Genomic DNA, 50,065 nt, shown 5'->3' with positions numbered 1-50,065 from the left:
AACTATGAGAGGACATACTGTCGATCTTTAGATATCATGTCAGAGGCAATGAAGAAAGAGTTTAAATGCCTGATTTTTTTTAACATAACTGGTGAATTATTTGACGCTCATGTTAATTACTTCAATGAAGAAAAAGAGCTTAATGAGGCTATGAAGGCGAGAAGAAAAGCAATGAGTGTGGTTGAAAGCGCCATTAATAAAGTAAGGAAGCTAAGACGAGATTTATAATAAATAATAGTGGTTAAAACCAAGCTATAGCGTGGATTCTAGACCTATGCTATAGCTTTATCGATACGCCGTCCCAATAGGCTCCTTTCAATGTTTGCTTTTTGATATGGCGTAATACGCAAGCGTAGATATAACAGGAAGCAGAGCAAGAATTAAATTTCCATAAAAATCCAAAGTGCTCTTCAAAACATCAATTTCTTTTGCCACATTAGACTTTATCCTTTTTCTTTCATTAGTCAGACTTTCTTGTAGCTGTATCTGGGCCCTACTAATACGCTCTATCTCATCTTTAAGACGGGATATTTTAAGAATCTCATCAGGATTCATAGGGTTGATTGACTGTCTAATCCCAATATTCCGCGCGTCGACTTCTTCAATTCTTTCTTCGAGGGCTGAAAGCTTCGCTCTTATGAGAGCCTGACTGTTTCCCTGCGACTCTGCTTTATTTATCCCTTCTTCGAGTTGCTCAATAATAGTATTGTAAGCATCAGTACTAAATTTCAAATGTGACATCGAGGCAACCGAATCAAGGGGATCTAGACCCGAAGATGCATTGGTCAAAGCTGCGACCATACTATTGATCTCATTAATCTCTGTCCTCTTTTTAAAAAGAGCATATCCAGAACCGGTTAAACTTATAACCAAAGAGAGTACTATTATTACTTTTGACCTATTCATCTTAAACGTCCTATCAAATATCAACTGAGTATGTAAGTCTTTGCGCTGCTCGGAATCGATTGGCTAGGTAAGTTTATCACTACATTTGTTGGCTTTTTATTTTACCAGTCGGAGTCAGCTTCCATATAATGGCAGAAGACAGAGTAACCTTCCGTGGGATCTCAATAGGTGAAAACAAGCCGAGTTCATCCATAGTCTCATAGTAACCTTGAGCATCTTCATTAGCACCGAAGGCGCTTTTATTGTAAATCATACAAAGCCCTATCCATCTATGGTTAAAGGTCATATGCTCTAACATCTCGTACTTTTCAATCAGCCTTCTATAATTATAAAATGGGTCACTCTTTTCCATTACCGCGCAGTTAAAAGCCAGCAAAACAGTTTCTTTCTGACCTAAAAAAGATCTGAGTATATTGGTATAGAATTTACCATTATAAATAACTTTTTCCGATGAACACTCAGCGCTTTCAACAAACTTTAAAATATGATAAATAACTCTGAAATAATGACTCAAATCGTTAAGCGTTACTTGTCCCCCTTTGGAAAAGTTAAAGCTAAAATCCCTATATTCTATACAATTGCCTTTCGATGCAAGAAAGGCAAACCCTGAAGTTTCTTCACTAGGACAGAATTCGGTATTCATCATTTGAGTCAGATGTGAATAGAGACTATTATTAACATCACCCATTTCTCTAGATATCGCATTAAATTGGTCTAAAAGTGAAAAGAATGTATCTTCGAATCGCTTCTTCTCTTGCGTTTTTGTCTGCTGATAGTGCGATAATTGAGTTTTTCTTAACGTTTCTTGTGTTTCGGATAATTCCTTTTTCTGTATTAGCACAGACTGTGTTAGCCAGTACAATGCGAACAAAGCAACAATGGGGCTCAAGATACCACCAAAGTAACTACCAAAGCCGCCCCATATAGTAGTATCAAGGGATAAGCTGGCACCTGAGTTTACAAACCTGCCAAAATAAAAGCCAATCACTAGAAGTGCACTGGTGGCAGCAACCCACCAAGACCACTTTATCTTTTTTTGTAATTTTTCAATTTCAGTATCTGTTTCACTTTTTTCCACAGCAACCCCTTGTTTTATTTGGCGTAAAGTAAATTTAAAACAATGACAACTGATTATGCAAGTCTTTGCGGCGCTCTGGCGTGAGTGATTTGATTAGCGCGCTGGCGAGTTCATCGGTTGTTTTCGTGCTTGGCGAAAGTGGGCTGTGGTAGTGAGAGAACGCGACAAACTGGTGACCGCAATCAGCGTTCGTGCACTGGCAATAAATATCGGCACAGTTTTGCGAGAGTCGATTTGTTTTCGTGATCCGCGCGCGGGAACCACAGCCACAAAAATGCGCTTCTGTTTCACAAAAGTGCCCTGCTATAACTCTAATTTGCTGTGCTGCAGCGTGTGTTTATAGCTCACCGTTTGCACAAAGCTGTGACTGTAATTCGGGTCGCTGCACACACAGTGCAAATCACTTTTATCAAATCTTTGTTCATGTTTTGGTGTGTGCTACCGCGCCGAATTGAAAAAAACTCTCAAAGTATCCTTCATCACTTAAATCTATACTTTTCTTGGCACAACCTTTTTTTAGCTGGTAATGTGTATTGATAAAATGGCACGCCAAGGCGTGCCATTTTTGTGTCGGTTAAGCGGGATGAATCAAATACACCAAGGCTTCATAGGGTGCCAGTTGCATTTCTGGCATTAAGGGCTTGGTTTCTGGGTAATTATGGCTGACCAAGTCTGCGGTCGGGGCAGGGGCGAGAGGCAAGGTCGCCGTGACCGGTTCGCCATAAAAATTACACACCACCACCAGTTGGCTGTCGCCATTGTCGCGACGATAGGCGAGCAGTTGTGGGTGATCAGGCAACAAGTCCTGATAATCGCCTTCACGGATCACGGGTAAGGTTTTACGCAGGGAAATCAGCTTTTTGTAGTGATAGAACACCGAGTCTTTATCCGCCAGTGCGGTGTCGACATTGACGTCAACATAGTTAGGCGCAGGCTTGAGCCACGGTGTACCTGTGGTAAAACCGGCGTTTGCTGAACTGTCCCACTGCATAGGCGTGCGTGAATTATCGCGCGAGCGTGCCGCCAGAATGGCCAACACTTCCCCTTCTGGCATGCCTTGGTCGCACAGCAGACGGTGCATGTTGCGACTCTCAACGTCTTGATAGTCATCGATACGCTGATAGCCAGGGTTAGTCATGCCAATTTCTTCCCCTTGATACACGTAAGGCGTGCCTTGCTGCATATGAATCGCAGTGGCAAGCATTTTAGCGGACGCGACCCGATAGTGGCGGTCATCACCAAAGCGGCTGACCACACGCGGCTGGTCGTGGTTACACCAAAACAGTGCGCCCCAACCTTGATTATGCAGGCCGTGTTGCCAAGTGCGGAAAAGCTGTTTTAGGGCCAAGAAGTCAAACGGCGCCAGTCGCCACTTCTCGCCGCCCGGATAATCGACTTTTAAGTGATGGAAGTTAAACACCATGGAGAGCTCTTTGCCATCCGGCGCAGAGTATTGCTGACAGTGCTCCAGAGTGGTTGAAGACATCTCGCCCACGGTGATGCTGCCGTAATGCTGAAAAATATCCCGGCTGATCTCTTGCAAGTACTCGTGTACGCGGGGGCCATCGGTATAAAAACGGCGACCATCGCCTTGATGATCGTTGGGAAAGGACTGATCTTTGGAGATCAAATTGATCACATCGAGGCGAAAGCCATCCACGCCTTTCTCGGCCCAAAAGGCCATTACGTCTTTGACGGCTGCCCGCACTTCTGGATTTTCCCAGTTGAGATCGGCCTGTTCGGTGGCAAATAGGTGGAGGTAATACTGGCCGGTGGGTTCGTGCCATTGCCACGCGCTACCACCAAATTTTGATTGCCAGTTGTTAGGAACACCGCCGTTAACCGGATCTTTCCAGATGTAGTAATCGCGATAGGGACTGTCTTTACCAGTCAGCGCGGATTGGAACCAGGGGTGCTCGGTCGAGGTGTGGTTAATCACAATATCCATGATGATGCGGATATCGCGCTTATGTGCCTCGGCGAGCAGGGTGTCGAAGTCGTCCATGGTGCCTAGGCTGGGGTCAATCGCGTAATAATCGGCAATGTCGTAGCCGTTATCGACTTGTGGTGATACATAAATGGGGGTTAGCCATAATGCATCGATGCCCAAGGTCGAAAAATAGTCCAGTTTTTCGATAATGCCCGGCAGATCACCTGTCCCTGTTTGTGTGGTATCACGGAAGCTTTTCGGGTAAATCTGATAGATGGTGGCCGTTTTCCACCAGGGATGTGCGTGCATAATGTCTCTCTTAACGCTAAAAAAGCGGGGAGCGTACTCCCCGCGGACGGAATGGGAATTAGACGACCGCCAATTTGCCTTTGCTGGCCTGGCGGCGATACATAAAGGCGGTGAGTGCGATTGGCACCAAGATGGCGATTAACATCGCGACTGCGTAAACACCCCAGAATTGTGGCTGGATAGATAAGATGCCTGGTAGGCCCCCGACACCAATACCGTTGGCCATCACACCGGAAAGACCACACACAATGGCGGCCAGCGCTGAGCCAACCATCGCGCACAGCATTGGGAATTTGTAACGTAGGTTAATCCCGTACATGGCCGGCTCTGTCACGCCAAGGTAGGCGGAAATCGCCGCAGGTACAGAGATTTCACGTTCGTTTTCTTTCTTGCTGACCCAAATAATGCCAACCACCGCCGAGGCTTGTGCAATGTTGGACAGGGCAATCAGCGGCCAAATAGGCGTGCCGCCCATTTCCTGCATCAGCTGCAAGTCCACCGCGTTGGTGGTGTGGTGAACACCGGTAATCACTAAAGGTGCATAGAGGAAGCCAAATAGCGCTGCACCGATAAAGGCGAAATCACCGGTCATCGCCGTGCGAGCCAAGAAGGCGACGCCGTTGCCGATTTCACGCCCAAAGGGACCGATAAGGGTGTGCGCCAGTACCACTGAGGTGAGCAGCGCGACAAACGGCACCACCACAAGGTAAAGGTAATCTGGAATAATACGTTTTAACTGGGTTTCAATAAATGCCAAAGCCATCCCTGCAAACATGGCTGGGATCACCTGTGCTTGGTAGCCGACTTTTTCAATTGAGAACCAGCCAAAGTCCCACACTTCAGGCATCTCTTTACCGATAAGGTAAGCGTTCATCAACTGTGGCGATACTAGGGTAATACCTAGCACGATACCCAAAATGGGTGTGCCGCCCATTTTCCTCACCGTCGCCCAACATACGCCGACAGGCAGGAAGTGGAAGATGGCTTCGCCAAGCAGCCATAAGAAGCCGTGAGCGGTGGCCCAAAACTCACTGATTTCGGTCAGGGTTTTGCCATCGAACATGCGGATATCGCCGATCACATTACGGAAGCCGAGGATTAGACCACCGGTGATAATCGCGGGTAAAAGGGGAACAAAAATTTCCGCGAGGTGTGAGATGGCACGCTCAGTCAGGCTCATATTTTGGCGCGCGGCTTGTTTGGCCTCGTCTTTTGACTGGCCTTCCACCCCGGTTTGTTCCTCTAGTAGGGCGTACACTTGGTCGACATTGGTGCCGATCACCACCTGAAATTGACCGGCGCTGGTAAAGCAGCCTTTGACCATGGGGAGCGCTTCAATCGCAGCCACGTCCGCTTTTTCCGGATCGTTTAGCACGAATCGTAAACGGGTGAGGCAGTGGCTAACGGTGGCGATGTTGTCTTTGCCGCCAATATGCGTGACCAATTGGTCAATGGCTTTTTTATCTATCTGGCTCATAAGCAATCCTGTATTGCTGTAGGGTATTCATTGGTAACGTTCCCATTGATTATGGATCGTACTAATCCAATTATCAGTGGAATCGTTCCCATTGTTTGAAAACCATCACACAGAAATTTGTAACTGCCTGATTTTTGGTGTTGGTTGAAGGTTAGGGTGTCACCAGGTGGCAAGGTTGTGTCCAGTGGCTAACCACGGGATCGTCGTCATCCAGCTGCTTGAGTAGCAAGTCGGCCGCATGTTGCCCTGCTTGGTGGTAACCTAGCTCCACACTGACGGCGCGTGGAAACATAAAGCGTAGCATGTCGTGATTGCCAATGCCGCCAATAGCGATGTCTTCTCGCCCAAGTGTTTGTAGGCGTTTCGCGACCCCCAGAGCGAGGGTATCGGACGCACAAACAATGGCATCGGTCTGTGTATTGATGAGGCTATCTGTGGCGTTGTAGGCGGCATGTAAGCTCATCTCACAGCGGTGTAGTCGTGGTGAGATCTGGTGGGTTTGGCAAAAATGCTGGTAGGCATCAGAGCGGGCGAGACCTGTGGTTTCATCTCGCTCATCAATCCCTAAGAAAGCAATATGTCGACACCCTTGATGATAAAAGTGATCCATCACTTGTGCGACCGCGCCTTGGTTGTCGTAGCTGACGCTAACGTATTGATCACTATCGACGGCTAGCACAACACAGTTAGGGGCGAATGGCGCTAGCGCGTTGAGATCACAGCCAGAAAAACCAAAAAAGATAATACCGTCGACATTACGGCGTTTCAGCACATCGAGGTGAGCTTGTGCTTTTTGTTGTGAGAATTGGCTTTCCATGATGGCGGCGTCATAGCCTTTGGCATACAAGGTATTGAGCAGGCCAGTCAGTGCAGTGTTTTCTGAATTGGAGCTGAGTTTCGCCACGATCACCCCCACGACGCCACTGCGTTGTGCACGCATCGCACGTGCGGATTTAGAGGGCATAAAGCCATGCTGATCGATCACGGCTTGTACTTTCTCGCGTGTGCTGTCTTTGACCCGTGGATCATCGTTTAGCACACGAGATACGGTTGATTTTCCCACCCCGGCTAAGCGGGCGATATCCAAAATGGTCAATGCTTTTGTCATCTTGCTCTCTGCAGTCACACTAAATCAGCAGCTTAGTCGCCGCCTGTTGGGGGGTGATGATAACAGGCGTGATTGGCGCTTGCGATTTATTGATTAATTTGTAAACTATTGCCTGATTTTTGAACAGACTTCCCGCTTTAGACTGAAATGATGATGAGTCACCCATTACTACAAACAATCAATAAGTGCCTAGTACGCGTTACCACCCTGACCTTGGCGGTGATGGCCGTCAAGTTTAGTGCCATCTATTTGGTACCGTTAGCGGTATTGATAAAAACCCACTTCAAAGAAATTGTCCACTGGTAAAAGTGCCGATCCTGTCTTCGACCATGGTATTTAGCCCCAGCCAATAGTGTTGATAAGCGCGGCTGTGAGCTTGCGGTCGCGCAGAGACAAGCCCGCGCAACACTGGCATTAAGCGTTGCCAACTGGTTGCAAATTCAAAGCCGATATCAGGATGAGTGAGGTAGCGTAAATGCTGGGCGACAAGCGGCTGTATTGCGTCTGCGAGATACGGGTTGATCCCGGCAAAGAGCGTGTAATGAAGCTGCTGATGCCAGTGCGCCACGGCCGCGACGTCACGATAATCCTTGGCTGGCAGATTCTGTAGGCTGTGCAGTAAACCCAGTAGGGTCAATGAGGTCGGCTCATCCAACCGAGGTGGCAGCCTATCCATGAAAGCGCCAACCATTGCCTGTATGCCAGACGCGAGAGGTTGCCAGTCTGCCTGACTTAAGGGCATTAACTGGTATCCGAGTTGGGGTTGGTAGCTGATGCGTCCCGCCATGGCGAGTAAATGCAAGCCATCACGTGCCGTTGCTGTGGTTAAACCAAGTTGTTCGCATAAGGTGGCGACGGTGAGTGAATAATTGCCGTGCGCATTCGGTGTTAATGTGAGCTGGCGGGTTAATACTGCTGCCCAAATATGCGCCATGGCTTCTTGTGCTTTGGTTGGTTTCATTGCGCTTCCTGCTGTGCCTTCTTTTATCATGCCACTGAACGGGTGATAAAAAAACGCCCCGAACGAGTCGGGGCGTGATGGTTTGTAAAAACCGCTTAGGTCTGCAGTAAACGTCTTATTACAGAACGTGCACAGAGGTGGTGTTGGTGGTACCAGACGGCACGAGTGCGCCTGAGACCATGACCACGATATCGCCTTTGTTCGCTAAGCCTGACTCTAGCGCGATGGTTTTACCACGACGGTAGAACTCATCGGTGCTATCGATGCTTTCGATCATCACAGGTGTCACCCCTTTGGTCAGACACAGGTGAGCGGCTGTTTTCGGGTTAGTGGTGACCGCAACAATGTTCGCGGTTGGGAAATACTTACGCACTGAGCGCGCTGACTTACCTGCTTCAGTCGCAACCACAATCAACGGGGCACTGAGCTTTTGAGAGGTATCGACCGCGCCTTTACAGACCGCTTCGGTGATACGTAGGCGGTCGCTATCAAGGCGAGAGCCTAAGGCTGGAGACATTTGACGGTCTGTGCGCTCACAGATTTGTGCCATAATGCTCACCGCTTCTAATGGATACTTCCCTTTCGCTGATTCACCTGACAGCATCACCGCATCGGTGCCGTCCATGATGGCGTTGGCCACGTCACCTGCTTCTGCGCGGGTTGGGCGTGGGTTTTTGATCATCGAATCGAGCATTTGTGTCGCCGTGATAACCATCTTGCGTGCACGGTTACATTTTTCGATCATCATCTTCTGCGCGAAGATCACTTCTTCAACGGGGATCTCTACACCGAGGTCACCACGAGCAACCATGATGCCGTCAGATGCTTCCAAGATAGCGTCAAAGTTGTCGACACCTTCTTGGTTCTCAATTTTAGAGATGATCTTGATGTCGCTACCGCCGTTTTGCGCCAATAGCTCGCGGATTTCTTCTACGTCTTCTTTCTTACGAATAAATGAGGCAGCAACAAAATCAACGCCTTGCTCGCAACCAAATTTCAGATCCGATTTATCTTTTTCAGCCAGCGCAGGCAAGCTGACAGAAACGCCTGGCAGGTTAACGCCTTTGTTTTCGCCGAGCTCACCGTTGTTGAGTACTTTACAAACCACTTCTTTTTCAGTCGTTTCTAGTACTTCCATCTCAAGTAGGCCATCATCAACCAGTACTGTATCACCCGCTTTTAAATCTTGCGGCAGACCAGCGTAGGTCACGGCGACGCGTTCTTTATTGCCCACAACAGAGGTATCTGTAGTGAATGTAAAGGTTTGACCGGCTTCTAGTAGCACATCGTCGCCACCTTCCAGTTTTACCGTACGGATCTCAGGACCTTTGGTATCCAGCAAGATAGCGGCTTGTTTGCCGGTTTGCTTCATCACATTACGCAAGTTGGCGATACGCGTACCATGCTCTTGGTAATCACCATGTGAGAAGTTAAGGCGCATGACATTCATGCCAGCTTCAACAAGCTGAGTAAGCATCTCTTCAGATTCGGTTTTTGGGCCAATCGTACATACGATTTTGGTCTTTTTCATCGACACATTTCTCCGGTCAAAAATTGAAACATAAGCCTGATGCTTTCTCACAACACACCGAAAAGTGTAATTTTACCACGCACTTTTACTACTTAAGTGGCTGTGAAAGCGAATTTTTTGCATTTTGCAATGACGTTACCGCAGCCAGGGTTGCTGTGGTGACGTCACTGTTTATCGATCGTGAGTATAGATTGTCTGCGGTGATCTGTGTTGATCACGGGCAATAAAGGCTTCATTGACAATAAAGCACTCAATAGTGCTCCTGTCTCATGAGTCTTCCCTTCCTTTGGGGCGCGTAAATTTACCACAGCTGACGATTTAAATCATTACAACCCGATGACAGCACACTGGTGAATCAAGATATTTTTATCATGATTACGCTTTCTGTTGATGTTTCCACCTTTACCATACGACGTATTCCTTTTTGCTGCTTTTATCGGCCATCAGTGGCCATTTGCATGCTTTCTGATGTGATCTAGCTTCCAATTTGAACTGGATCATGCTTTTTTATTAAGTCTTTTGCGTTCCCTTAGAATTTATCTACCATCAAGACTCTTTGAATGGACTGTCTAATAATGTTTGCGCGCACTTTTCGACTTTTGACAGGGATGCTGCTCCTAGCCTGCACGTATGTGAGTACGTTTGCATGGGCTGACGACGCCTATCTGTCAGAAAAAAAAGACATTTTAGTCGCCACTCATTCTTCGGTCTGGGAGCCTTACAGCTACTTGTCTGATGATGGCCAACCCAAAGGCTTGTTGGTCGACTTCTGGCAAGCCTACGGCCAATATAATCATGAGCCCGTACAATTTGTGTTACTCGATTGGGCCGACACGCTCGCTTATATGAAAGAAGGCGGTAACCGTGTTCATGCGGGGTTATTGAAGTCCACCGAACGCGAGGACTACCTCGATTTTGTTGCGCCTATTTTTAATATTGATGGTTCGTTATACATCCGCAATGAAGCGCGCGGCACCAAAACAGATACGCTTGTCGGCGGTAAGGCAGTCGGTGTTGTTGCAGGCAGTTATGAGTCAAGCTATCTCACCGAGCATTATCCGGACGTTGAACAACAGACTTACGCCAATAATGAGCGGTTATTTGACGCCGCTTTCAGTGGTGAGATTGATGCGCTAGTGGCGGATAGCCAAGTCGCTAATTTTTATATGCTCACCTTTGATAAGCCATTGACGTTTGTCGCAGAGCAAATCCTTTACACACGCCCGATTTATGCGGCGGTGCCCAAAGGCAACCAAGCCTTGCTCGCGCAAGTTCGCGAGGGAATGAGTAACATACCGGCGGAAGAGCTGTTACGCATCAAGCAAAAGTGGATCAATACCGAGCGCGTCGAGGCTTACCCGGCTTGGCTTATTCCCAGTATCGTGTTGTCGGTGCTGTTAGGCGCGGTGACCTATATCTTTATTCTGAAACGCATGGTGTATAAACGCACGGTCGCATTACGCCGAGCGAATGCACGTTTGCGAGAGTTTGCTAACACCGATCCTTTGACGCAGCTATTAAATCGCCGTGGGCTCGAAACCTACTTTACCCGCTTAAAACCCAAGCTGAGCCGCCAGCAGGAAGTAGGATTAATTTTGATTGACCTTGACCATTTCAAGCAGGTCAATGATACCTATGGACATATGCAAGGCGATAAGGTGCTGGTACATCTGGCGAGCTATTTAAAGCGATGTGTTAAAAAAGGGGCCGCTGCGCGTTTAGGCGGAGAAGAGTTTTGCATCTTATGCCCGACCCAAGATTTAGATGCCTTAATTGAAATGGCTAACCACATTCGCTGCGATATTGCGGACACGGTGTTTGAATTTGGCGGCGCCGATATTCGTGTCACTGTGAGCATTGGTGCCATTGTTTCCAGTGATGTGGTGGAGGAGATAAAGCAGCTAGAGCTAGATGCGTTGATCCATACCGCTGATCTTCTCATGTATCGCGCGAAAGACCGTGGCCGCAACCAAGTGATGCTCGCTTCTTCGCAATCCGTTAATACCCCCATCGTCGAAATATAATACCGTTTACTGTCGGGTAAAGTGGGTAATACTTTACGCTGGGGAAAGCGCCTACTTATTCCCTAGCCGCAATGGCTAATGATTGCACCTCATCCGTCCCGAAGCTGCTGCGGTGTCACGCGTGTCTTTTTCTCTTTGATGCACCATCCTCCTCTTTTCTGCTTTTTTTGTTTTCTTTCCTTGCAGCGTTTTTATCATTAAATATACTGTATATATATACAGGTATTTTAATGATGAAAACACTCGACCAATTAGCCCAACAACACGGCCTATGGCGCGCCAGTCAGCGCCCGTTAATGGCGGAATTACCCGATAAAAAAGCGACCGGTTATAGCGCCTTTGATCAGCGCCTTGGTGGACTCCCGTCTCCAGGTGTGACGGATATCATCAGTGACTATGGCGTCGGTGAGTTGCGGCTGGTGTTACCCGCGTTGTATCACGCGAGCGGCCAGCAGGTGGTGTGGATCCGGCCACCGGTTGGACTCAACGCAGCGATGCTACATCAGCAAGGCTACTCCACCGACAACACCTTGTTGGTGTCCCCCAAAAGCGATCAAGATGCGCTGTGGGCCGCCGAGCAAGCCGCGCGCAGTGGTGCGTGTCAGGCGGTAGTGTTATGGCCATCTTCGCTCACGGTTGGACAAGTGAAGCGCCTAAAACTGGCGGCCGAACATGGCCAATGTGCGGTGGTGCTGTTGCGCCGCCAGCAGACGTACTCATTGACATTACCGGTCGATTTAAGCGTGGCACTGGCGCCTTCCGCATGTGGCGTAACGGTCACGGTGCGCTATTGTCGCGGCCAATGGCCACCGGCCCCGTTTATCCTCGATTGGCGCACGCAATGGCCCGCGTTGGTGACCAGGCCGAGCAACGCTGAGAATTTGCTTGCCTTTCCCTTACGACAACAGCGGGAGCAAGCGTAATGTCATTGTGGCTGTATCTGCATTGCCCGAGCTTGCTGTTAGATAGCCTTTATGCGCCGTCATCGGTGCAAGCGGTGGGGCTGGTTAGCGAGCAAGAAGGCCGTTTAGTGCAGCTCTCTGTAGCGGCTAGCACGCACGGTCTGAATACCGGTATGGGATTAGGGGCAGCAGCGCTTATTTGTCATCAGCTCGCGGTCTATCCTTATTGCGCGGTGAAAGAGCAGTCCGCGCTTGAGCAGCTCGCCACACAGCTTTATCCGCTGGTCGCAGAAATCAGCCTCAATCCCCCTAAAGGTTTATGGCTACACGTGTCACCGATGTTGGCCTTATATCAGGGATTTCCTCCGCTATGGCAGGCCGTGACTCAAACGCTGGTGGAAAGTGGTATTCGTTATCAGGCCGGGGTGAGCGAAACGCCGCGAGCCGCCGAGCTTATGGCGTATGGCCACGCGGGCAAGGTCAGTACCGACCCTGAGCATTTGCAGGCAGCGTTGCAGCAATTGCCGTTGGCTGCAGCACCCTTACCGGAGACGGTGAAAACCCAGTTTACGCGTCTGGGCCTCTCTCAGTTAGGAGATCTTATCGCCTTGCCCACCGCTTCGCTGACGCGACGTTTTCCGCGCACTGTGGTGGATTATCTTGCTGAAGTGCGTGGCGATAAGCCGACGCCACTGCGTTATTTTCAGCCACCGCTGCAATTTTTTCAGCAGCGGGTCTTGTTGTTTGAGCTTAGTGAGCAAGCCCACTTATTGCCCATTATCGAGAATCTCGTCTCGGCACTGTGCTGCTTTCTTGAGCAGCGTAGTGCCTGCACGCCTGCGCTGACGTTGGGCTTTAGCTTACGTGATGGATGTGAAGAAACCCTGCCGGTGATGGCCGCGCATGGTGAGAAAGACGTCGAGCGCTGGATGGCTTTGGTGCGTATACGGCTGGCGTCATGGCAAGTGAGCCAGCCAGTGACGGCAGTGAGTGTGTGCGCCAGGCAAATTGATTGCCACCAGCCCGGACAAACCGATCTCTTTAGCGCGCAGCAAGGCGAGCAAAACCGTGATGAGTTGGTCGCGACACTGGCAGCTCGACTCGGGGAGGAGGCGGTCATGCGGTTGGCGTATGTGGATCATCACCGTCCCGAGGCGGCCAGCCAACATGTCCCTCATCACCATAGTGCGACACCACCGGCTTCGGCACCCACGCGTCCACGCCCAAGTTTATTGCTACCGCAACCCACACCACTGGTGGGTAAGGTCACCTTACGTGAAGGGCCGGAGCGGATTGTCACGGGGTGGTGGGAAGGTGCGCCTATCCAGCGCGATTACTTTATTGCCCAAAACGCCCAGCAACAATGGCTGTGGGTGTTTCGCACGCCAGAGCAAACTTGGTTTTTACACGGCTGGTTTAGTTAGACGGTGAAGCGATGAGTACGTATGCCGAGCTGGTATGTTGCAGCAATTTCTCCTTTCTTGAGGGCGCCTCACACCCGGAAGAGCTGGTGGCGCAAGCGGCAGCATTGGGCTATCAAGCGCTTGCGATCACCGATGAATGCTCGGTCGCAGGGGTGGTGCGTGCGTATCAAGCCCAGCGTGATTATCCGCAGCTTTCGCTGATCATTGGCAGTCGCTTTCGCCTGCAGGCGTTAGATGTTGCTCTATTGTGTCCTACCCAAGCGGCTTACCAAGAGTTGTGTCGGATTATCACCAATGCGCGGCGACGCAGCCACAAAGGCGACTACCAGCTGAGCGAGTGGGACTTGATGTCGGTGCGTCATGGCTTGGTGCTATGGCTACCCAGTGGCGCAGAGAGTGATCATCACTGGGCAAAATGGCTGCTGAGTTATCATGCCGAGCGCTTGTACCTGGCCGTGCGGCGCGATCTAGCGGATAACGACCATCCGTATCTGGCGCACTGTCGCATGCTGGCAAGCCAGTATGCGCTTCGCGTGACCGCGTGTGGTGATGTGTTGATGCATCACCCTGAGCGACTGGCGTTACATCATACCTTAACGGCAATTCGGCATCGCCAGCCTGTCGCTGAATTGGGAAGGACATTATTGCCCAATGCAGAGCGCGCCTTACGTCCGTTGCCTAAATTACACGCTTTGTTTCTCCCCGAGTGGCTGGCGGAAAGTGCCAACATTGCCGCCCAGTGTCAGTTTTCCTTGGCGAGCCTTAAATACAGTTACCCCAAAGAAGTGGTGCCGACTGGCGAGTCTGCGATGGCCTATCTGCGTGAGGCGGTCAAGCAAGGCGCACAGCAGCGCTTCCCTAAGGGCGTGCCTCGTAACGTGGGAGCCATCATTGAAAAAGAGCTCGCGCTTATCGAGGCGCTCGATTATCCGTATTACTTTTTGACCATTTACGATCTGGTGCGCTTTGCTCAATCGCGTGGGATCTTATACCAAGGGCGCGGCTCGGCGGCGAACTCGGTGGTGTGTTATTGCTTAGGGATCACCGCGGTGGATCCATGCAAAGTCGATGTGCTGTTTGAGCGCTTTATTAGTAAAGAGCGCGACGAGCCGCCAGATATTGATGTGGACTTTGAGCACCAGCGCCGTGAAGAAGTCATTCAGTATTTGTATCAAAAATATGGCCGAGAGCGGACCGCCTTGGCGGCAACCGTGATCCGTTATCGGCTTAAAAGTGCATTGCGCGATGTGGGCAAAGCGTTAGCGATCCCCGCTAGCCAGATTGATTTTTTTATTCAAAACCTCAATCGACGCGATAAAACCCAGCCTTGGACGCAGCAACTTCAGCAGTTGGGCCTGGATCCTAAAAGCGCGAAAAGCCAACAATGGCTGTCGCTGACCCAGACATTGATCGGCTTTCCACGCCACCTTTCTCAGCATGTGGGTGGCTTTGTGATTGCAGATGGGCCTTTGTATGAGTTGGTGCCGGTGGAAAATACGGCGATGGCAGAGCGGACGGTGATCCAGTGGGATAAAGACGATCTGGAGACACTGCATCTGATGAAAGTCGATGTACTGGCACTGGGCATGCTCACCGCGATTCGACGTACCTTTGATTTGATTGCCCAAACCGGTGGCCCTCGCTTGAGTTTGGCGGCGATCACCCAACAAGGCGACGATCCGGCGGTGTTTGCACGCATTCAGCACGCCGATACCGTGGGAGTGTTTCAAATTGAGTCGCGAGCACAAATGAGTATGCTGCCGCGGCTCAAACCGGCTTGTTATTATGATTTGGTAATCCAAATTGCCATTGTCCGCCCCGGTCCGATTCAAGGTGACATGGTGCATCCGTATCTAAAGCGACGCGACGGAGAAGAAGTGGTGAGCTACCCGTCTAAAGCTGTTGAGCAAGTGCTGGCGCGTACGCTCGGGGTGCCCATTTTTCAAGAGCAGGTGATCAAACTGGCGATGGTAGCGGCCGGCTTTTCCGGTGGGGAAGCGGATCAGCTGCGCCGCGCGATGGCCGCTTGGAAGAAAAAAGGCGGACTGGCGCCGTTTCGCGACAAATTGATCGCAGGGATGACTGCGCGAGGCTATCGCGCCGACTTTGCCGAGCAGCTTTACCGGCAAATCTGTGGGTTTGGTGATTATGGCTTTCCAGAGAGCCACTCGGCTTCGTTTGCGGTTTTGGCCTATGTCTCAGCGTGGCTAAAGCATTATTATCCCGCCGCGTTTTACACCGGCTTGCTTAATAGCCAGCCGATGGGGTTTTACTCACCGTCACAATTGATGCAAGACGCCACGCGCCACCAAGTGCCTGTGTTGCCGGTTTGCGTGCAACACTCAGGGGCGGATCATTGTTTAGAAAAGGTCGGTGAACAGTGGGGCGTGCGGCTGGGGTTGCGGTTAGTCAAAGGGTTGAGTGCGACGGCAATAGACCGGTTGCTGGCCCATCGTCCAGAGACGGGATTTGCGTTTTTGTCGGCACTGCAAGGGATAAATCTTGACAGCGATGCCTATCAAGCCCTAGCCAGTAGTGGCGCACTGGCATCGCTGGCTGGTAACCGCTTTCAGGCGCGCTGGGCGCTGATGGATCAGCAGCGGCAGTTGCCGTTACTGGCCGCCAGTGACGATGAGGTGGCGTTGCCTCACTCGCCTTCCCAATGGCAGAACGTGATTGAAGATTACGCGGCCTTGGGGCTGTCGCTCACCGATCATCCTATTCGTTTGATGGCGCAAGCCGGCACGCTGGGCCGTTTTACTCGTGGTGTTGAGTTATCACAGTGTGCGTCGCAAAGCTGGGTGGCGGTAGCGGGGGTGGTGACGGGTAAGCAATCCCCGGGTACGGCCAGTGGTGTAACCTTTGTCACCTTGGAAGACGAGACGGGCAATATCAATGTGGTGGTTTGGGCGGGGACGGCACGGGCGCAATCCCGTGCTTTTATGCAAGCCAAGGTGTTGAAAGTGCATGGCATTGTCGAGCGACAGGGCGAGGTGGTGCACGTGATTGCCGGTAAGTTGATTGACCTGACCCCAACGCTCACCACCTTGTCGGTGGCCGCGCGTGAATTCCGTTAACGCGACGCGCTAACCGCATCGGGGCAGGCGGGCGCCGGACACGCGGCTACCGCTTGAATACGCTGACGATGCAGCTCATCACGAATCGCCGCCCCTTTAAAGCCGGCGTCGACAATTGGCTTAACCTCTACCTGTTGCGCGCAAGCAAAGCGCTCGCGTAAGGCGTCGGCTTGTGGATAGTAATAATTTTCACGTCCCTTGCGGCCACGCACATCGGCCAAACACGCCAAGGCCAATTGCTCGACCCGCTCGGGTTTGCGCCACGCATCGATCTGATTAAACAGCGCTACCCAATGCTCAGGGCTGAGTTGATCGCACTTATGAATTTTGGAGTGGTGCGCACTGACCACCAAGGCCAAATCCCGATAAGCGTTGGGGATACGTAGTCGCTCGCACAGATCTTTAATCACGGGCAGCCCGCGATCGCCGTGGCCGCGATGGCCGGGCAAAATAGAGGCTGGGGTGAGGGCCTTACCGAGATCATGGACTTGTGCAGCAAAGCGGATGGCTTTGTCGTCGGTCAATGAGGCGGCATAACGGCTGACCATTTCCGTGTGGATGCCGGTATCGATTTCAGGGTGCCAGTTGGCTGGGTTTGGCACGCCGTACAGGGCGTCGATTTCAGGAAGCACCACCGCTAGGGCACCGCAATCGCGCAGCACAGCAAGAAACACATCGGGACAATCACTGCCAAGCGCTTTCTCCCACTCACGCCAAATCCGCTCAGGGGTGAGGTGGGCGAGCTCGCCCTTGGCGACCATCGTTTTCATCAGCGCTAAGGTATCATCGGCAATGGTAAAGCCGAGTGGCGCAAAACGGGCGGCAAACCGTGCCACGCGCAGTACCCGTAATGGGTCTTCGCTAAAGGCGGGCGAGACATGGCGCAAAATCCGGTTGTGTAAATCTTGCTGACCGCCATACGGGTCAATCAAGCTGCCCTCTTCATCTTGGGCGATGGCGTTGATGGTGAGATCGCGGCGTTGAAGGTCCGCTTCCAGTGAGATATCTGGCGAGAAGTCGCAAATAAACCCGGTGTAGCCCTGGCCTGATTTTCGTTCAGTACGGGCGAGGGCGTGTTCTTCGTGTGTGGTGGGGTGTAAAAACACGGGGAAATCTTGGCCGACTTGCTGGTAGCCGGCTGCTTGCATTTGTTTGACGGTGGCACCGACCACTACCCAGTCTTTATCTGTGACCGGCAAGCCTAATAGCGCATCACGTACAGCACCGCCGACAAGATAATGTTCCACACCAAACTCCTTAATGACAAAGAGAAGACACAATCACGTTTGTGTCGCGAATGGGTTTAAGTATACATAGAGCCTAGCAGCACGCCCACCGTGTGCTTAAAAGGCCGCTATCAGGATCGCAATAAAAAAGGCTGCCAATGCAGCCTTTCATTCACGATTATGCCCAGCCGTCGCGGCGACGTTTTTTACGTGGGATAAGATGTGGCAGCACCAAGCCAAACAGTAAGCCACCGCCGGCTACCATGCCACCGTAGGTGAACCAACGCATCAGAAGATCATCCTTTTGGGTATCTATTTTGGCGCGTAACGCACGGATTTCGCTTTGCGCATCAATCAGTTTTTTATTGAGTTCGCTGCTGTGTGCTTCCAGCTTCTCGATCTGCGCGTTGCGCTGTTTAAGGGATTCAGCCAAGCCTTTTTGTTGTGCTTTAGCATCATCTTTTGCATTGGCCAGCGCGGACTTCACCTTTTTCAGCTCTGATTCTAGCGCCGGCACGCGTTCTTTTAAGCCAGGTTGTGTGGTCACGTAGTCACTTTTTACCCAGCCTTTACGGCCACGGCTATCAACTACTTGGGTGTAGCCCTCATCGCGATTACGTTTTAGCACAGTGACTTTATCACCCGCATCGACACTGCCGATAATACGATATTGTGTGCCTGGGCCTGAGTGCATATAAGTGAACAAATCATCAGAAATATAGTTTTCTGCCATCGCTCGAGGCGCGGCAACGAGAACGAACAGCAATACGAGAGCAGAATACAGGTGTTTCACGTCTGGGGTCCTTTGCATAATTTCAGTGTGGGACACATCGGCTTTGCTGGGCATAGTGCCATAGGCGTAAAAGAAAGGGGAGCCATGCCCCCCTTTTTTTGACTGTGATTTGACATCACCGGCGCTTGTTACGCAAATAGCGAGGTCATCACTTGGTAAAAGATCACAGCCAACAAGGCCCCCGCGGGTAAGGTGATCAGCCATGAGGCAACAATATTACGCACCACACCCAAGTTGAGTGCGGCAATACCGCGGGCAAAGCCAACGCCCAAAACGCCGCCGACTAAGGTTTGTGTGGTTGAAATAGGGAGGCCAGTGCCTGAGGCGAGCACAACCGTACTTGCGGTCGCCAGTTGCGCGGCAAAACCACGACTTGGAGTAAGCTCAGTAATGCCCGAGCCCACGGTCGCCATGACTCTGTGTCCCATGGTGGCAAGACCGAGTACAATCCCCGCGCCACCCATCGGTAAAATCCACCAGGCGATTTGTGCTTTTTCCGCTACAGCACCGAGGTTTTGTACCGTGGCCACGATGGCCGATAGCGGACCAATGGCATTGGCCACGTCATTTGAGCCGTGTGCGAAGGCCATCGCACAGGCGGTGACCACCATTAATAGGCTAAATATCCGCTCAACCCCCTGAAAACCTTGATTTTCATCGCCGCGATACTTTCTAGAAATGTAATAAACACCAAAAAACATCACCATGGCAGAGAGCACGATGGAGGCGCTCACGGACTCTAAGGTCGTGAGGTGGAGGCCAACATGTTTGAGACCTTTTTTGATGGTGACCATCGCGATAATAAACGCGGTGAGAAACATATAAAGCGGCACGAAACGTTTGGCATTAAGCACAGGGCGGTCGGTATCAAAAATCAGTCGTTGTGCACTTAAGAATATAAAGTAAGCGAACAAGCCAGAGATAAAAGGGGTGATAATCCAACTGCCAACGATGCCTTGCACCGTATGCCAATCGACTGCATCTGCGCCAACCGATAGGCAGGCAAAACCAATAATCGCACCAATGATAGAGTGGGTGGTGGAGACGGGCCAACCCATGAATGAGGCAAGTAATAGCCAGGAGCCAGCCGCCAGTAGCGCGGACATCATGCCAAAGACTAATTCCAACGGCTGATCAGCATAAAAACTGGTGTCAATCACACCTTTGCGAATGGTGTCTGTGACCTCACCACCGGCTAAATATGCGCCGGCGAATTCAAAAATCATCGCCACAATAATGGCTTGCTTCACGGTGAGTGCTTTTGAGCCCACAGACGTGCCCATCGCGTTTGCGACGTCATTGGCACCAATACCAATCGCCATTAAAAAACCAAAAGCCGCGGCGACCATGATCAGTATGGTCCCGTGATTCATCAGGATTTCCATTGTAATACCTTGTTGTTACATCACTCGGTTAGGAACGGGAAAGCATGACCTCTAAGCGCGCACCCACACGTTGCGCCTGGTCAGCAATTTCACCGACCCACTCGAGGATTTTGTACAAGAACATGACGTCAACAGGGTTGTACTCCTGCTCAACGGCCATTAATGCTTGGCGAAGTTGGATTTGCATAGAATCGGTATCGTCTTCAATCACATCCAACTGATGAATCATTTCGGCGACTAAGGTGACTTCGCGCCCTTTAAAGCCAGTTTCAAGTAGCTCTTCAAGCTCGTTGATCACGCGGCGTGCTTGCGCGGCAGCATCTAAGCATCGCTGCACATAGGCGATAAAGGCATCATTCATTGAGGGGGGCATACGAAGCTGACGGCCTATCACGCGGCCGGCAATATCTTTGGCTAAGTTTGCCAGCTTGTCTTGCTGGGTGAGGAGCTCGAGCATGTCCGTGCGATCGACGGGCATAAAGAGACCTCGTGGTAACTTAAGCCGGATATTGCGCTTTAGGGTATCAGCATCTTTCTCAATATCTGAGATTTGCTGACGGAGTTGATTTGCCTTATCCCAATCTTGTTGCTCGCAAGCATGAAAGAAGGGGATCAGTAACTCACAACAATCGTTTACACGATTTACGTGACGCTGCAGTGGTTTAATAGGGCTTTTTGCAAATAGCCCAACAATTGTATTGACTGGCATAGCCGTAATCTACCTGGTTGCCTCGAGCCCAGAGGGCAAAAAAGAGAGGCGAAAAGTTCAACGATGGTATATCGGAGCGGCGATGGTAGCGCAGAACATAGGCTAAAGAAATAGCTTTTGTGATCTCTGCCTCAGTGCGCGTGATCAAGCCTGGTAGTGATAGCGCTTGCCGACAGGATCAATTGTTCATATCCTTGTCAGGCAATTGGCTATAGGTAACCGTATGGACACTGAGATAGAGCTCAAATTTTTTGTCTCTTCTGACTTTTCTCATCGCATTCGCGATAAAATTGTCAGTGTAAAACAGCTACAGCAAAGCCAGCGTGAGCTGGGAAACATCTACTTCGATACGCCAGATTTTACCCTACGTAAACACGATATCGGTTTGCGGGTACGTCGTTTTGATGGTGTGTACATTCAAACCCTCAAAACGGCAGGTCGGGTCGTGGCTGGGCTGCATCAGCGCCCAGAATACAACGCCGAGCTTAACGGACCTGAACCTGATCTTTCTTTGATCCCAGTCGATGCATGGCCCGATGATCTGGATGTTGATGCACTGAGCCAAGCTCTCCAGCCGTTGTTTTCCACCGATTTTGTGCGTCAGCAATGGCTGTTAGCAACGGATGACGGTAGCCAAATCGAATTGGCGAGCGATCAAGGCGAGGTCTCTACCGAAGCTGGCGACAAGGATGTGATTTCTGAGGTGGAGCTGGAGCTGATTTCCGGACAAACCGACGCCTTGTTCTCGCTGGCACGCAGCCTGGCGGATGAAGGTGGCTTACGCCTCGGAAATTTGAGCAAGGCGGCGCGTGGCTACCGCCTGGCAACCGGCTATCAGGGTGATCCGGTTAAAGCCTTATCCATCGTTAAACTCGGCGCTGATGATAGCCAAGAAAAAGCCCTGATTCGGATCCTCGAGCATGCGTTGAATCACTGGCATTATCACGAGCAAATCTACATTGAGGGTGAGTCCCTTGAGGCGTTACAAGAAATTCGCTATGCCGTCTTGTTGATCCGACAGGCGTTTGTCTTATTCGGCAGTGTGGTGCCGCGCCGAGCAAGCAGTTTACTCCGTCAAGAGCTGCAATGGTTTGAGGGTGAACTGGCGTGGCTCGATGATGCTCGGACGAATGCCCGGCTGTGTGAAGACAAAGGCCAATATCTGCGTAAATTAAACGCGCGAAAAACCTTGGTGAAAAGCTTGAAGGTCGAACAAGCGAGGTTGCCTGAACGAGAGGACATTGTCGCGCTGCTACATACATCGCGGTATTGCAATTTACTGCTCGATTTAAGTCGCTGGATCCTCTCGAAAGGTTGGCAACCGTTTTTAGATGATAAAGCGGCGGATAAGCTTGCCCAACCGATTCAACGTTTGGCCGACAAAGCACTGCCAGAGTCTTGGCACGAGCTGCTTGACGCATTTGATGAAACTAAACCACTGACGCGGCACGACTACTTTGACCAATACCCTCGCTTGCAACGCAATTTGTTGCTAGGCACTTGCTTGGCCTCTTTGTATGACAAAAGTCGGCGTAAAGCCTTCCGCTTGCCTTGGCTCGATATGTTGCAAGGCATTGAAGAGCTGCGCTTGCTCGAACCGGTGCGTGAGCGAGTGGTCGAGATTGACGATGAAGAGGATAAAAAACAAGCAGAGAAGTGGTTGGCACGTAAAGAAGAGTCACTGTTTCATGCGATGACGCAAAGCCGTCAAACGGGATTGCGTCTTACTCCTTATTGGCAAGAGTAAGCGAGCGAGAGTGATAAAAAGCAACCTGGAGGTTGCTTTTTTTATGTGTGCCTTTATGCGGTTACCTTGCTTGAGTATCCAGGTTCAATGTCTGAGGCGATTCGATAAAACCGCCTCTAGGATCAATATATTTGGCACTTTTTTACGTTATAAACAGGCAAGGTGCGTGATGATAATTTGATTAACTTATCATTATGGGCATTGTTTATGGGCAAATTTCACAAATACGGTAAACAAGGATTCAGTGAGGATGACGTTTGCCGATATAACATCACTCAGTATTAATAATCGCCCGTTTGGCAGTCAGTTGGCTTAATAACGGACATGGAGCTTTCAGGATTATGGCTAAACATACCTTTTATGCGTGGGAAAAACCCGTTACCAATCTGCGCTTGATCCCAAAACTCGTGATTCTCATGGTCTTTAGTACCATTATTCTGGTCGGTAAGCAGATGTGGGATGCGAACACGTTTCGCCAGTCCGTGATTGAGTTCACCCTGAATCAGACCCAAGAATTAGCGCGATCCAGCGCGGCAATGACAGGTGCCCTCATCGATCAGCCTGATGGGGAACGCTTGATGCGAGAGGCGGTGGATACCATGAACGCCGAATTCAGCGAAGGGGCGTATTTATATTTGGTCAATGGCACCACTCGCCAGGTCTGGTCTCACCCTTCAATGCGCCAGTTTGACGCGTTGCGCGTGCCGGATGAAAGCACCGGAACCGATGTCGCTGACTTATTTCTCAATCAGTCAGGCGCATTTAGCTATACCGTTTATGACGGTGGCCGTCATGGCTATGCCGTGCCCGTAGGCGGCAGTGATTGGTGGCTCGTGGCATCACAACCGACGTCTGAGGCGCAGGCGTATTACCAAGATTATATGATTCAGGTCGCGTGGCAAACCGCGCTGATGATTGTCTCTTTCATGGTTATTTTGCTGGGCGGCTCCAATATTATGCTGCGGCAAATTAATTATCTTACCGATAGAATTCGGGCGCTCGCCAACCGTGATCTCAGTGAACCGATTGAGATGAATAGCCGGGACGAGTTTGGTGATTTAGCGCGTGAGCTGGAAAGATCGCGTCAGCAATTGGTGGATGTGATTAACGCGCAGCGCCAAGCGTCGGATGATCTTTCTTCTCTGGCTGAGATTATGACGATCAGCATGTCGGAAACCAAAGAGTCATCGCAAGAGCAATTCTCTGAGATGGATCAGCTTGCCTCGGCGATGAGTGAGATGAGTGCGACCGTGCAAACCGTCGCTGAGCATACTCGAGAGGCGGCCAAAGCGACCGAAACCTCTAGCCAACAGGCGAACAGTGGCCAAGAGCACGTGAGCAGTACCATCAAAACCATCAATGAGCTGTCCAATGACATCAGCGAGTCATCCCAGGTCGTGGGGCAGGTCGATGCCCAGGTGGAGAAAATCGGTACTGTCGTGGTCACTATTCAAGGAATTTCAGAGCAAACCAATCTACTGGCACTCAATGCCGCGATAGAAGCCGCACGCGCGGGCGATACGGGGCGTGGTTTTGCGGTGGTGGCGGATGAAGTACGCAAGCTGGCGCAACACACCCAAGAAGCCACGGTGGAAATTCAAGATATGATCACCCAGTTGCAGCAAAGTGCGCAAAAAGCGGTGGGCTTGATGGATCGCAGTGTTTCCGAGGCCAAGACAGGCGTCGAGTCAGTGAGCCAGGCTGGCGGAGAGCTTGAGCAAATCGTCACGCAAATCCAATCGCTTAATGACATGAACTTCCAAATCGCCTCATCGGCGGAACAACAAGCGTCAGTAGCCGGTGAGATGAACCAAAACCTCACCAATGTTAAAGATTTGGTCCAGGCATCGGTGACAGTGGCGTCTGAGCTGCATGAAACGGCAGAGATGGTTGAACAAAGTGCACAATCACTCAAAGATAAAATTGAGGCCTTTAAAGTCTAACCACGTTTGAGGTTTTATCCGTAATCAACAACGGCTCGCTGCATCGGTGAGCCGTTTTTGTTAGTGTCGATACAGGACGATAGCAAAAGGACTGCCCATGGTACTCTCTGACTCTCTTGCCGCTTGCTTGCATCAGCACTGGATACGATTAAATGAATTTGCCCCTGAGGCCGTGCCGCAGTGGCAAGGCACGGCGCGTGAGCAACTCGAGCAGGCTTTAGCGTGTAGCGAGTTTGTCGCCAAGGCATTAACCCAAACCTCTGGACTTCTCGACTGGCTGTATCAGCATCGCCAGCAAGCCTCGCGTGAGCAGACATACCAAGCTGAGTTGAGTCAGGCGTTGGACGCGGTGACGGATGAGAGCGAGTTTCACCGTCAACTCCGTCAGCACCGCCAGCGTGAGCTCGTATGGGTTGCGTGGCAGGAAATCCACAATCAATGGCCGGTTGAGCAAGGTTTACAACATCTATCAGCCCTTGCGGAAGCGCAAATATTATCAGCTTATCAATGGCTCTATCAGCGCGGCTGTCACGACTGGGGCACACCCATGAGCCCCGAGGGGGAGCCGCAGCCGATGCTGATTTTGGGCATGGGCAAACTTGGTGGTGGTGAGCTCAACTTCTCTTCAGACATCGACCTGATCTTTACTTACCCTGAGGCGGGAGAAACCCAGGGCGCGAGAAAAAGCATCGCCAATGCCCAGTTCTTTACCCGGCTAGGGCAGCGCTTGATCAAAGCGCTTGATCAACCCACGGTGGACGGTTTTTGTTATCGGGTTGATATGCGTCTTCGTCCCTTTGGGGATAGTGGCCCTTTAGTGATGAGCTTTTCCGCACTCGAAGATTACTACCAAGAACAAGGGCGTGATTGGGAGCGCTATGCGATGGTGAAAGCGCGCGTCATGGGGAAAGAGCAGTATGACTGCTATCAAACGTTACGGCAGATGCTACGCCCGTTTGTCTTCCGTCGTTACATCGATTTTAGTGCGATTCAAGCGTTGCGGCGGATGAAACAGTTAATCCAACGAGAGGTACGTCGGCGTGGCTTAACGGATAATATTAAGCTTGGTGCGGGGGGGATTCGTGAGATTGAATTTATTGCTCAGTCGTTTCAGCTTATTCGTGGCGGCCGAGAGCCCAGTTTGCGCCAACGTGGCTTGCTCGACACCTTAGATGCGATTGCGGAACTGGAATTATTGCCTACCGCTGAGATAAGCCAATTAAAGGCCGCGTATTGCTATTTGCGTCGCGTTGAAAACCTTCTACAAGCCATTGATGACAACCAAACGCAGACTCTGCCCGATAACGACCTTGATCGTGAGCGGCTTTGTCACGCCATGGGGGTCAATGACTGGACGCGCTTACAGGCCGACATCACCCAGCATATGCAAGCGGTTAATCAGGTGTTTTCCGGCTTGATTGGCGAAGATGAGCAAGAAACAGACACGGACGTCGATACTGAGTATCACGATCTATGGGCGATGGCGCGCGATGTAGAAAACGCCCACTTGATCTTAGCAGGCTTAGATTTACCGGACACCAATATTGCTGAGCAGTTATTAGCGTTTAAACAAGAGCTGGCTAAGCGCACTGTGGGCCCTCGAGGACGTGAGGTGCTCAACCGTTTGATGCCCGTCATGTTAAGTAAGCTACTGACGTTACCGCAACCACAGCAGGTGCTGCCACATATCACCCACCTGTTACTCAATATCTCGACGCGCACCACCTACTTAGAGCTGTTGGATGAGCACCCCGGGGCGATTGATCAGCTGTTACGACTTTGTACGGCCAGCCCGATGGTGGCAGAAAAGTTGGCGCGCTACCCTTTGCTACTGGATGAGCTGCTCGATTTAACCCATTTGTACCAACCCTTGGCGCCGGATGCCTATCGCAGCGAATTACGCGATTATCTTGCTCGTATCCCCGTTGAGGATATGGAGCAACAAATGGAGGCGGTGCGTCAGTTTAAGCAAGTTCAGTTATTAAAAATTGCCGCGGCGGATATCGCTGGTGTGCTACCTGTGATGCGCGTCAGTGATCATTTGACTTACTTGGCTGAAGCGATTGTGGAGGCGGTGGTCAATCAGGCGTGGCACCAAATGGTGGAAAAATATGGCCAACCGACACACTTGGGCGAGCGCGAGGGCCGAGGTTTTGCGGTGATTGGTTACGGCAAGTTAGGCGGATGGGAGCTGGGTTATAATTCTGACCTCGATGTGGTTTTTCTCCATGACTGCCCCGCGGATATTGAGACTGACGGTCGTAAAGTGATTGATGGTCGGCAGTTTTATCTGCGTCTTGCTCAGCGTATCGTCCATCTTTTCTCTACGCGTACTCCCTCTGGGGTGCTCTATGACATTGACACACGCCTTCGCCCTTCCGGCACCTCCGGGATGCTGGTGAGCACGCTCGAAGCTTATGCTGATTACCAACAAAAAGAGGCGTGGACATGGGAGCACCAGGCACTGGTGCGTGCACGCATGATATATGGTGATCCTAAGCTAGAGTCCGGCTTTACCCAGGTCCGTCATCGCATTCTCACCACGCCACGAGACATCGATACGCTGCGAGAGCAAGTCAGTGGCATGCGTGAAAAAATGCGTCAGCATAAAGCGACAGGACAAAAAGATACCTTCTCCATCAAACAAGACGCCGGTGGGATCACTGATATCGAGTTCTTGGCGCAATACTTAGTGCTCGGCAACAGTGCCAGTCAACCGGCGCTTACCCGATATAGCGATAACGCGCGTATTTTTGAGCAAGCCGGAGAGCTGGGAGTGATGCCACTGACGCAGGCGGCGGGATTAAAGTCGGCCTATACCCGGATGCGCAATGCGCTCCACCGGAGCCACCTAGCTGGTGAAAGTGGGCAGGTGGAGGCTGATGCCTTTATCGATGAGCGCGAAATCGTGCAGCAAGCCTGGCAACAGTGGTTTGATGGGCAAGCAGACTAGCAGCGTAAGGCGCAATAATGAGGCCGCGATTGGCGGCCTATTTGGAGCTAGATTCCCTCGTATAAGGAAGGCTCACCCTCTGGGCGGGTTTTAAAGCGCCGATGCAACCACATATATTGCTCTGGGGCGCGTAGGATCAGTCGTTCAACCGCTTGGTTAGTGATCACCGCTGCGGCATGCGCTTCTTTAGGGAAATCCGTTATCGGTGGGTCGATTTTAACGCGGTATTGGCCAAGCCGTCGTTCTCTCACCACAGAAAATGGTACCACGGTGGCGTGGCCGGCATGGGTCAGCAAACTGGTGCCTGTGGTGGTACAAGCTTGTTTGACCGCAAACAGTGGTGCGAATGTGGAGCGGCGGCGACCATAATCGTGATCGGGTGCATACCACATGCGATGACCCTCTTTGAGGTAATGGATCATCGACTTAACGTCTTTGCGATCGACGCCAATATTGCGCTTCATCCGGCCACGGAACTGAAACCAGTCATACACAGGGTTGGTATTGGGGCGATACACCCCCACGCCAGGCGTTTGTTCGCTTAAGCCGCGCGCGCCAATCTCTAAATTCAGTGAGTGTACGGCAATTAAAAGCACCCCTTTGCCTTGTTGTTCAAGCTCAAGCAGGGTGTCTAATCCTTCAATGGTGACATGCTTGTTGATTCGCCATTTGGGCCAAAACCACGCCATACCAGTCTCGAACAAGGCAAGGCCGGCGTTGGCAAAATTTTCTTTCACCATCGCAGCGCGGTTAGCGGGCGTCATCTCTGGAAAGCACAGCGCTAGGTTACGATCGGCAATTTTAACGCGGCGTTTCATTAGTGTATGCATCAAGTGACCCAAGCTGCGGCCCATATAAAATTGGACGCGATAAGGCAGCCAGCTAGCCAGATACATTAACCCGACGCCGAGCCAGGTATGAAGATAGCGAGGGTGAAGAAACCCAATGCGAAAAGTGGGGGCTGAAAAATCGCTCATAGCGTTAATGACTCATGAAAACCAAACCAGAAAGAGCCGTGAGGCCCGCGCTATTGTAGAGTAAATTCTTGGCGCTGTCCTGCGCGAGTGTGTGCGGTGAGTGTTGAGATTGTGCGCAGCATACGCCTGTGAGCCCCCCATTTAGCCTATGGCTATGCTACTATCGCTCGGTAACGACAGTATTCGGAGATCCAGATGAAACTCAGCCTTCCTGATTATAGCCAAGCCAATGTTCTGGTCGTCGGCGATGTGATGCTCGATCGCTATTGGTATGGACCGACGGGACGCATTTCTCCAGAAGCGCCCGTGCCTGTAGTGAAGATCAATCAAACGGAAGAGCGCCCAGGTGGCGCCGCGAACGTGGCGATGAATATCGCAGCCTTAGGTGGGCATACCCAGCTGATTGGTCTGACCGGGAAGGATGAACAGGCTGATGCGCTCACACAAACCCTCGACTCGCTAAATGTTAACTGTGATTTTGTGGCGCTAGACTCGCATCCCACTATTACTAAGCTTCGGGTAATGAGCCGTAACCAGCAGTTGATTCGTCTGGATTTTGAAGAGGGTTTTGCGGGTGTGGATGTGGCACCCATGCTGGCTAAAGTCGAGGCGGCACTGCCCAAGGCGCAGGCGATGATCTTATCGGACTATGCCAAAGGGGCATTAGCCGAGGTGCAAACATTGATTCAGGCCGCCAAACAAGCGGGTGTCACCACCTTGGTTGACCCTAAAGGCACGGATTTTGAGCGATATCGAGGGGCGAGCTTACTGACGCCAAATATGGCAGAGTTTGAAGCGGTGGCAGGCACAGTGACGGACGATCAAAGCTTGGAAGAAAAAGGCCTGGCGTTGATCAAGCAATACGAGCTTGGTGCGTTGCTGGTCACCCGCAGTGAACATGGGATGACATTGCTGCGCCCTGATGCCGCGCCGCTGAACTTGCCAACGCTTGCCAAAGAAGTGTACGACGTCACAGGGGCGGGGGATACCGTGATATCGGTATTGGCGGCATCATTGGCCGCGGGCAAACCGATAGAGCAAGCCTGTGCGCTGGCTAACGCTGCGGCCGGCGTGGTAGTGGGTAAGTTGGGTACCTCAACCCTCTCTACTATTGAGCTTACCGAAGCGGTACACGGCTCGCACGAGTCTGGTTTTGGCGTAACAACCGAAGCGCAGCTGATTGATGCGGTGCACGTCGCCCAAGGGCGAGGTGAGAAAGTGGTGATGACCAATGGCTGCTTTGATATTTTGCACGCAGGCCATGTGGCGTACCTCAATGAAGCCGCCAAACTGGGCGATCGCCTGATTGTTGCCGTCAACACGGATGCATCAGTCCAAGCGCTGAAAGGGCCCGGCCGTCCGGTCAATCCAACCGATCGACGGATGGCGGTGCTGGCAGGGCTGGGCGCGGTCGATTGGGTGGTTCCTTTTGGAGAAGAAACGCCTGCGCGCCTGATTGGCGAAGTCTTGCCCGATTTGCTCGTTAAAGGCGGTGATTATCAGGTTAACGAGATTGCTGGTGCCGAGGCGGTGCTCGCCAACGGAGGAGAGGTCAAAGTGCTTAATTTTGAAGATGGCTGCTCTACCACAGAAATCATTGAGTCGATTCGGCGTGGTCAATAGCGCCTTGCCCTTTCAACTCATGACAATAAAAAAGGTGCCCGTCGGCACCTTTTTGCATACTAGAGCCTCAAGCGTGAATCACTCTTGCTTAACCAGCCCTTGGTTAATATCGAGCAAGTCTTGCTCAGACAAGGTGCCCATGGCTTGGTGTAAACGTAAACGGCTTAGAATATAGTCGTAGCGCGCATTGGAGAGGTTGCGGTTGGCATCGTAAAGGCGACGCGTAGCATCCAACACATCGACAATGGTACGAGTACCCACTTCAAAACCTGCTTCAGTGGCTTCTAGCGCTGAGCGTGCAGAGACCACGGTTTGCTCATAGGCACGCAGCGCACCAATTGAGGCATTGATGTCGTTATAGAAAGCGCGCACATCTTTTACCGTGCTGCGGTATTTGGCTTCAAGACTTTGTGACGCGGCCACATACTCATGCTGCGCCTTTTCCACATTGGCCGAGGTGCTGCCGCCGGTGAACAGTGGCAAGCTAAAATCGAGGCTGGCAGTGCCTTCGTTGTAATCAACCGAGCCGGGAGTATGCTGATTATCGCTATCCGTCATCCCGTATTGTGCGCTGAAGGTCAGCGTGGGCAGGTGACCGGTTTTGGCCAGCTTAATCTGCTCTTTGGCGGTATCACGGGCAATGCGGTTGGCGAGTAACTCGAGGTTTTTCTCTTCGGCGACTTTGACCAGTGCTGCCGGTTGCTGCTGCGGGTTACTGGCACTAAAGCGGTCAGTGTCGAGCACACGCAAGTCATGTGGGGCTTGGCCGGTGATCTCACGCAAGCCCTCATAGCTGTTGGTGAGCGCATTTTCGGCCAAAATTTCATCGGCCAGTACAGCATCGTATTGCGCTTGGGCGTCATGCACGTCGGTAATCGCCGAAAGGCCCACTTCAAAACGTTGCTTGGTTTGTTCAAGCTGACGGCCCACGGCCGCTTTTTCTGCCTGAATAAACTCAAGCTTGTCCATGGCGCGCAAGACGTCAAAATAGGCTTGTGCCACGCGCAGCATTAATCCTTGCTGCTGCGCCGCATAGGTCGCATCTAGCTGGCGCGCCTGCATTTCACTGATATCCAGGTTGACCCAGCTATCACGTTTGAAAATCTGTTGGCTTAAGCTGATATCGGCGCTGGTGGTGTTGACGTCACGCTGATCGTCGCTGTCATTGCGGGTAATGGCGTATCCCGCATTTAAGGCTATTTGCGGTAGCAAGGTGCCACGAGTGGCATCCACAGCAGAAAACGCTGCGTCGCGCTCGGCGGCCGCTTGATTAAGAGTGGGATCGCTTTGCTTCGCTTGTTGATAAATTTGGGCGAGATCATCGGCAAGGGCTGCACTGCTTACGCTGCCGAGTGCCAAGCTTAACGCCAAAGGGAGCAATTTTTTCATAGATGGAATCCCTGAATCTGTGCGATTAGATAAATAGACGGTCACTAGCTTACCGCAATTATGCTTGCGTGAAACTGACAATTTGTTAGGACATTGAGTGTAAACTATCCAATTTGCAAATGGGACTGAAAAATAGTTGTAACTTTTATCAAAAAAGTTAAGTTTATGGTTTGCTAGAAAGACGCGCGTTGCCGCTCGGCACAGGCCAGTGGGTATAGGCGTGACTCAGCATTTCAATTCGTCAGCTCGTGTCATCGAGGATAAGGAGCCCGCATGTCAGACTATCCGCCTGGACAATTCGATCGCGACGATATTGTGATCGAGGATATTTCTTCGCTTTATCAAGGTTTCTTTTCCATTCAGCGCTATCAGTTTCGTCATCGCTTGTTTGAAGGCGGCTGGAGTGGCTCTGTGGTGCGGGAGTTGTTTGAACGTGGCCATGCGGTGGCTGTTTTACCCTATGATCCCGTACGTGATGAAGTGGTGATGCTTGAGCAAATCCGCGTGGGGGCGATGGCAGCAGGCGCGACACCATGGCAACTCGAAATTGTGGCTGGGATGATAGACAAAGACCAATCCCCCGAGCAGGTTGCCCACCGTGAAGCGCGGGAAGAAGCGGGGCTATTACTGCATCAAATGGAGCGTGTTACCCGTTATTTATCCAGCTCTGGTGGCTGTTCTGAACAGTTGGATGTGTTTGTCGCAATTGTTGATGCCTCGGAAGCGGAAGGCGTGCACGGCCTCGACAGTGAAAATGAAGACATTTTGGTGCATCGATTATCTCGCCAACACGCCTATCAAAAGGTGGTTGATGGTGAGATTGAAAACGCCGCCTCAATCATTGCGTTGCAATGGTTGGAACTCAATGCCAGTCGCTTGCGTCAAAGCTATAATGAACAAAACAGTAAATAGACAGTAGGTGTGTGTGAAAACAGAATATCGTGTCGACTTACCAGCGATGATGCGCTTGTATGAAACCAACTACGCCAAACTTGTCCGTTTGATGCCCAAGCGTGACGAGGTGGGACAGGTGTGTCGATACGATATCCAAGGGCAGGAATATGCTTTGGTCGTGCGTGAGTCAACCCGCTATACCACCTTACTGGATATTGCTCAGTTGAGCCCAGGCGCCGCGCCGGATTACTTACGTGCTAACCTGACAGTGCGCTTGTATCACGATGCACGGGTCGCGGAAGTGTGTACCACGCAGCAGATTTCACGCTTAAAACCACGTTATGATTACCCGAATCCGCGCATGCATCAGCGCGACGAAAAACATCAGGTTAATGCATTTTTATCGGATTGGCTTGGCCACTGCCTACGCCGTGGCGTGGTGGCGTCTGATCCTATGTATAAATCATCGTTAAACTAAACCAGCAAAGGTATTTTCAACGTTGCAGTCTTGCCAGATAGATAACGCCGACGGCGATTGTATTCGTCTTTTGCAAATCACCGACACACACCTGTTCGCGAGTGAGCAGGGTAGCTTGCTGGGTATTAATACACTTCGCAGCTACCATGCGGTGCTGGATGCCATCAGTGCCACTGACCCGACTTTCGACGCCATTATTGCCACGGGGGATCTGTCTCAAGATCACTCCGCTTTATCGTATCGCCGTTTTGTCGACGGTATCGCCCGGTGGTCACAGCCTTGCTTTTGGCTACCGGGTAATCATGATTATCAGCCAGAAATGAGCGCGGTATTACAGTCAAATACCCTTCGTTCTTGCTCGCAAGTTCTGTTGGGGGAGCATTGGCAAATGGTGCTGCTCGACAGTCAGGTGGCTGGTGTACCGCACGGCGAATTATCACAAGCGCAACTGAACCTTTTGGATACACACTTAAGCGCGCATCCTGAGCGCCATGCGTTGGTGTTGCTGCACCACCATCCGTTGGATGCAGGAAGCACTTGGTTGGATCAGCATAAATTGGCTAACCGAGAGGCATTCTGGCAAGTGATGGCGCGTCATCCTCAAGCGAAAATTGTTGTGTGTGGGCATATTCATCAGGCCTTGGATGTGCGTTATCAAGGTGCGCGTGTGATGGCGGCGCCCTCCACCTGTATCCAGTTTATGCCAGACTCACACGACTTTGCGCTCGATAACCAAAATCCAGGTTGGCGCTGGCTTGAGCTGTATGCCGACGGGCGCGTCGAAACGCAAGTGGCGCGTGTAACCGGTCAGCACTTTCGGCCAGACTTCGACTCCAGCGGATATTAATCATGCCATCAGCGTTGCTTTATCTTCATGGCTTCAACAGCTCGCCGCAATCGTTAAAGGCGAGACAGATGCAAGACTATTGCGCCCAGCATCGTCCTGATATTGAGGTGTTGGTGCCACAACTGCCCAGTCACCCTGAGCCCACCGTGCAGTTACTGAATGAACTGATCACGCGCTTTAGCGAACCCCATCAGTTGGGTTTGGTGGGAAGTTCTTTAGGAGGCTTTTTAGCCACCTGGCTGAGTGAGCGTTATCAACTGCCCGCTGTACTGGTTAACCCCGCGGTTCGCCCTTACGAACTCTTGCAAGATTATGTTGGGGAACAGGTTAATCCTTACACCCAAGAACGCTACACCCTCGAGGCTGCCGATATCAACGCCTTGCGTGAGATTGATGTGCCGGTCTTATCTCATCCTGAGCAATTTTGGTTATTGCAACAGGAAGGTGATGAAGTGCTGGACTATCGCCAAGCAGTGGCAAAATTCAGTGCCAGTCAACAAACGGTTGAGCCGGGAGGCGATCATAGCTTTGTCGGCTTTGAACGTTACTGTGGGGATATTCTCCAATTTCTTGGTATCTAGCGCGCCATCAGGCTAGAGGCATTGAAACAGAGGCACACAGACGCAAGCTCGTGCTATCTTAGCCGCTACGTCACAGCAGACGGATAGCAGCTCACAGAAACTTGTGGCAATCTGGCGCCGCGCTTGACAAGCGGATCCCCCTTGCTGACCATGTCATCACATTTATTAAGCCAATCGATTATGACAGAACAAAACTATAACGCAGGATCGATAGAAGTCCTCAATGGGCTCGAGCCCGTGCGCCGACGCCCCGGTATGTACACAGATACCAGTCGCCCTAACCATCTTGGGCAGGAAGTCATCGATAACAGTGTCGATGAAGCGTTAGCCGGCCATGCCAGCAAGATTGATGTGATTCTCCATGCCGACCAATCACTGGAAGTGATTGATGATGGTCGTGGTATGCCGGTTGATATTCACCCCGAAGAGGGCGTCTCTGGGGTTGAGCTGATTTTATGCAAACTGCATGCGGGCGGTAAGTTCTCCAACAAAAGCTACCAATTTAGCGGTGGTTTACACGGGGTGGGTATCTCCGTAGTGAATGCGCTGTCTCATCGGGTAGAGATTACCGTTAAACGCGATGGTCAAGTGTATGATATTGCCTTTGAAAACGGCGACAAAGTACAAGATTTAACCGTAACGGGCACTTGTGGTCGTCGCAACCGTGGCACGCGCGTTCACTTTTGGCCAGATGGCCAATTTTTTGATTCTGACAAGTTTTCACTGGCCCGTCTTAAAACCATCTTAAAAGCCAAGGCAGTGCTGTGCCCGGGATTGACGGTCAATCTCACTGATAAAAACACCGATGAGACCACATCCTGGTGTTACCAGGATGGGTTGAAAGACTACCTCGCTGACAGTGTCAAAGGCTATGAAGTTCTGCCGGAAACACCTTTTATCGGCGAATTCAGTGGCCAGACCGAAGCCGCGGATTGGGCGGTTATTTGGTTGCCAGAAGGGGGCGAGCTAACGACAGAAAGCTATGTCAACCTGATCCCAACGGCACAAGGTGGCACGCATGTAAATGGCTTGCGCCAAGGGATGCTGGAAGCGATGCGCGAATTCTGTGAGTTCCGTAACCTTCTCCCTCGCGGCGTAAAGCTGACCGCCGATGATATTTGGGAGCGCTGTGCGTACGTGCTGTCGGTTAAGATTCAAGACCCACAGTTTGCGGGGCAAACCAAAGAGCGCTTGTCCTCTCGCCAATGTGCGGCGTTTGTGTCTGGGGTGGTCAAAGATGCCTTTAGCCTGTGGCTGAACGAGCGCCCACACCTTGCTGAGCGTTTGGCGGAAGTGTGTATTGCCAGTGCCCATCGCCGCATGCGTGCCGCGAAGAAGGTGGTGCGTAAGAAAGTGGCATCAGGCCCAGCGCTACCCGGCAAACTCACTGACTGTGCGATGCAAGATTCAAGTCGTACCGAGCTATTTTTGGTCGAGGGGGACTCAGCGGGTGGCTCAGCTAAGCAGGCTCGGGATCGCGAATTTCAAGCGGTGATGCCGCTTCGAGGCAAGATCCTCAATACATGGGAAGTCTCCGCAGACCAAGTATTGGCCTCCCAAGAAGTACATGATATCTCTGTGGCGCTGGGTATTGACCCTGATTCTGGGGACTTGGGTAATCTTCGTTACGATAAAATCTGCATCCTCGCCGATGCGGACTCCGATGGCTTACATATTGCGACCTTGCTATGTGCACTCTTTATGCAACACTTTAGAGCCTTGGTTCAGGCTGGCCATGTGTATGTGGCAATGCCGCCGCTTTACCGCATCGATTGTGGCAAGGAGGTCTTTTATGCCTTGGATGAAGATGAAAAAGCAGGGATCCTTGAGCGTTTGAGCAATAAACGCGGCAAAATCAATGTGCAACGCTTTAAAGGTTTGGGGGAAATGAACCCGTTACAGCTGCGTGAAACCACCATGGATCCCAATACTCGTCGCCTGGTTCAGCTCACTATTGATGATGATGAGCAGACGCAGCAACTGATGGATATGCTGCTGGGTAAAAAACGGGCAGAGGATCGCCGCCATTGGCTGCAGCAAAAAGGCGATATGGCCGAGCTTATCGATATCTAAATCACTATAACGGGATCTTATTCGCATGACAGAGGTGACTTATGATGGGGTAGAGCAACTTGCTCTGCGCCAGTTCACTGAGGACGCATACCTCAATTACTCGATGTACGTCATCATGGATCGCGCACTGCCGTTTATCGGCGATGGCTTAAAGCCAGTGCAGCGCCGGATCATTTACGCGATGTCAGAGCTGGGGCTATCCGCCACGGCAAAATATAAAAAATCGGCGCGTACTGTCGGGGATGTACTGGGTAAATACCATCCTCATGGCGACTCGGCGTGTTACGAGGCCATGGTATTGATGGCTCAGCCGTTTTCCTATCGTTATCCGCTGGTGGATGGTCAGGGTAACTGGGGCGCGCCTGACGATCCTAAATCGTTTGCGGCGATGCGTTACACGGAATCACGCTTATCGCGTTTCTCTGAAGTGTTGCTGCAAGAACTCGGGCAAGGGACGGTTGAATGGGGGCCTAATTTTGATGGCACCATGAAAGAGCCTAAAACCCTGCCGGCACGCTTACCGCATATTCTCCTCAATGGGATCACCGGGATTGCGGTAGGGATGGCAACGGATATTCCGCCACACAATGCGCGTGAGCTTGCCAACGCCTTGGCCGCAATGATCGATAAGCCGAGCTTGGACTTAGACGGTGTACTGGAGCATGTACAGGGACCTGACTACCCTACCGAAGCGGAAGTGATCACGCCGAAGTCAGATTTGAAAAAGCTCTATGCTAGCGGACGGGGCTCTATCAAAATGCGCGCGCTTTGGCATAAAGAAAGCAATGAAATTGTGATTACTGCGCTGCCTCATCAAGTATCGGGCGCTAAGCTGCTAGAGCAAATCGCCAATCAAATGCGGGCGAAAAAGCTGCCGATGGTAGACGATCTCCGTGATGAGTCGGATCATGAAAACCCCACCCGGATTGTGATTGTGCCGCGCTCTAACCGTGTCGATTGTGATCAACTGATGGATCACTTGTTCGCCTCGACCGATCTAGAGAAGAACTACCGCGTTAACCTTAATATGATTGGCCTGGATGGACGCCCACAAGTTAAGGGGTTACATGGCATTTTATCTGAGTGGTTAACGTTCCGCCGCCAGACGGTGAGACGCCGCCTTGAGCACCGGTTAGAAAAAGTCCTCGCCCGCCTGCATATTCTAGAAGGCTTACTGGCCGCTTACCTAAACATTGACGAGGTGATTGAGATCATCCGCAGTGAGGATGAGCCAAAAGCCGAGCTGATTGCACGTTTTGGTTTGAGCGAGAAACAGGCAGAAGCGATCCTTGAGATCAAATTACGCCAGTTAGCCAAGCTTGAGGAAATCAAGATCCGTGGTGAGCAAGATGAATTGAGCAAAGAGCGCGATAAGCTCGAGAAACTGCTTGGCTCCGATCGTCGCTTGAATACCTTAATCAAAAAAGAAATCCTCGCGGATGCGGAAAAATACGGGGACGACCGCCGTTCCCCGCTGGTTGAGCGAGCGGAGGCCAAAGCGTTAACTGAGCGTGATTTGGTCCCCAGCGAACCCATCACTGTGGTGCTCTCAGATAAAGGGTGGATCCGCCATGCCAAAGGGCATGATGTGGATGCCACTGGCCTTAATTACAAAGCAGGCGACAAGTTCCTCGACGCGGCACCGGGCAAAAGTAACCAACCCGCGGTTTTCCTGGGGTCTGATGGTCGCAGCTATGCAATAGAGTCGCACACCTTGCCATCCGCGCGCAGCCAAGGTGAGCCGATTACCGGGCGAATTAATATCACCCCAGGCTCGTCTATTCGTCATGTATTAATGGCGGATGAGGGGCAGCTCACCTTGGTGGCCTCGGACGCCGGTTATGGTTTTGTGTGCAAGCAAGCGGATATGCTCTCCAAAAACCGCAGCGGTAAAGCCTTATTGACGGTTCCAGATCAAGCCGAAGTGATGCCACCGCGCCAGGTGGGTGATTTGGAAAGCGATTTGATTGTCGCGATTTCCAATGAAGGCCGCATGTTGGTGTTCCCGGTCCATGAGCTTCCGCAACTGAGTAAAGGGAAAGGGAATAAGATCATTAATATTCCTGGCGCACGCGCCAAGTCACGTGAAGAGGTGTTAAGCCAACTGTATGTGGTGCCAGCCAATGCCGGGGTGACCTTGCACGCTGGGAAGCGCAAACTGACCTTAAAACCGGATGATCTCACTCATTATCGTGGCGAGCGAGGTCGACGAGGCAGTATGCTGCCGCGTGGTCTCCAGCGCGTCGATCAAATCGAAATCCTGCCCGAGCACTAAGTTGCTACCGCCCCTGAACCTAGGGGCGGTGTGGGTGCATTTTTGCGCTGAATCGGTATACTGACTCGCCTTTCACGCCTGCTCTTTGGAGAGAGAAATGATTTTTGTCGTGCGACTGCTGGCTTTATTGATTGTCGCTGTTTTGCTGTTTGTTTTTGGTGGTTTGTATTGCTTGTTAAGCCCTCGCAACCCTCGTAATTGCTACCATATCAGTAAGTGGTTTGGACGCCTCTCTGGTTTGTTCGGGATTAGCCTTGAACTGCGCTTCGCAGAAGGGGCACCTCGTGAGCCTGGCGCTAGCGTGTGTATCGCCAACCACCAAAGCAATTGGGATATGGTAACCTTATCGAATGCGTTGATGCCTGGCGCGGTCACCGTGGGTAAGAAAAGCCTGTTATGGATCCCCATTTTTGGTCAGCTCTATTGGCTCACGGGCAATGTATTGATTGATCGTGCCAATCGCAGTAAAGCCATGGGAACCATTGCGCAGGTCACAGAGAAAATCCGAGCCAAACAATTGAGCGTATGGTTATTTCCCGAAGGAACACGTTCACGCGGGCGCGGATTATTGCCCTTTAAAACCGGCGCATTTCATGCGGCGATCGGTGCGAACGTCCCCTTGATTCCCATTGTATGTAGCTCCACGCACCACCTAAAAGCGAACCGCTGGAACAACGGCCATGTGATTGTTGAAGTGATGGCGCCAATTTCGTCAACAGGCTACGATAAAGACAATGTCCGTGACCTCGCGAAGCATTGCCACCAGGTGATGAAAAGCAAGCTCGAACAACTTGATGCAGAAGTGGCGGAGCGCAATCAAGGCGTTCGCTAATTGAGGATAGGTTTATGACTTCAACCCAGCGCCACCATGTGGTTTTGGTCTCACCGAGCGGTGAACCTCAAGGGATCGCTGAAAAGTTGGAGGCCCATCAGCAAGGATGGCTGCACATGGCCTTCTCAGTGATGTTGTTTCGTTGCAATGAGCTGGGTGAGCGTGAGTACTTGCTACAGCGTCGCGCGTTCGATAAGTATCATAGTGGTGGATTGTGGACCAATACATGCTGCTCGCACCCCAAACAAGATGAGCCGGTTGCGGCGGCGGCAAAACGGCGCCTGTATGAAGAGTTAGGGATAGCGCGCCCGCTTGATTTTACCATGGGACCTTGGTTTGAATACCGTGCCGAGCTGGATAACGGGTTGATAGAGCATGAATTAGATCAAGTCATCGCCTGTGAAGTCAACCATGTCGACATGATCCCTAACCCAGATGAGGTAGCAGACTGCCGCTGGTGGTCTGAAGATGAAGTCAAGCAGGCGATGGTGGACGCCCCCGAGCGCTTCACCGCTTGGTTTGCTGACGTTTTATCACGTATCGATGTGATGGCGCGCGGTTGATAAGTGTGCGCTATGCCATCACGACATAAAAAAGCGGCGCCTAGAGGCGCCGCTTTTGCATTAGCTCTTCGCTGGAATTAGCTCTTCGCTGGAATTAGCTTTTCGCTGAAATAGCTTTTCGTTGCCGTCGCTTACCAATTAGGCTTGGCGCACCGCAATCGCTTCAATTTCGATATCAACGTCTTTGGGCAGGCGTGCGACCTCAACGCATGAACGAGCAGGGTAGTTTTCCACACCGTGTTCATCAAAGAACGCACCATACACTTTGTTGACATCCGCAAAGTCTTCCATGTTTTTGACAAACACGGTGAGCTTAACAATATCATTCACTTTAAGCCCAGCAGCTTCTACCACCGCTTTGACGTTGTCGAGAGACTGACGTGTTTGTGCGGTGATTTCAGGAGAGATCTGGCCAGTCACTGGGTTGACGGGAATTTGGCCTGAGGTCAGCACCATGTTGCCAAGGTCAACGCCTTGCGAATACGGACCGATAGCTTCTGGCGCCTGCTCGGTTTGCAGTACTTGGGTCATTGTCTGTTCCTTTGTTATAAAAAGCGACACCTATAGTCTGCAACGGTTAGCTTGCCACGTAAAGCCGTTTACTCAGGGGCAAGGCGGTCTCGAACCACTTGCTCGCAGGCGGCAAGCTCATTGAGCTGGCGTGGTGCGACCAGGACAGTATCGTTCCCGCCTACCGTTCCTAAGATCAAAGGGTGTCGGTGCAAGTCGAGTAAGCGAGCGATCAACTGGGCGCCGCCTGGGTGGGTTTTCACTACCACCATGGCTTGGCTACAGGTGATGTCATCGATTTGTGAGCCGACAGAAGACACCGCGTAGACAGGCTCCATGTCTCCGCTAAGTGCGTAGACTTTTTGCCCATGCGCATTGGGTACTTTGGCGACCCCGAGCTTGGATAATAGGCGTGAAACGGTCGACTGGCTGACATCAAGATAGCCGAGTTGAACCAATTGCTGGCGAACGGCATCTTGGGTGGTAAAGCTTTGCGTTTGCAGCAGGTGTCGACACGCAGAGAGGATATCGTCCTCCGGAGTGGTCGTTTCTACCGATAGAATTGCATCATTAACCACGGGCAACCCCTTATAATAAACGGCATTTCACGTCAATATCAGCGCATAAAGCTAATAATGCGTGATTCAATCGCATATGCTATCAGTTGCTTTTAAATGAAACTTTGATGGGTGTCACTGGGTGGTGTCAATATTGAGAAGTAGGGCGCCACTCGGCGCCCTCGCTCAGGTGGCGTTAATCGCCAAGGGTGGCGACCATCACCGCTTTGATGGTGTGGAGACGGTTTTCTGCTTCATCAAACACAATTGAGCAGTCTGACTCAAACACATCTTCTGTGACTTCTAGGCCTTTTAACCCATACTTTTCTTCGATTTCTGCCCCCACTGTGGTTTCGTTATTGTGGAAGGCAGGAAGACAGTGCATGAATTTCACGTGCGGGGTGCCAGTGGCTTTCACGACATCCATATTGACTTGATAGGGCTTCATGAGCGCAACGCGTTCATCCCACGCTTCTTTAGACTCACCCATCGACACCCAGACGTCGGTATACAAGAAGTCACAATCTTTCACGCCTTCTTGTACCTCTTCGGTCAGCGTAATGCGTGCGCCGGTTTTTTCGGCGATAGCACGACACTGTGCGACTAGCTCTTCTTCTGGCCAGAATGCTTTCGGAGCCACTAAGCGGATGTCCATCCCCATTTTAGCGGCACCCACCATCAGAGAGTTCCCCATGTTGTTTCGGGCATCGCCTAAGTAAGCAAAGCGCATTTCGTGCAGTTGCTTGCCGCGTCCATGCTCGAGCATGGTCATCAAGTCCGCTAAAATTTGGGTGGGGTGGAACTCTGTGGTTAATCCATTCCAGACAGGTACCCCTGCGAACTCACCCAGCTCTTCCACAATGTCTTGGCCAAAGCCGCGGTATTCAATGCCGTCATACATCCGACCCAATACGCGTGCGGTGTCCTTCATCGACTCCTTATGGCCAATTTGTGACCCCGTTGGGCCGATGTAGCTCACTTGGCCGCCTTGATCAAAAACAGCGGTTTCAAAGGCACAGCGGGTGCGTGTTGACGCTTTTTCAAAGATAAGGGCGATGTTTTTGCCTTTTAGACGGGGCGTTTCGTAGCCATTGTATTTCGCTTTTTTCAGCTCAATGGCCATATCGATAAAGTGTTGGATCTCACGAGGAGTGAAGTCCAGTAATTTTAGGAAGTTACGGTTGCGTAGGTTAAAAGCCATAGTGGGCAATCCTCTTTGTTATTGGTCTCAGGCCTGTGCAGGGGTAGGCTGGCCGTGAGAAATATTGTTGTTATTGACTGAGTGTGGACGAATACGTGTGCCAGCTTGGCCTGCCAAGATAGCAAGGCCATCTTCGAGGGCGCCAATACCTACTAGCTTGCCGCCTTGGCGAATAAACTCGCACGAGGCATCGATTTTTGGCCCCATAGAGCCAGCATCGAAGGTATATTGGCTGAGATCATCGGGTGTTGTGTCGGCAAGTGCGCGTTGACTTGGCTCACCATAATCGAGGTAAACCGCTTCGGCATCGGTCAAAATAAGCAGCGCATCGGCATTGATTTGACGGGCGAGGAAGGCGGCAGACATGTCTTTATCAATGACAGCCTCGATGCCTTTTAGCTGGGTCCCTTCTTGGATCACAGGGATACCGCCCCCTCCCGTACAAATCACTAAGTGCCCTTGGTCGATGAGGCTTGCGATAGCGTCGTCTTCGACAATCCCAGTAGGTTGTGGGCTGGGCACAACACGGCGATAATATTGGCCGTCCGGTTTAATATCCCAGCCATACTTTTCGGCCAATTGGGCGGCCTCTTGTTGGTCATATACCGGGCCTATTGGCTTGGTGGGATTCGCAAACGCAGGATCGTCAGGATCGACCGTCATCTGGGTCAGCATGCAAGACACGTGTTGGTCTGGCGCTAAGTTATGCAACTCTTGCATCAGCATATAGCCAATCATGCCTTGGGTTTCTGAACCTAGCACGTCCAAAGGATAAGGTGTCACGGATTTGTATTCGAGCCCCTGCAGGGCCAGTAAACCAACTTGAGGGCCATTACCGTGGACGAGCACCACGTTGTATTGTTCGCCGATAGCCGCAATGGTTCTGGCCGCTTTGGCGATATTGGCACGTTGAATGTCGGCTTCTAAAGGTTCGCCTCGACGAAGCAGGGCGTTGCCTCCGAGTGCCACGACGACAGTGGGTTTTTTCATAGTCTTACTCTCTACAGTCGGTGGGGGCTGAGCCAGGTGCCCAGCCCGCTCGGGGATTAAATGCCATCACGATGAATCGGGCAGCTCATGCAGCGTGCGCCACCGCGGCCGCGACCCAGCTCATCACCCGGAATGGATAGAACAGTGATCCCAGCTTTGTCGTATTTCTCATTGGTATAAGTGTTACGCTCGTAGCCGACGACGACACCTGGGCGGACGGTCAAGACATTGTTGGCGTCATTCCACTGTTCACGTTCCGCTTCGAAGCTATCGCCGCCGGTAGTGATCAGGTTCAGTGGGCCGACATCGAGGGCTTTTTCGATGGCGGTGAGGAAGTAATCTTCTTCGCGTACATTGAGATGGCCGCTACGGTCACCGGTCAGACTCCAGCATTTGATGTCTTTGCGAATCACTTCGGGGTACACCGAGAAAGTATCTTCACGCATATGGGTCATCACGGTATCTAGGTGCATGCAAGAGCGATGTTTTGGCAGCTCCATGGCAATTACTTGCTTGGCTTGTCCATGTTTGAACAGGCTGGACGCGAGGTTTTCCACCCCTTGTGGCGTGGTGCGTTCAGACATGCCAATCAATACCACGCCTTTCCCTAGGACAGTGACATCGCCGCCTTCAATGGTGGCATTGTCGTAGTCGATGTTTTGTGCACCAAAGTAGGTAATAAAGTCGCCGTTCGCAAAGCGAGGATGCCATTTGTAGATCGCACGCAAGTGGTTTGTTTCACGCTTACGCGCCGGTTTGGCCATGGGGTTAATCGACACACCACCATATAACCAGCACGAGGTATCACGTGTGAATAAGTGGTTAGGCAGGGGGTCAATGATAAAGTCCGATGGGGCATGCATCGCTTGTAACATGGAGGTCGTGGTAATCGGTAGCTCGGAGTACGCCAGCCCTCCTAAGAACATTGATGCGAGCTCGTGGTGAGGGAGATCATTGAGATAGCAGCGAATATCGTTCGCAAATGACGGACCAAAGGTATAGTCCGAGATCTTAAGGTTCATTAGCCAGGCTTTGGCTTCGGGTACATCCAGCGTCTCGGCAAGCAGGTTTTGCAGCAATAGCACCTCAACGCCCTGATCGCGCAGTGTTTGAGCGAATTTGTCATGCTCTTCACCCGCACGTTCAACTGACAGAACATCGTCGAAAAGTAAGTCATGACAGTTCGAGGGGGTGAGGTGGGTTAAAGCACGCTCGGGGCGGTGCAACATCACGGTGCGTAATTGACCAATTTCAGAGCCGACATAGAAGTTGTTCATCTTTCTTTCTCCGTATATCTCTGCTTGGCTTTTTATCGGAAGGGAAATAAAAAGTGCAGGTTTTTTATTGGGTACAAATTTATTCTAACGCCGTGAGCCGGTTGAACTTGAAGTTAGATCACATTGAAACCATTGCCTCTATTTCGTGGTTTTTACTCTGTGTTAATGGTATTTATGGCAGCATTAAAAAATGCTTTTTAATACTTAGTCACTTTTATTGCGTGCTTAGCGGTATTATTTTTATAATGCTAGGTTTTTAGCGGTGCATATGTATTTTTTATGCCTTTTATGTTTTATTTTTATTTCACCTTATGCGCATTAAATGAATGATTATCTTTAGTGGTATTTATATTTAACAAATGCCGAGCGATTTTTGTTTCTATTTGTGATGACGATCGGTATTAAATCGCTTTGTGTTAATAATGTAATAGAGGTGTGAACGGGGTAGGGAAGTGTGCTGTTATAGCAGGGGACGTGAGAGAAATAAAAAAGCGCACTGCTTGATAGCAATGCGCTCTACGCTTAGTTTATGTCTGATGTTATAACATGACGCCAAGGCTAAGCATGGCCATGATCATAATGGTAAGAATGCCAAGCAACGGCGCGACCCATTTTATCCATTTCGCATAAGGCACGCGGGCAATGGCCAAGCCACCCATCACCACGCCGGAGGTAGGTGTAACGAGATTGACGAGCCCCGAAGCCGATTGATAGGCCGTTACTACCAATTCTCGCCCAACGTTAGCAAAGTCGGCCAATGGCGCCATAATTGGCATGGTGAGCACTGCCAAGCCAGATGAAGAAGGCACCAAGAATGACAGTAACACTTCCAGCCAATACATCACGTTAATAAAGACGAAAGACGACAAACCGCTGACTAAGCTCTCGGCACTATTAAGGATGGTGTCGGTAATCATGCCTTTATCCATAATCACCACGATCCCGCGGGCAATGCCGATGATTAGCGCCACACCGAGTAGGTCTCTCGCCCCATCAATGAAGCTGGTGGTGATTTCCTCTTCGCTCATGCGTGCAATCAGGCCAATGATGATGGCAGCCCCCAGGAAGACGGCTGAGATCTCTGCCATCCACCAATCAAGAGATGAAACACCATATATCATCACGGCAAAGGCGCCGGCAAAGATAGTCAGTATCACTTTGCGTGTGGCCGTAAAATCAAGGCTTTGGTTGTCGTCGTGCTCGCCCAGGAAGTGTTTTTTATTACTTTCATACTGGTCATAAACGATCGATTGGCTCTGATCGGCTTGTACTTTGCGCGCATAGCGCATGACATAGACAACACAAATAAGCCAGCCAATGACTAAGATCGCAAGACGCAGGAGGATACCATCAGTGAAAGGGATCCCTGCGGCATTGGCTGCAATCACAGTGGCGAACGGGTTGATGGTTGAGCCTAACGTACCTATCCCTGCCCCAAGCAGTACCGTCGCCGCTGCGACTACAGGGTCAAAGCGCGCAGCCATCATCACAGGCACAAGTAGCGTATAAAAAGGCAAGGACTCTTCCGCCATGCCATAAATGGTGCCCCCGGCGGCAAATAAGCCCATCAAAATGGGGATCATCCACTCTTCGCGTCCCTCTAGACGCTTGGTGACGCGTTCAATCCCCGCATCAATGGCACCGGTTTTGGTGACCAACCCTAAAAAGCCACCAATGATCAGAATGAACAGCGAGACATCAATGGCGGCCGCTTCATACGTTTGGTGGTTATAAAAACCGTCAATGGGAGCCAGCAGGACATCGACAATGCCTTGAGGGTTACTGTCAACCTGTTCGTAAGTCCCTGAGATAGGAACGTCTCGACCGAGCTCTTCATTATACTCTCGTTCATACTGACCGGCGGGCACCACCCAGCTCAGGGCGGCGACGACGGCGATAAGAATGAATAGAATGGTATAGGCGGACGGGAACTTTAAGTTCGAGAACCAGCCTTTTTTTTCGGGAACACTGTGAGTACTCATACTTTCTCCTCATACCTCTTATTAGCATCTATAGTGCGCTACACGTATTGAGGTAATTCCGTTAATTTCACGTTATTTATTATTCTTATGCCGTGGTACATGGCTTTGCATTCATTGTAAAAGTGGTTCCCTTTTCACTTCTTAGTGATATCTCACAAAAGAAGAGGTGGTTAATGGAGCACCAAAAAGGTGTTCTCCATAAAACTGAATGTGGTGTTATTATTTATGCGTAGTTATTATTTTCTCTTTTTGTGTGGCTTGGTTTTTTATTGATTAAATGATGTTGGGCTCGCTTCCTCTACGGTGCTGAAAGCTGAGTTAATGATGAGTTTATGTGCGAGCTTTGATTATTTAGTCAATCAGTCGCTTTACGTGTGATGAATAAAATCTAAAAAATAACGGATTGATGAATAGGTAGAAATCAACCCATTTATTGTCTTATATCAATTTATAACGGTGAGCCGATAGGTAGGAGAGGGCACGCAGCAGGTGCCCAGTCGAGAGCGGTGATTAGTCTTTTTTGTTCTTAGTGGGCTTGGGAAGCACAATCATGTCGCATTCGGCGAAGTGGTCTTGAAATGCACGGTTATTAATGTCGAAAAGAACAACCAGATTCCCGAGGCCAAAGCAGGCAGTGGCCAAACGAATAATGGCTTGAGTGGGACGAATGTTGCTGCCATCGGTATTTTGTAACCTAAGCCGCCACGCGCGCATGCCCAGCGTTTGTCCGGCTTTACACCAAAAGTAGCCATAAAAACCACCGATGACACAGGCCAGATACGCAGTATAAAGTGGATTGACTATCGGGTGATGGGTTAAGAAATCACTGATGTCTTGGTAAGGGGCAATCGACATGCCTAGCACTTGTGCTAGGGCGAGTATTGCCATCATTCCCCCTCCGGCGAGCATGAGCAAAGCCGCCACGACGAGGAGATCATAAAGCCAAGCGGCTAAACGCCGGAAAAAGCCTGCGGTTGGGCAAGCGATAGAAGAAGTTTGCATTTGATTGTTCACACCCCAGTACTCAATTCGGTGCTAGCCTAGCATAGACCGGCAGACAGTGAGTAAGCTTATACCTCGGTTTTGCGATGTCTTTTGGGGACAAATCCAGCACCAATGTGGCTGAATGGCTTGAATTGGTTAAAAATAGTGCGAACGAACGGATTTTTATTTTTATTACTTGCACTCCAAAGGTCGGTACGTATAATTGCCCCCACTTGCCGAGATGGCGGAATTGGTAGACGCAGCGGATTCAAAATCCGCCGCCTTAACGGGTGTGAGGGTTCAAGTCCCTCTCTCGGCACCAAATCCCAAAAAAGCCCCAGTCAAAAGACTGGGGCTTTTTTCGTTGTGGGTAAGGATTAGCGCTGATCAGGTCACACTCCGCTACATTCCATCCCGCCAATTGTTACTTGCCAAGGTATGATCGCCGTCTGGGCAATAACAGGGAGTAGCAGTGTGCAAATGCGTTATCGAGACATTGCCAGCTGGATCGAAACACAAATTCAGCAGCGTGTTTGGCAAGTCGGTGATCGGATCCCTTCGGTGAGGGAGATGAGTCGGCTTCAACACGTTAGCCCAATGACGGTAATGAGAGCTTATGAGCAATTAGAAGCCGATGGTTGGGTTGAGGCGCGTCCGCGCTCTGGCTTTTTTGTGCGGCCTCATTATAACAAGCTCGCGGTGGATGCATTGGCACGACCACAAGCGCAATCTCAGTGGCTCGACACCCACCAGGATGTGCTTGATGTGATCAGTGCTAGCCATAAAGGCGCGTACTACCCATTTGGTTCAGCTTTTCCTGATCCTCAGTTATTTCCCATGCAAGCGCTTGGCCGCGCGATGGCGCGAGTGCTGCGTCAATCCTCTCATCCCGATCACTTCACGATTTTACCGCCGGGCGATATCGGCTTACGTCGACAGATTGCACAGCGTTATCTCCGCCAAGGAATTAAAGTCAGTATTGATGAAATCATTATTACTAATGGGGCAATAGAGGCATTGAGTCTGTCTTTAGCGGCAGTGACGAAGCCAGGAGATAAGGTGATTATTGAAGCCCCCGCGTTCTACGGGGTGCTGCAGACACTCGAACGTTTACAGCTTAAAGCCGTTCCCGTCGCAGTTGATCCTGAAACAGGGGTCGATATCCATGCACTGGAGCATGCCTTAGCGTCCCACTCGATCAGTGCGTGTTGGTTGATGAGCAACTTCCATAACCCCACGGGCGCGTCGATACCAGCGCATCGCAGGCCAGATGTGGTCAGCATACTCGCTGCGTATCAAGTGCCATTGATAGAGGATGATGTCTATGGCGAGCTGTTTTTCTCAGAGGCAAGGCCGATGCCGCTTAAAGCCTACGATACGCAGGGTAGTGTGCTGCACTGTGGCTCGTTTTCGAAACAACTCGCACCGGGTTTTCGGGTTGGCTGGATAGCGGCAGGCTGTTATGCGATGCAAATAGAGAAGCGCCAGTCTGTATCGAGTTTGGCAGTCGGCGCACCTAACCAATTGGCGATTGCCGATTATTTAAAGCAAGGTGGGTATGACTCGCACCTACGGCGATTACGCGAAACATTGTCTTCCCGCCATGAGGTGATACGTACAAGGCTAAAAGCACTTTTACCTCCCTCTACGGTGATGAGTCAGCCTACAGGCGGCTATTTTTTGTGGATCATGCTCGATAAGGGCATCGATACGCGCGACCTCTTTCAAGCACTCAGGCCTTATGGCGTGACAATCGCACCGGGTGCACTATTTGCCAGTGACGGACGCTTTAATCACTGCTTTCGACTGAACGTCTCGATTGTGGGAAGGCAAAATGCCGAAGGGGTCAATGATAGTCAGAGCTTGGAGGGGCTCACACAGATTGCGAGCTCGATCTCAGCTTTATCTGTGCACTCAACTGTCACAGCCGAATACTGAACTATCTGTACTAATCTACCGTGCGTCTCCCTCGATAAACTCAACACGTACACAACATTGAGGGGGAAAAGGATGAAATCAGAATTGAGTATGATGGTCGTCGCGATAATCTGCGCGGCTTTATTGATCCTTGGCCATGTCATCATCATAGAGACACTTGCCTATTATACGTGGGCACAATGGACAGCCGGTGCGATACCTTTTGTACTCCTGCTGATGGCGTGGGGCTCTGTACGTTACTGCCGAGCTAAAGAACGCGCGGAAGAAAAACAGCATTCGCACTAAGAGTGATTGAAAATAAGAACGGGTGAAGACCAGCCACTTTCCGTTCTTGCTAACTAAAAAAGCGCCTTTTGTCTACTTTTGTTTGTTTTGTGAACAAACGAGTAGCAAGGCGCATTTTTTTTATGTTTAGGGGTTGCGGGAAAAACTGAGATCTCTATACTGCGCTTCCTGTTGACGGGGCAACGAGACGCAAGTCACGAAATGCCAACCACTCAGTCAACACGCTCTTTAACAATTTGACCTATGCAATCTGTGTGGGCACTCGTTGAGAATAGACAAAAAGATTTATTCGATGAACTGAGTGACCAAACGACAACTTTTACAGT

The 50,065-nt window shown here is 51.0% G+C and carries 41 protein-coding genes and 1 tRNA gene; 21 read left to right on the top strand and 21 right to left on the bottom strand.

Features of this window, described 5'->3' with window-relative positions; all coding sequences use genetic code 11:
- Window positions 1-228 (top strand): hypothetical protein (locus BZG72_RS13525; RefSeq protein ID WP_206744443.1); only part of this gene is annotated, 228 nt, incomplete at its 5' end.
- Between the two features lie 87 nt (window positions 229-315).
- On the opposite strand, the gene BZG72_RS13520 is transcribed toward BZG72_RS13525, so the two are convergent.
- From BZG72_RS13520 to treR, 6 genes are all read right to left on the bottom strand, one after another.
- On the bottom strand, window positions 316-906 hold the full coding sequence (locus BZG72_RS13520; protein ID WP_077667023.1) for a hypothetical protein: 591 nt from the start codon (window positions 904-906) through the stop codon (window positions 316-318).
- Window positions 907-985: 79 nt separating this feature from the next.
- Entirely contained in the window at window positions 986-1,984 is a 999-nt protein-coding gene (locus tag BZG72_RS13515; RefSeq protein ID WP_077667022.1) for a putative phage abortive infection protein, read from the bottom strand.
- 34 nt (window positions 1,985-2,018) lie between these two features.
- The gene (locus BZG72_RS13510; protein ID WP_077667025.1) at window positions 2,019-2,291 is read right to left on the bottom strand and encodes an ogr/Delta-like zinc finger family protein; all 273 of its coding nucleotides are present in this window, start codon (window positions 2,289-2,291) and stop codon (window positions 2,019-2,021) included.
- 267 nt (window positions 2,292-2,558) lie between these two features.
- On the bottom strand, window positions 2,559-4,223 hold the full coding sequence (gene treC, locus BZG72_RS13505; RefSeq protein WP_077667021.1) for an alpha,alpha-phosphotrehalase: 1,665 nt from the start codon (window positions 4,221-4,223) through the stop codon (window positions 2,559-2,561).
- A 58-nt stretch (window positions 4,224-4,281) separates the two neighbouring features.
- The gene (treB, locus tag BZG72_RS13500; protein ID WP_046074254.1) at window positions 4,282-5,700 is read right to left on the bottom strand and encodes a PTS trehalose transporter subunit IIBC; all 1,419 of its coding nucleotides are present in this window, start codon (window positions 5,698-5,700) and stop codon (window positions 4,282-4,284) included.
- 151 nt (window positions 5,701-5,851) lie between these two features.
- Complete coding sequence (gene treR / locus BZG72_RS13495; RefSeq protein WP_077638654.1) at window positions 5,852-6,808, bottom strand: trehalose operon repressor TreR; 957 nt, start codon at window positions 6,806-6,808, stop codon at window positions 5,852-5,854.
- A 153-nt stretch (window positions 6,809-6,961) separates the two neighbouring features.
- Between treR and BZG72_RS16335 the strand changes: the two genes are divergently transcribed.
- Window positions 6,962-7,114: a hypothetical protein gene (locus tag BZG72_RS16335; protein WP_167369486.1), complete on the top strand. Its 153-nt coding sequence runs from the start codon at window positions 6,962-6,964 to the stop codon at window positions 7,112-7,114.
- On the opposite strand, the gene BZG72_RS13490 is transcribed toward BZG72_RS16335, so the two are convergent.
- Together BZG72_RS13490 and pykF are read right to left on the bottom strand one after the other, a co-directional pair.
- Window positions 7,092-7,769, bottom strand: coding sequence for a hypothetical protein (locus BZG72_RS13490; RefSeq protein WP_077667020.1), 678 nt, complete (start codon window positions 7,767-7,769; stop codon window positions 7,092-7,094). The genes BZG72_RS16335 and BZG72_RS13490 overlap by 23 nt on opposite strands.
- A 118-nt stretch (window positions 7,770-7,887) precedes the next feature.
- On the bottom strand, window positions 7,888-9,300 hold the full coding sequence (gene pykF / locus BZG72_RS13485; RefSeq protein ID WP_077578786.1) for a pyruvate kinase PykF: 1,413 nt from the start codon (window positions 9,298-9,300) through the stop codon (window positions 7,888-7,890).
- Between the two features lie 632 nt (window positions 9,301-9,932).
- On the opposite strand from pykF, the gene BZG72_RS13480 reads away from it, so the two are divergent.
- The 4 genes from BZG72_RS13480 (at window position 9,933) to BZG72_RS13465 (ending at window position 16,727) form a co-directional block, all read left to right on the top strand.
- Window positions 9,933-11,324 carry a transporter substrate-binding domain-containing diguanylate cyclase gene (locus BZG72_RS13480; protein WP_158075479.1) on the top strand — a complete coding sequence of 464 codons (1,392 nt, stop codon included), beginning with the start codon at window positions 9,933-9,935 and terminating at the stop codon, window positions 11,322-11,324.
- Window positions 11,325-11,554: 230 nt separating this feature from the next.
- Window positions 11,555-12,247 (top strand): translesion DNA synthesis-associated protein ImuA, encoded by a 693-nt coding sequence (imuA, locus tag BZG72_RS13475; RefSeq protein WP_077667018.1) that lies wholly within the window; start codon window positions 11,555-11,557, stop codon window positions 12,245-12,247.
- On the top strand, window positions 12,247-13,650 hold the full coding sequence (locus BZG72_RS13470) for a Y-family DNA polymerase (RefSeq protein ID WP_077667017.1): 1,404 nt from the start codon (window positions 12,247-12,249) through the stop codon (window positions 13,648-13,650). Before imuA ends, BZG72_RS13470 begins: the two co-directional genes overlap by 1 nt.
- A gap of 11 nt (window positions 13,651-13,661) precedes the next feature.
- Window positions 13,662-16,727, top strand: coding sequence for an error-prone DNA polymerase (locus BZG72_RS13465; RefSeq protein WP_077667016.1), 3,066 nt, complete (start codon window positions 13,662-13,664; stop codon window positions 16,725-16,727).
- On the opposite strand, the gene BZG72_RS13460 is transcribed toward BZG72_RS13465, so the two are convergent.
- The 4 genes from BZG72_RS13460 to BZG72_RS13445 form a co-directional block, all read right to left on the bottom strand.
- A complete protein-coding gene (locus BZG72_RS13460; RefSeq protein WP_077667015.1) occupies window positions 16,724-17,974 on the bottom strand; it encodes a multifunctional CCA addition/repair protein in 1,251 nt (416 codons plus the stop codon). The two genes, BZG72_RS13465 and BZG72_RS13460, sit on opposite strands and share 4 nt — an antisense overlap.
- Before the next feature lie 157 nt (window positions 17,975-18,131).
- Window positions 18,132-18,764: a TIGR04211 family SH3 domain-containing protein gene (locus BZG72_RS13455; RefSeq protein ID WP_198930073.1), complete on the bottom strand. Its 633-nt coding sequence runs from the start codon at window positions 18,762-18,764 to the stop codon at window positions 18,132-18,134.
- A 110-nt stretch (window positions 18,765-18,874) separates the two neighbouring features.
- Window positions 18,875-20,131, bottom strand: coding sequence for an inorganic phosphate transporter (locus tag BZG72_RS13450; protein WP_046074246.1), 1,257 nt, complete (start codon window positions 20,129-20,131; stop codon window positions 18,875-18,877).
- A gap of 28 nt (window positions 20,132-20,159) precedes the next feature.
- Entirely contained in the window at window positions 20,160-20,840 is a 681-nt protein-coding gene (locus BZG72_RS13445; protein WP_046074245.1) for a TIGR00153 family protein, read from the bottom strand.
- A gap of 223 nt (window positions 20,841-21,063) precedes the next feature.
- Between BZG72_RS13445 and BZG72_RS13440 the strand changes: the two genes are divergently transcribed.
- The 3 genes from BZG72_RS13440 (at window position 21,064) to glnE (ending at window position 27,483) form a co-directional block, all read left to right on the top strand.
- On the top strand, window positions 21,064-22,587 hold the full coding sequence (locus BZG72_RS13440) for a CYTH and CHAD domain-containing protein (protein WP_077667013.1): 1,524 nt from the start codon (window positions 21,064-21,066) through the stop codon (window positions 22,585-22,587).
- A gap of 341 nt (window positions 22,588-22,928) precedes the next feature.
- Window positions 22,929-24,530, top strand: a complete 1,602-nt coding sequence (locus BZG72_RS13435; RefSeq protein WP_077667012.1) for a methyl-accepting chemotaxis protein — start codon at window positions 22,929-22,931, stop codon at window positions 24,528-24,530.
- Between the two features lie 97 nt (window positions 24,531-24,627).
- The gene (gene glnE / locus BZG72_RS13430; RefSeq protein WP_077667011.1) at window positions 24,628-27,483 is read left to right on the top strand and encodes a bifunctional [glutamate--ammonia ligase]-adenylyl-L-tyrosine phosphorylase/[glutamate--ammonia-ligase] adenylyltransferase; all 2,856 of its coding nucleotides are present in this window, start codon (window positions 24,628-24,630) and stop codon (window positions 27,481-27,483) included.
- Window positions 27,484-27,530: 47 nt separating this feature from the next.
- Here glnE and lpxL read toward each other — a convergent pair whose 3' ends face one another.
- Entirely contained in the window at window positions 27,531-28,460 is a 930-nt protein-coding gene (gene lpxL, locus BZG72_RS13425) for an LpxL/LpxP family Kdo(2)-lipid IV(A) lauroyl/palmitoleoyl acyltransferase (protein ID WP_046074241.1), read from the bottom strand.
- Window positions 28,461-28,655: 195 nt separating this feature from the next.
- On the opposite strand from lpxL, the gene hldE reads away from it, so the two are divergent.
- Complete coding sequence (hldE, locus tag BZG72_RS13420; protein ID WP_046074240.1) at window positions 28,656-30,083, top strand: bifunctional D-glycero-beta-D-manno-heptose-7-phosphate kinase/D-glycero-beta-D-manno-heptose 1-phosphate adenylyltransferase HldE; 1,428 nt, start codon at window positions 28,656-28,658, stop codon at window positions 30,081-30,083.
- 78 nt (window positions 30,084-30,161) lie between these two features.
- On the opposite strand, the gene tolC is transcribed toward hldE, so the two are convergent.
- On the bottom strand, window positions 30,162-31,472 hold the full coding sequence (gene tolC / locus BZG72_RS13415; protein WP_077667010.1) for an outer membrane channel protein TolC: 1,311 nt from the start codon (window positions 31,470-31,472) through the stop codon (window positions 30,162-30,164).
- A 273-nt stretch (window positions 31,473-31,745) separates the two neighbouring features.
- On the opposite strand from tolC, the gene nudF reads away from it, so the two are divergent.
- From nudF to idi, 8 genes are all read left to right on the top strand, one after another.
- Window positions 31,746-32,384, top strand: coding sequence for an ADP-ribose diphosphatase (nudF, locus tag BZG72_RS13410; RefSeq protein ID WP_046074238.1), 639 nt, complete (start codon window positions 31,746-31,748; stop codon window positions 32,382-32,384).
- 13 nt (window positions 32,385-32,397) lie between these two features.
- Complete coding sequence (locus BZG72_RS13405; RefSeq protein ID WP_077459426.1) at window positions 32,398-32,844, top strand: DUF1249 family protein; 447 nt, start codon at window positions 32,398-32,400, stop codon at window positions 32,842-32,844.
- 22 nt (window positions 32,845-32,866) lie between these two features.
- Window positions 32,867-33,691, top strand: a complete 825-nt coding sequence (cpdA, locus tag BZG72_RS13400) for a 3',5'-cyclic-AMP phosphodiesterase (RefSeq protein WP_077578776.1) — start codon at window positions 32,867-32,869, stop codon at window positions 33,689-33,691.
- A complete protein-coding gene (yqiA, locus tag BZG72_RS13395) occupies window positions 33,685-34,272 on the top strand; it encodes an esterase YqiA (RefSeq protein ID WP_338013104.1) in 588 nt (195 codons plus the stop codon). Before cpdA ends, yqiA begins: the two co-directional genes overlap by 7 nt.
- A gap of 180 nt (window positions 34,273-34,452) precedes the next feature.
- The gene (gene parE / locus BZG72_RS13390) at window positions 34,453-36,345 is read left to right on the top strand and encodes a DNA topoisomerase IV subunit B (RefSeq protein WP_077578850.1); all 1,893 of its coding nucleotides are present in this window, start codon (window positions 34,453-34,455) and stop codon (window positions 36,343-36,345) included.
- Between the two features lie 25 nt (window positions 36,346-36,370).
- Entirely contained in the window at window positions 36,371-38,620 is a 2,250-nt protein-coding gene (parC, locus tag BZG72_RS13385; protein WP_077606367.1) for a DNA topoisomerase IV subunit A, read from the top strand.
- A gap of 97 nt (window positions 38,621-38,717) precedes the next feature.
- Window positions 38,718-39,452, top strand: a complete 735-nt coding sequence (locus BZG72_RS13380) for a 1-acylglycerol-3-phosphate O-acyltransferase (RefSeq protein ID WP_046074234.1) — start codon at window positions 38,718-38,720, stop codon at window positions 39,450-39,452.
- A gap of 14 nt (window positions 39,453-39,466) precedes the next feature.
- Window positions 39,467-40,015, top strand: coding sequence for an isopentenyl-diphosphate Delta-isomerase (gene idi, locus BZG72_RS13375; protein WP_077578773.1), 549 nt, complete (start codon window positions 39,467-39,469; stop codon window positions 40,013-40,015).
- Window positions 40,016-40,153: 138 nt separating this feature from the next.
- Here the strand turns inward: idi and BZG72_RS13370 are convergent, their stop codons facing one another.
- From BZG72_RS13370 to BZG72_RS13335, 7 genes are all read right to left on the bottom strand, one after another.
- Window positions 40,154-40,546, bottom strand: coding sequence for a RidA family protein (locus tag BZG72_RS13370; RefSeq protein WP_046074232.1), 393 nt, complete (start codon window positions 40,544-40,546; stop codon window positions 40,154-40,156).
- Between the two features lie 68 nt (window positions 40,547-40,614).
- Complete coding sequence (locus BZG72_RS13365) at window positions 40,615-41,103, bottom strand: arginine repressor (RefSeq protein ID WP_046074231.1); 489 nt, start codon at window positions 41,101-41,103, stop codon at window positions 40,615-40,617.
- A gap of 175 nt (window positions 41,104-41,278) precedes the next feature.
- The gene (gene argF, locus BZG72_RS13360) at window positions 41,279-42,283 is read right to left on the bottom strand and encodes an ornithine carbamoyltransferase (RefSeq protein ID WP_077667008.1); all 1,005 of its coding nucleotides are present in this window, start codon (window positions 42,281-42,283) and stop codon (window positions 41,279-41,281) included.
- A 27-nt stretch (window positions 42,284-42,310) separates the two neighbouring features.
- Window positions 42,311-43,273: a carbamate kinase gene (gene arcC / locus BZG72_RS13355; RefSeq protein ID WP_077667007.1), complete on the bottom strand. Its 963-nt coding sequence runs from the start codon at window positions 43,271-43,273 to the stop codon at window positions 42,311-42,313.
- Between the two features lie 56 nt (window positions 43,274-43,329).
- A complete protein-coding gene (gene arcA, locus BZG72_RS13350) occupies window positions 43,330-44,550 on the bottom strand; it encodes an arginine deiminase (protein ID WP_046074228.1) in 1,221 nt (406 codons plus the stop codon).
- A 539-nt stretch (window positions 44,551-45,089) separates the two neighbouring features.
- Complete coding sequence (locus BZG72_RS13340) at window positions 45,090-46,532, bottom strand: YfcC family protein (protein WP_046074226.1); 1,443 nt, start codon at window positions 46,530-46,532, stop codon at window positions 45,090-45,092.
- Between the two features lie 510 nt (window positions 46,533-47,042).
- Window positions 47,043-47,534 carry an RDD family protein gene (locus BZG72_RS13335; RefSeq protein ID WP_077578849.1) on the bottom strand — a complete coding sequence of 164 codons (492 nt, stop codon included), beginning with the start codon at window positions 47,532-47,534 and terminating at the stop codon, window positions 47,043-47,045.
- A gap of 217 nt (window positions 47,535-47,751) precedes the next feature.
- Between BZG72_RS13335 and BZG72_RS13330 the strand changes: the two genes are divergently transcribed.
- From BZG72_RS13330 to BZG72_RS13320, 3 genes are all read left to right on the top strand, one after another.
- Window positions 47,752-47,838 (top strand) — tRNA-Leu (locus BZG72_RS13330).
- Window positions 47,839-47,996: 158 nt separating this feature from the next.
- Entirely contained in the window at window positions 47,997-49,454 is a 1,458-nt protein-coding gene (locus tag BZG72_RS13325) for an aminotransferase-like domain-containing protein (RefSeq protein WP_227486529.1), read from the top strand.
- A gap of 72 nt (window positions 49,455-49,526) precedes the next feature.
- Window positions 49,527-49,739 carry a hypothetical protein gene (locus tag BZG72_RS13320; RefSeq protein WP_046074225.1) on the top strand — a complete coding sequence of 71 codons (213 nt, stop codon included), beginning with the start codon at window positions 49,527-49,529 and terminating at the stop codon, window positions 49,737-49,739.
- Window positions 49,740-50,065: the final 326 nt, after the last annotated feature.

Origin of the sequence: Salinivibrio sp. PR6, from assembly GCF_001995955.1 — a bacterium.
Lineage (GTDB): Bacteria > Pseudomonadota > Gammaproteobacteria > Enterobacterales > Vibrionaceae > Salinivibrio > Salinivibrio siamensis.
The sequence above is the reverse complement of the archived record's forward strand: the minus strand, read 5'-3'. Positions and strand labels throughout refer to the sequence as shown.

What these genes read in the sequence shown, in the direction of transcription:
- BZG72_RS13520 (WP_077667023.1), bottom strand. Translation starts at nt 906, where the DNA reads ATGAATAGGTCAAAAGTAATAATAGTACTCTCTTTGGTTATAAGTTTA.
- treC (WP_077667021.1), bottom strand. Translation starts at nt 4,223, where the DNA reads ATGCACGCACATCCCTGGTGGAAAACGGCCACCATCTATCAGATTTAC.
- treB (WP_046074254.1), bottom strand. Translation starts at nt 5,700, where the DNA reads ATGAGCCAGATAGATAAAAAAGCCATTGACCAATTGGTCACGCATATT.
- treR (WP_077638654.1), bottom strand. Translation starts at nt 6,808, where the DNA reads ATGACAAAAGCATTGACCATTTTGGATATCGCCCGCTTAGCCGGGGTG.
- BZG72_RS16335 (WP_167369486.1), top strand. Translation starts at nt 6,962, where the DNA reads ATGAGTCACCCATTACTACAAACAATCAATAAGTGCCTAGTACGCGTT.
- BZG72_RS13490 (WP_077667020.1), bottom strand. Translation starts at nt 7,769, where the DNA reads ATGAAACCAACCAAAGCACAAGAAGCCATGGCGCATATTTGGGCAGCA.
- pykF (WP_077578786.1), bottom strand. Translation starts at nt 9,300, where the DNA reads ATGAAAAAGACCAAAATCGTATGTACGATTGGCCCAAAAACCGAATCT.
- imuA (WP_077667018.1), top strand. Translation starts at nt 11,555, where the DNA reads ATGATGAAAACACTCGACCAATTAGCCCAACAACACGGCCTATGGCGC.
- BZG72_RS13470 (WP_077667017.1), top strand. Translation starts at nt 12,247, where the DNA reads ATGTCATTGTGGCTGTATCTGCATTGCCCGAGCTTGCTGTTAGATAGC.
- BZG72_RS13465 (WP_077667016.1), top strand. Translation starts at nt 13,662, where the DNA reads ATGAGTACGTATGCCGAGCTGGTATGTTGCAGCAATTTCTCCTTTCTT.
- BZG72_RS13455 (WP_198930073.1), bottom strand. Translation starts at nt 18,764, where the DNA reads ATGCAAAGGACCCCAGACGTGAAACACCTGTATTCTGCTCTCGTATTG.
- BZG72_RS13450 (WP_046074246.1), bottom strand. Translation starts at nt 20,131, where the DNA reads ATGGAAATCCTGATGAATCACGGGACCATACTGATCATGGTCGCCGCG.
- BZG72_RS13445 (WP_046074245.1), bottom strand. Translation starts at nt 20,840, where the DNA reads ATGCCAGTCAATACAATTGTTGGGCTATTTGCAAAAAGCCCTATTAAA.
- BZG72_RS13440 (WP_077667013.1), top strand. Translation starts at nt 21,064, where the DNA reads ATGGACACTGAGATAGAGCTCAAATTTTTTGTCTCTTCTGACTTTTCT.
- BZG72_RS13435 (WP_077667012.1), top strand. Translation starts at nt 22,929, where the DNA reads ATGGCTAAACATACCTTTTATGCGTGGGAAAAACCCGTTACCAATCTG.
- glnE (WP_077667011.1), top strand. Translation starts at nt 24,628, where the DNA reads ATGGTACTCTCTGACTCTCTTGCCGCTTGCTTGCATCAGCACTGGATA.
- lpxL (WP_046074241.1), bottom strand. Translation starts at nt 28,460, where the DNA reads ATGAGCGATTTTTCAGCCCCCACTTTTCGCATTGGGTTTCTTCACCCT.
- hldE (WP_046074240.1), top strand. Translation starts at nt 28,656, where the DNA reads ATGAAACTCAGCCTTCCTGATTATAGCCAAGCCAATGTTCTGGTCGTC.
- tolC (WP_077667010.1), bottom strand. Translation starts at nt 31,472, where the DNA reads ATGAAAAAATTGCTCCCTTTGGCGTTAAGCTTGGCACTCGGCAGCGTA.
- nudF (WP_046074238.1), top strand. Translation starts at nt 31,746, where the DNA reads ATGTCAGACTATCCGCCTGGACAATTCGATCGCGACGATATTGTGATC.
- parE (WP_077578850.1), top strand. Translation starts at nt 34,453, where the DNA reads ATGACAGAACAAAACTATAACGCAGGATCGATAGAAGTCCTCAATGGG.
- parC (WP_077606367.1), top strand. Translation starts at nt 36,371, where the DNA reads ATGACAGAGGTGACTTATGATGGGGTAGAGCAACTTGCTCTGCGCCAG.
- BZG72_RS13380 (WP_046074234.1), top strand. Translation starts at nt 38,718, where the DNA reads ATGATTTTTGTCGTGCGACTGCTGGCTTTATTGATTGTCGCTGTTTTG.
- idi (WP_077578773.1), top strand. Translation starts at nt 39,467, where the DNA reads ATGACTTCAACCCAGCGCCACCATGTGGTTTTGGTCTCACCGAGCGGT.
- BZG72_RS13370 (WP_046074232.1), bottom strand. Translation starts at nt 40,546, where the DNA reads ATGACCCAAGTACTGCAAACCGAGCAGGCGCCAGAAGCTATCGGTCCG.
- argF (WP_077667008.1), bottom strand. Translation starts at nt 42,283, where the DNA reads ATGGCTTTTAACCTACGCAACCGTAACTTCCTAAAATTACTGGACTTC.
- arcC (WP_077667007.1), bottom strand. Translation starts at nt 43,273, where the DNA reads ATGAAAAAACCCACTGTCGTCGTGGCACTCGGAGGCAACGCCCTGCTT.
- arcA (WP_046074228.1), bottom strand. Translation starts at nt 44,550, where the DNA reads ATGAACAACTTCTATGTCGGCTCTGAAATTGGTCAATTACGCACCGTG.
- BZG72_RS13340 (WP_046074226.1), bottom strand. Translation starts at nt 46,532, where the DNA reads ATGAGTACTCACAGTGTTCCCGAAAAAAAAGGCTGGTTCTCGAACTTA.
- BZG72_RS13335 (WP_077578849.1), bottom strand. Translation starts at nt 47,534, where the DNA reads ATGCAAACTTCTTCTATCGCTTGCCCAACCGCAGGCTTTTTCCGGCGT.
- BZG72_RS13325 (WP_227486529.1), top strand. Translation starts at nt 47,997, where the DNA reads ATGCGTTATCGAGACATTGCCAGCTGGATCGAAACACAAATTCAGCAG.
- BZG72_RS13320 (WP_046074225.1), top strand. Translation starts at nt 49,527, where the DNA reads ATGAAATCAGAATTGAGTATGATGGTCGTCGCGATAATCTGCGCGGCT.